The organism is Photobacterium phosphoreum (assembly GCF_002954725.1).
In the GTDB taxonomy this organism is placed as follows: Bacteria; Pseudomonadota; Gammaproteobacteria; order Enterobacterales; family Vibrionaceae; genus Photobacterium; species Photobacterium phosphoreum.
The window spans coordinates 1062785-1120455 of the sequence record NZ_MSCQ01000002.1; the positions used below are offsets into that span (position 1 = coordinate 1062785).

The 57671-nt window shown below is 38.4% G+C and carries 41 protein-coding genes (1 of these 41 cut by a window edge); 23 read left to right on the forward strand and 18 right to left on the reverse strand.

Annotation, left to right across the window (positions count from 1 at the left end):
* Positions 1-315: 315 nt before the first annotated feature.
* Positions 316-633 (forward strand): PTS fructose transporter subunit IIB, encoded by a 318-nt coding sequence (locus tag BTO21_RS16585; RefSeq protein ID WP_045028449.1) that lies wholly within the window; start codon positions 316-318, stop codon positions 631-633.
* A 28-nt stretch (positions 634-661) separates the two neighbouring features.
* Complete coding sequence (gene ptsP, locus BTO21_RS16590) at positions 662-3157, forward strand: phosphoenolpyruvate--protein phosphotransferase (protein ID WP_045028450.1); 2496 nt, start codon at positions 662-664, stop codon at positions 3155-3157.
* A 117-nt stretch (positions 3158-3274) separates the two neighbouring features.
* Here the strand turns inward: ptsP and BTO21_RS16595 are convergent, their stop codons facing one another.
* Positions 3275-7648 (reverse strand): M36 family metallopeptidase, encoded by a 4374-nt coding sequence (locus tag BTO21_RS16595; RefSeq protein WP_105026919.1) that lies wholly within the window; start codon positions 7646-7648, stop codon positions 3275-3277.
* Positions 7649-7950: 302 nt separating this feature from the next.
* Here BTO21_RS16595 and BTO21_RS20120 point away from each other — a divergent pair, with 302 nt between their 5' ends.
* From BTO21_RS20120 to BTO21_RS16605, 3 genes are read left to right on the forward strand one after another with little or no spacing between them, the layout of a single operon-like run.
* Positions 7951-8103: a hypothetical protein gene (locus tag BTO21_RS20120; RefSeq protein ID WP_156731383.1), complete on the forward strand. Its 153-nt coding sequence runs from the start codon at positions 7951-7953 to the stop codon at positions 8101-8103.
* Entirely contained in the window at positions 8100-9050 is a 951-nt protein-coding gene (locus BTO21_RS16600; protein WP_045028451.1) for a DMT family transporter, read from the forward strand. The genes BTO21_RS20120 and BTO21_RS16600 overlap by 4 nt, the downstream gene beginning before the upstream one ends.
* Positions 9051-9059: 9 nt before the next feature.
* Positions 9060-10514, forward strand: coding sequence for a sodium:solute symporter family protein (locus BTO21_RS16605; protein ID WP_045028452.1), 1455 nt, complete (start codon positions 9060-9062; stop codon positions 10512-10514).
* Between the two features lie 57 nt (positions 10515-10571).
* Here the strand turns inward: BTO21_RS16605 and BTO21_RS16610 are convergent, their stop codons facing one another.
* Positions 10572-11489 (reverse strand): helix-turn-helix domain-containing protein, encoded by a 918-nt coding sequence (locus BTO21_RS16610; RefSeq protein WP_045028453.1) that lies wholly within the window; start codon positions 11487-11489, stop codon positions 10572-10574.
* A gap of 467 nt (positions 11490-11956) precedes the next feature.
* On the opposite strand from BTO21_RS16610, the gene BTO21_RS16615 reads away from it, so the two are divergent.
* Positions 11957-13189 carry a serine/threonine protein kinase gene (locus tag BTO21_RS16615; protein ID WP_045028454.1) on the forward strand — a complete coding sequence of 411 codons (1233 nt, stop codon included), beginning with the start codon at positions 11957-11959 and terminating at the stop codon, positions 13187-13189.
* Between the two features lie 240 nt (positions 13190-13429).
* On the opposite strand, the gene BTO21_RS16620 is transcribed toward BTO21_RS16615, so the two are convergent.
* Positions 13430-15709, reverse strand: a complete 2280-nt coding sequence (locus BTO21_RS16620) for a patatin-like phospholipase family protein (RefSeq protein ID WP_045028455.1) — start codon at positions 15707-15709, stop codon at positions 13430-13432.
* A gap of 128 nt (positions 15710-15837) precedes the next feature.
* Entirely contained in the window at positions 15838-17838 is a 2001-nt protein-coding gene (locus BTO21_RS16625) for a replication initiator protein RctB domain-containing protein (RefSeq protein WP_105026920.1), read from the reverse strand.
* 1346 nt (positions 17839-19184) lie between these two features.
* Here BTO21_RS16625 and BTO21_RS16630 point away from each other — a divergent pair.
* The 5 genes from BTO21_RS16630 (at position 19185) to BTO21_RS19985 (ending at position 24664) form a co-directional block, all read left to right on the forward strand.
* Positions 19185-20399, forward strand: coding sequence for an AAA family ATPase (locus BTO21_RS16630; RefSeq protein ID WP_045028461.1), 1215 nt, complete (start codon positions 19185-19187; stop codon positions 20397-20399).
* A gap of 7 nt (positions 20400-20406) precedes the next feature.
* Positions 20407-21381 (forward strand): ParB/RepB/Spo0J family partition protein, encoded by a 975-nt coding sequence (locus BTO21_RS16635; protein WP_045028462.1) that lies wholly within the window; start codon positions 20407-20409, stop codon positions 21379-21381.
* 105 nt (positions 21382-21486) lie between these two features.
* Positions 21487-23616: a tRNA(Met) cytidine acetyltransferase TmcA gene (locus BTO21_RS16640; RefSeq protein ID WP_045028463.1), complete on the forward strand. Its 2130-nt coding sequence runs from the start codon at positions 21487-21489 to the stop codon at positions 23614-23616.
* An 11-nt stretch (positions 23617-23627) separates the two neighbouring features.
* The gene (locus BTO21_RS16645) at positions 23628-24374 is read left to right on the forward strand and encodes a phosphatase (RefSeq protein WP_045028464.1); all 747 of its coding nucleotides are present in this window, start codon (positions 23628-23630) and stop codon (positions 24372-24374) included.
* An 86-nt stretch (positions 24375-24460) separates the two neighbouring features.
* Complete coding sequence (locus BTO21_RS19985; RefSeq protein ID WP_146107833.1) at positions 24461-24664, forward strand: hypothetical protein; 204 nt, start codon at positions 24461-24463, stop codon at positions 24662-24664.
* Positions 24665-24840: 176 nt separating this feature from the next.
* On the opposite strand, the gene BTO21_RS16655 is transcribed toward BTO21_RS19985, so the two are convergent.
* Entirely contained in the window at positions 24841-26790 is a 1950-nt protein-coding gene (locus BTO21_RS16655) for an EAL domain-containing protein (RefSeq protein ID WP_045028578.1), read from the reverse strand.
* 265 nt (positions 26791-27055) lie between these two features.
* Between BTO21_RS16655 and pdxH the strand changes: the two genes are divergently transcribed.
* Positions 27056-27694: a pyridoxamine 5'-phosphate oxidase gene (gene pdxH, locus BTO21_RS16660; RefSeq protein WP_045028465.1), complete on the forward strand. Its 639-nt coding sequence runs from the start codon at positions 27056-27058 to the stop codon at positions 27692-27694.
* 41 nt (positions 27695-27735) lie between these two features.
* Here the strand turns inward: pdxH and BTO21_RS16665 are convergent, their stop codons facing one another.
* Entirely contained in the window at positions 27736-28440 is a 705-nt protein-coding gene (locus tag BTO21_RS16665; RefSeq protein ID WP_045028467.1) for a helix-turn-helix transcriptional regulator, read from the reverse strand.
* Positions 28441-28839: 399 nt separating this feature from the next.
* The gene (locus BTO21_RS16670) at positions 28840-29262 is read right to left on the reverse strand and encodes a YhbP family protein (RefSeq protein WP_045028468.1); all 423 of its coding nucleotides are present in this window, start codon (positions 29260-29262) and stop codon (positions 28840-28842) included.
* A gap of 436 nt (positions 29263-29698) precedes the next feature.
* On the opposite strand from BTO21_RS16670, the gene BTO21_RS16675 reads away from it, so the two are divergent.
* Entirely contained in the window at positions 29699-30118 is a 420-nt protein-coding gene (locus BTO21_RS16675; protein ID WP_045028470.1) for a hypothetical protein, read from the forward strand.
* Positions 30119-30315: 197 nt separating this feature from the next.
* On the opposite strand, the gene BTO21_RS16680 is transcribed toward BTO21_RS16675, so the two are convergent.
* Positions 30316-30774, reverse strand: coding sequence for a hypothetical protein (locus BTO21_RS16680; protein WP_065209139.1), 459 nt, complete (start codon positions 30772-30774; stop codon positions 30316-30318).
* A gap of 77 nt (positions 30775-30851) precedes the next feature.
* Between BTO21_RS16680 and BTO21_RS16685 the strand changes: the two genes are divergently transcribed.
* The 3 genes from BTO21_RS16685 (at position 30852) to BTO21_RS16700 (ending at position 35045) form a co-directional block, all read left to right on the forward strand.
* Positions 30852-31529, forward strand: coding sequence for a CatB-related O-acetyltransferase (locus tag BTO21_RS16685; protein WP_065192958.1), 678 nt, complete (start codon positions 30852-30854; stop codon positions 31527-31529).
* Positions 31530-32016: 487 nt separating this feature from the next.
* Positions 32017-33216 carry an acetate/propionate family kinase gene (locus BTO21_RS16695; RefSeq protein WP_045028473.1) on the forward strand — a complete coding sequence of 400 codons (1200 nt, stop codon included), beginning with the start codon at positions 32017-32019 and terminating at the stop codon, positions 33214-33216.
* Positions 33217-33566: 350 nt separating this feature from the next.
* Entirely contained in the window at positions 33567-35045 is a 1479-nt protein-coding gene (locus BTO21_RS16700) for a C69 family dipeptidase (RefSeq protein WP_082056822.1), read from the forward strand.
* Positions 35046-35274: 229 nt separating this feature from the next.
* Here the strand turns inward: BTO21_RS16700 and BTO21_RS16705 are convergent, their stop codons facing one another.
* Positions 35275-35526 (reverse strand): FeoC-like transcriptional regulator, encoded by a 252-nt coding sequence (locus tag BTO21_RS16705; RefSeq protein WP_045028476.1) that lies wholly within the window; start codon positions 35524-35526, stop codon positions 35275-35277.
* On the reverse strand, positions 35526-37856 hold the full coding sequence (gene feoB / locus BTO21_RS16710; protein WP_045028478.1) for a Fe(2+) transporter permease subunit FeoB: 2331 nt from the start codon (positions 37854-37856) through the stop codon (positions 35526-35528). The genes BTO21_RS16705 and feoB overlap by 1 nt, the downstream gene beginning before the upstream one ends.
* 599 nt (positions 37857-38455) lie before the next feature.
* Here feoB and BTO21_RS16715 point away from each other — a divergent pair.
* A complete protein-coding gene (locus tag BTO21_RS16715) occupies positions 38456-38659 on the forward strand; it encodes a hypothetical protein (RefSeq protein WP_107189588.1) in 204 nt (67 codons plus the stop codon).
* 51 nt (positions 38660-38710) lie between these two features.
* On the opposite strand, the gene BTO21_RS16720 is transcribed toward BTO21_RS16715, so the two are convergent.
* Together BTO21_RS16720 and BTO21_RS16725 are read right to left on the reverse strand one after the other, a co-directional pair.
* Positions 38711-39340 carry a hypothetical protein gene (locus BTO21_RS16720; protein ID WP_105026922.1) on the reverse strand — a complete coding sequence of 210 codons (630 nt, stop codon included), beginning with the start codon at positions 39338-39340 and terminating at the stop codon, positions 38711-38713.
* Positions 39341-39644: 304 nt separating this feature from the next.
* Positions 39645-40556: a LysR family transcriptional regulator gene (locus tag BTO21_RS16725; protein ID WP_045028481.1), complete on the reverse strand. Its 912-nt coding sequence runs from the start codon at positions 40554-40556 to the stop codon at positions 39645-39647.
* 192 nt (positions 40557-40748) lie between these two features.
* Between BTO21_RS16725 and BTO21_RS16730 the strand changes: the two genes are divergently transcribed.
* Entirely contained in the window at positions 40749-42431 is a 1683-nt protein-coding gene (locus BTO21_RS16730; RefSeq protein WP_105026923.1) for an alpha-keto acid decarboxylase family protein, read from the forward strand.
* A 62-nt stretch (positions 42432-42493) separates the two neighbouring features.
* Here BTO21_RS16730 and BTO21_RS16735 read toward each other — a convergent pair whose 3' ends face one another.
* From BTO21_RS16735 to uhpT, 3 genes are all read right to left on the reverse strand, one after another.
* Positions 42494-43828, reverse strand: a complete 1335-nt coding sequence (locus tag BTO21_RS16735; RefSeq protein WP_105026924.1) for a DUF1501 domain-containing protein — start codon at positions 43826-43828, stop codon at positions 42494-42496.
* A gap of 6 nt (positions 43829-43834) precedes the next feature.
* A complete protein-coding gene (locus tag BTO21_RS16740; protein WP_105026925.1) occupies positions 43835-45385 on the reverse strand; it encodes a DUF1800 domain-containing protein in 1551 nt (516 codons plus the stop codon).
* 390 nt (positions 45386-45775) lie between these two features.
* The gene (gene uhpT, locus BTO21_RS16745; RefSeq protein WP_045028581.1) at positions 45776-47164 is read right to left on the reverse strand and encodes a hexose-6-phosphate:phosphate antiporter; all 1389 of its coding nucleotides are present in this window, start codon (positions 47162-47164) and stop codon (positions 45776-45778) included.
* 1092 nt (positions 47165-48256) lie between these two features.
* Here uhpT and BTO21_RS16750 point away from each other — a divergent pair.
* The 5 genes from BTO21_RS16750 (at position 48257) to BTO21_RS16770 (ending at position 55205) form a co-directional block, all read left to right on the forward strand.
* Complete coding sequence (locus BTO21_RS16750) at positions 48257-49048, forward strand: AraC family transcriptional regulator (RefSeq protein WP_045028482.1); 792 nt, start codon at positions 48257-48259, stop codon at positions 49046-49048.
* A gap of 198 nt (positions 49049-49246) precedes the next feature.
* Complete coding sequence (putA, locus tag BTO21_RS16755; RefSeq protein WP_045028484.1) at positions 49247-52387, forward strand: bifunctional proline dehydrogenase/L-glutamate gamma-semialdehyde dehydrogenase PutA; 3141 nt, start codon at positions 49247-49249, stop codon at positions 52385-52387.
* A 9-nt stretch (positions 52388-52396) separates the two neighbouring features.
* The gene (locus BTO21_RS16760) at positions 52397-53089 is read left to right on the forward strand and encodes an aldehyde dehydrogenase family protein (RefSeq protein ID WP_045028485.1); all 693 of its coding nucleotides are present in this window, start codon (positions 52397-52399) and stop codon (positions 53087-53089) included.
* A gap of 78 nt (positions 53090-53167) precedes the next feature.
* The gene (putP, locus tag BTO21_RS16765) at positions 53168-54664 is read left to right on the forward strand and encodes a sodium/proline symporter PutP (protein ID WP_105026926.1); all 1497 of its coding nucleotides are present in this window, start codon (positions 53168-53170) and stop codon (positions 54662-54664) included.
* 175 nt (positions 54665-54839) lie between these two features.
* Positions 54840-55205: a SpoIIAA family protein gene (locus BTO21_RS16770; RefSeq protein WP_045028488.1), complete on the forward strand. Its 366-nt coding sequence runs from the start codon at positions 54840-54842 to the stop codon at positions 55203-55205.
* A 79-nt stretch (positions 55206-55284) separates the two neighbouring features.
* Here the strand turns inward: BTO21_RS16770 and BTO21_RS16775 are convergent, their stop codons facing one another.
* The 3 genes in view from BTO21_RS16775 to BTO21_RS16785 are tightly spaced (at most 9 nt apart) and all read right to left on the reverse strand, a layout consistent with a single transcriptional unit that may run on beyond the window.
* Entirely contained in the window at positions 55285-56511 is a 1227-nt protein-coding gene (locus tag BTO21_RS16775; protein WP_045028489.1) for a beta-ketoacyl-ACP synthase, read from the reverse strand.
* Positions 56508-57233, reverse strand: coding sequence for a 3-ketoacyl-ACP reductase FabG2 (locus BTO21_RS16780; protein ID WP_045028490.1), 726 nt, complete (start codon positions 57231-57233; stop codon positions 56508-56510). Before BTO21_RS16780 ends, BTO21_RS16775 begins: the two co-directional genes overlap by 4 nt.
* A 9-nt stretch (positions 57234-57242) precedes the next feature.
* Positions 57243-57671 carry the 3' portion of a hotdog family protein gene (locus BTO21_RS16785; protein WP_045028491.1) on the reverse strand. Its footprint extends 33 nt past the window's final position, so the window shows 429 of its 462 coding nt (coding positions 34-462); the start codon falls outside the window, past its right edge; the stop codon is at positions 57243-57245.

The window sequence follows — 57671 nt, forward strand, 5'->3', positions numbered from 1 at the left end:
AACTCATGCTGCCTTTTTATTCCCCCCAGCGATTTCAATTATCTTTTGTTTTCACCGTTACTCTCACACCACTATATACAACCACCTCCGTTTAAAATCACCACAATATAAAGCAGCCATCAACAACAACGCACAAAAATGCTAATCATTAATGTCAATATCACTCGATAAAGCAATGAGATCCCTATCACGGTTGGTTATTACGGTTACAAATGTCCTATAAAAGCGTCGTTTCTCTTCTATCTTGCTAACGATGAACTACTTATATTGAGCTCATTGCCCAAGCACTAGATTATTTAACAGCAGGAGACACACATGAGAGTTGTCGCGATTACCGCATGTCCAACAGGGATTGCACACACTTATATGGCAGCCGACAAGCTCACTGAGACAGCGAAAAAACTCGGGATCACAATAAAAGTCGAAACCCAAGGAGCCATGGGAATTGAAAATCGCCTCACCGACCAGGATGTTGAGCGTGCTGATATTGTTATCCTCGCCGCCGATATTAATGTCGAGCAGAGTGACCGTTTTACAAAACATCGCTGTCTAGAAGTTTCTATTCAAGATGCATTACAGCATCCACGACGCATTTTTTCTCAATGTCAGCAACTGTTGTTAGCTCACCAATAACATTAAATAAATTTAAGGCGTATTATTTATGACTCACCAATTTCAGTTTCAATGTGTCTTACCTAATGGTATCCATGCACGTCCAGCCAACCATTTAGAACAACAGTGCCGTCAATTTGAGTGTCAAATTACACTAACCAATCACCGCACTAATAATTCAGGTGATGCGAAAAGTGTGTTAGCATTAGTGGGTACAGATACGCTATTAAATGATAACTGCACTTTACACTTTGAAGGCGCAGACAGTGAACAAGCGTGTCAGGCCCTTCAAACTTACATTGAACAACAATTTCCACATTGTGATGAAGCATTAGAAACGTTATCGGATGATAGCGAAATTGTGTTACCGCAATCACTACTTCGCCACCAGCCACAATTAATCACCGGTAAGCGCCTTGCTCCAGGCATTGGTCACGGTGTATTAACCGCAATGAGTCAAATTGATCCGCAGCAATTTGCAACAGCAGCACACGATGACAATGAAGCCCAACGTTTTGAGCAAGCACGAGTACAAGTAAGCGCTAACTTAAATCACACCATTGCTAATGGCTCACACCACGAACAAGAAATTACCAGTGCTCACTTAGCAATCATTAACGATTCAAGTTTCATTGATGGTGTCACAACGCTGCTAACCATCCATTCTACTGCCAATGCTATTTTAGCGGTGATGGAAAAGCTGTGTCATCAACTTGAGCAGTCAGCAAGCAGTTACTTACGTGAACGCGTACTGGATATCAAAGATGTCTCGATTCAGTTATTAACCGCGGCTTACCCTAACGTATTGGATAACCAAACTGCATTTTCGCTACAACAACCGAGTATTGTTATCGCGAACGATTTAACCCCAAGTCAATTTTTAGGGCTTGATAAAGCATTATTGCAAGGCTTGGTATTAACCCATGCAGGCAGTACCTCACACACGGTAATTTTGGCGCGTGCGTTTAATATTCCAACCCTTTCTGGTATTGAAATCAAAGAGTGTGCAGCGGCATTAGATCATCAGGTTTATCTTGATGCTCAATTAGGTGTACTGGCTATAGAGCCTAGCATCGAAGTTAGCGGTTACTTCAATCGAGCGATCACTTTAGCAAATACTCTAAAGCAACAGCAAAGTTTATATGCCCACCAGCAAGCGACAACGGCTGATGGCCATACTATCGAAGTCGCTGCCAATATTGCTTGTTCAGTTGAGGCAGATAATGCCTTTGCACAAGGGGCTGAAGGTATTGGTTTATTCCGTACTGAAATGCTGTTTATGGATCGTCAACAAGCACCCGATGAAGAAGAGCAGTTTAATCATTACTGTGAAGTACTCACAGCAGCCAATGGTAAACCGGTGATCATTCGTACCATGGACATTGGTGGCGATAAGCCGATTGATTACCTTGCCCTACCCCATGAAAATAACCCGTTCTTAGGTTACCGCGCGGTACGTATTTACCCGCAGTTCTTGGCACTGTTCCATACCCAATTAACCGCGATTTTACGTGCCTCGGTGCATGGCAAAGCCAAAATCATGATCCCGATGATTCAAAGCATTGAAGAGATCCGTTGGGTTAAGCAACAGCTAGAAATTGTTAAACAACAACTGACCGTCCAAAACATTGCTTTTGATGCTGATCTGCAATTAGGTATCATGGTTGAGATCCCATCAGTAGCATTCATTGTTGATTTGTTCTGCAAAGAAGTGGATTTCTTTAGTATTGGCTCCAACGATATGACCCAGTATTTATTAGCCGTTGATCGTGATAATGCCAGCGTATCAAAACTGTATAACAGCTTAGCCCCTGCTTTCCTGCGCTTATTGAAGCAAGTGGTTACTACCGCGCATACTCATGGTAAATGGGTAGGCTTATGTGGTGAGCTTGGCGCAGACAGTAAAGTATTGCCATTATTAGTCGGTGCAGGTCTTGATGAAATCAGTATGAGTGCACCGAAAATTGCCGCCACCAAAGCACAGTTAACCGAGATAAACTTCGCAGATAGCCAAACGTTATTTGCAGAGGCATGTGAGTGCGCCACTATTGAAGAGGTTGAAGCTCTACTTGAACAGCGCCACGCTCAAGCACAAGTTAAACCAATATTAGTTCAGCAATGTGTATTTAAAACCGCAGATTTTGCTAACAAAGAAGAAGTGATCCAAGCACTGGTCGGTAACTTGGGTATTCAAGGCCGTACAGATGAAGTGTATAAGCTTGAAGAAGATGTCTGGGCACGTGAAGCAGTATTCTCTACCGGTTTAGGGCATGGCTTTGCGATTCCACATACTAAATCTGACCATATTCGTCATTCAAGTATCAGTATTGCGCATCTGGATAAGCCGATTGATTGGATGTCAGATTCTGGTGAAGTTGATTTCGTTATCATGCTAACGTTGAATAAAGACCAAGGCGATCAACATATGCGAATCTTTGCTGGTCTTGCACGTAAGCTTATTCATGAAAGTTTCCGTGACAGTTTACGTCAGGCTGAATCACCAGAAGCAATTATTGCGATTATTACCGAACAAATTGGTTTATAAATCTCAACACAGCAAAAAATCAGTGAGATAAAAATCAGTGAGATAAAATAAAAATAGCCCCGTAGTTGCCATTAAAACAGCAACTACGGGGCTTCGTTATTTTACGCTACTCGTCTATTACTGTCGCAACACATCAAGCGGGAAATTATCACTAGTGTCAGGTTGCTGATCATTATCATCATCAAGATCTTGTATATCAGGAATAGTATCGTTATCGCTATCAGTAAGATGAGTACGTGTAATTATCTCATAGGCAATACCGCCATTGGCTTGGTTAGCATTGTCATCGAGTTGCATCACATCAAGTTGATAGATACCACGAGTATTATCAGTAATTGCCATTGGATCAGCTTTAAACAGCAATTTAACTTCCCCTTCATTTAAACCTTGATTATTAGAGGTCACAACAGCATTTAGATTACGAATAATATGCGGCAATTGGGTGATCGTTTGCCATTCATCATTACCGGTAAAGTTAACTAAATTGATCTGTAATTGCCCACCTTGTTGTAAAAACCGTTGCTGCTCTGCGGTACCAATTTGAAGAATGATCGGGTTACTATCTTTAGTAATACTACGGGCAATAAAGTTAATTTGTTGAGTTAAGTTGGCTAATAAATCCACCACATTCATATTACGCCACGCAATATTATTGTTATAACGAGTATTATAATTAATATTACTGGTTTCAGGATTGGTCATTGGATCTTGTGGATTAACCAAGCGAGCAATTAAGCAGTAGTGTCCCGTACTTGGTGGTGTCCACCCTACTGTTGCCGCTATATCAGCGCCTACGGCTAAACTACCAATCGTATCGGTGCCTAATAAGGTCCAATCTGCTGGCCATGATAATCCCGTCGCTGCGTGTGCCCAATACACTTCAACTGTGGTATTAAAGGCTGTCGCAGCACCGCGATTTTTAACATTGACATTAATCTCATTCGGTTGACCATACTCTGGGTTTTGATGACCGCCAGTACTCCCCACCGTGGTACGATTCCAAATGGCTTTACTGCGCCACATACTCTGCCCAACCATATTCGCATCAGGCTCATTACCGGTATCTGGGGCGGTGCCAGTGTAATCATAATGGGTATCTTCAACCCACACATCAGCAGTAACATCACAAGCCGCTGGAATAGCAAAGCCATTAGTAACACTTAGACTATTATTACTGACCGACGTCGCATCAACACCTAAACCAAAATCAGCAAACGCTTGCCACACTAAACACACATCTTCACCAGAGTAATTATCAATCGCCGCTTGAATAACGCCATCACGAGTATCAATAAAGCTTGGCGAACAAATAGTATTTTTTAACCCTTCAGTGAAATATAACAACGCGCGCTGATTACCACTGCCACCGACGGCATTATACAAGTCGCTATCAAACCCATGCTCATTCACCAATGCCCAATACACTTCCCAACCCGCCTGCGCCCATACTGAGCCAATACCATGCGGCACTGACATACCAGATGTAATACTTTCATAGGTATAATTATTAATCGCAGGATCGGTACTGTATTGTTGCGGACGAATGCCAGCCCCTGTTATTGGTTGTCCTAATACATAGGTTCCCATACCACGCGGATCGGCACCTGTCATACCTGCAGGATGGGTTAACATGATGGCGTATAAATCACTGATCCCTTCTGAAGGACGCTGATAATTACTTAAGCAATTCACATTCGTCGGCCCACCAACTAAACGATTAGAAATACCATGGGCATATTCATGCACAATAATCGCACCATCATAATCGCCATCACGATCAGGGGTAGTTAAATTCCATAAATACATTTGCATTCGAGGTCGGCTGCCATCTGCGGGGGTATAGAAATTAGCATTGTTATAGCCACCACCATCTTGTGCTTCAGCACGAACATCATCACCGCCAAGTCCTGCGCCACCATATTGATTGACTTGAAAATTACCCGATGCCTGATCAAAGCCATACAAATAAGTAATATCGTGAATAATATTATTCCAGTAGAACAAATTAGCGGTAGCAGCATAACTACTGTCAGCTGGCGGTAACGCTAAATCCAATGGAAATAAACAATTAAGCCCAGCACCACAATCAGGCTCAGTCCCTGTTGGTGAGCCACTATTATTTGAGTCATTATACGCATGAACGTTATTACCGCGCATAATGGTATATTCAGCGCCAATGCTGGCATCGAGATCATGCCATTGCCATGGTGAACCCGGGTTTGCTGCTGGATTGGTCATTGTTTGACGCGCATTCAGTGGCGTGGCGTGATTTGGCGATTCAACTGGAATAGGGAAAGCTTCATAGCTGTCACTATCAACTTGGTCAAAGAATGCCAGTACATCACCATTTTGAGCATCCACCAGCATTTGATAAACATGACGTTGGTCGTGGGTAAATAGAATAAAGCTCCATGCTAGACGTAATTGATCGCCTTTGACGGGAAAATACACCAGTGTGGCATCAATTGGTTCTTTCGAGGCGGTCGTTGCCGTTAACGTGGTTTTTTGATCGTCACGACTAAGATCTTCACTGTCGATCTTTGGCTGATGAATCAGGTTGATCCCGACTTTCCTCGCACCATTAATGATAGCTTGTTGTACTGAAATCACTGGCGTTGCTTTGTTAACAATGACCTGATCAACCGCAGGTGAAAAATCATTGTTAATACTTAAAATACGCCCATCTCGATTGACATTGACTTGCAGTAAAGCATTAAAAATATCACGCCCATAACGTTGTTGCTGAAAGTAATACCGTTGTGAACCAGTGGCTTGGGTTTGGCGAACTTGCTGAATCACATTAGTAAGATCGGTATCGGATAACCGCAATAAGTCACGCTGCTGATGAAGAAAGTCCATTACCACCGTTGCTGTCGATTTAGCAGGCTCCGCTTCAGTTAAATAACCCGTTTTATTATAGATAACCCGCGCGACACCGGTTTTTTTATCGTAATCCACATTCAGAGTCGGTAGGCGTTGACTTAATGTCGTTTGAGCATTTACCTGTGTGGTGGTAGGAGTAATATTTACATTGGCAGTTGAAGCGACTCGCATATCATAATTAGCCGTTTCAATATGATCGGTGGTGTCTTGTCGTTGGGATAAATATAAATCAACGTTATTAATACTTAATGGTGCCGCCGTCACTGCTTTTTGCACCATAAACCCAATTGCTTGCGCTTTAATATCATGCGCACCAACTGTAGTGGTAAAGACCAACGCACCATCGGTGGTAAAAGCATCTTCTCCTGTAGTGCCTATAGGGATTGAAGCATCATCAATATAGACTTCAGCACCTTTAATTGGGTTACCATTGGTATCATAGACATTGACTATAAATTGAGCATTTAACGCGGTACTCACATCAACTTCTGAATCATTAAACGTCACTTGGCAGCCAAGAGTTTTATCTTGTTTGGCTAAAACAAAGTTATCCGATGTACAGCTGGCAAACGCACTAACAGCGGTCTGACTACTATCATCAAAGAATTTAAGCGTTAAATACAATGCTTCACTATTTGCATCTGCAAAACTTAAATTTAATGGCACTGTCACTTGATAAGCCGTATTGGTACTGGTTGGAGGATTAAATATAATTGCATCATCAAAGACGATCATACTATCAGGGTTAATCACTTTGAGTTGAGTACGTAAACTATTAAGCTCATTGACATAATTGACAATATTGGTAGGAATTTCAATGGTTAGATTAGTCGTATCGCCTTGAGAATTAAAATTAAATCTCGTGATCGCCATTAATGGCACAATGTCATACTGCAGGCTGGTGGTCGTGGCATCAATAACCAGTGGTGAATTAGCAAGTGCAAGCTTACCTAGATGTTTATTATCATCATAAAAATTGACCCCTAAATTATAATTACCAAACGCAATATTGAAATATAAGTCTGACCGTGATGTCGCAGGATTAATCGCAAACTTCATCTCGGCAGCACTATCAATCTCAATACCGATGATAGGATTATTCAACGCTAATAAATTTAATTGAGCAGGATCAATATTAAAAAATAGTTTTGCCATTTCAGGATTAATGGATATTTGAGTATCAATATTACCTAAAACAGGGCTGACCACCATATCAACCAGCGCATTATCACCCGTAACCTCGGTAGTAAACTCACCATAATAGGTTTGTTCATTATACTGTAAATTAAGCACAAAATGATAATTAGCTGGCGTTAATCCTACCGTTGTTGCCGACGATATTTCAAAACTGTCTAAATCTAAGGACGCTTTCCAATCAAACTCTTCCGTCGTATTTTCATCTACATTAGTAACGGTTAACTTACCCACGACTAATATAGGTGCTTGTCCATTCTTAGCCGTTACTTGATTATTGTCATTTAAGATTTGGAACGCACTGAATTTAGGCGAGAAATCAACAGTCACCGCATCTACTTTTGAGCTGCTATCATTACAACCAATAATCGATAACAATAAACACAGTAAAACCCAATAATACAGCCTTTTCATAATGCGACCTTCTCTAATTTTTACTTATAACGTCAGCCAACCTGACATAAGATAAAATTATAGAGAGCGTAAATTATTGATTACGTCTTATTATAAAGACTGCCATTTAGCCATCCAAAAAGTATCGCCCTTACCTCACTATATAAATGCCCCAGATCTCATTCAAAACGTTCTAGCGTTTATTGGTTGTTTTACGGCAGCTTTTAGCTAGTTCATCTCGCAAAAATCATCAATTATTGTCATTAATAAATAGTTAGCATTTCCCTTAATTACTCCCACCGCTTAAATATAAGGAAAGAGTAATGCAAACAGGTTATTGGGCAGTTGATGCTTTTATTATTGCCAATATCACATTGTGGATCACTGTCTGCGGTATTTTTATCTATCAACAGTATTCCCACGGTGGATCATTGGTTAACCAATCAAATAGTAACCATTCAAGGAATATAAAATGACCCCTAAAACGCTTGGATATACCACGATGATTGTTTCTGCCACACTCATGGGCTGTGTTGGCTTATTTTCTCGAAATATTAATACCAGTGGGGATGTAATCGCATTTACGCGTATGTTGGTTGGTGCGATCTGTATTTTTGCCATTATGTTATACCAAGGTAAAGGTCAACAAATAAAAAATATTAAACTGACCCCCGCTGTCATTACAAGTGGCGTCTGTTTAGGGTTATGTCTCGCCGCTTATGTTTCTGCGACCCAATATACAACCTTAGCCAATGCGGTATTTTTAATTTATACCGGCCCTGTTTTCTCAACTATTTTAGCGGCAATTTTCTTAAAGGAAAAAATATCCGCCTTAACAGCATCAATGTTAACCGCGGTATTTATTGGCTGTTTATTTATTATCGGCATTATTAGTTATACCCCTCAGACAGGGCTAACGTTGTCGCTGTCGTTTTCTAAAGAGAATATGGTCGGTGATATTCTGGGATTAATGTCAGGTATCGGCTATGGCCTGTATTTATTCTTTAGTCGTTACCGGACCGATATTGGATCAGACTCTCGCTCATTATTTAACTTTTCATTTGGTGCGATAGCAATTGCGATTTGCTTTGTTATTAATCCACCATCATTAGCAGCAATGGATGGCACCTCATGGTTATGGCTACTTTCAATGGGATTCTTTATTGGCTTTGGCGCATTATCACTATTAACCATTGCCGCTAAGCATTTAAAAGCTGCTGAACTGGCCTGTATTTCTTATTTAGAAACAGTGGTTGGAGCTGGGTTAGGTATTCTCGTCTTTAGTGAATCACTAACCGTTCTACAAGCCATTGGTGGTGTACTCGTTATCGGTGGTGGTATGGGAGAGATCGTGATTAATATCATCAAAAAACAGACATTATCTCATAAGCCGCAATCTCACAAACCCCATCCGCAATCATAAGGTGACACTATGAATACCTCACTCAACTGGGGCTTACTATTGGTGACCGTGACTATTATGGTCGGTTTAGCCCTTTACAGTAATAAAGTGATGCACAGTAGCAAGGATGAGGGCGGTTTTTTATTAGCTGCTAACTGTTTAGGTCCTTTTGTTGGGGCCTCTACTATCGTTGCTACGGCCTTTTCGGGGTGGGGATTCATGGGATCCCCTGGGGTTGCCTATAAATATGGAGCGATTGAACTGTTAGGTAATTTTTTCTTTGCGCCCGCGATGATTTTAGCGGTCCTTTTTTGTGCGCGATTTCTCCATCAAAAAGCGCAAACTATGGGTACATTGACAATAGCTGAATATATTGCCGTCAGTCATGAGGGTCCACAAAGTGTAAAACGTATTACCCAAGCATTCTGTGCCATTATCACCATTGTGTTATTACTGATTTTTCTAGTGGGACAAATTAAAGCATTAGGGTTATTAGCAGGACAATGGCTCGGTATCAGTCAAACAACCGCCTCGTTTATTATGGTAGCGATCATTATTCTCTACACCTCTATTGGTGGGCTGGCTGCGGTTGCGTTTACGGATACTTTTATGGTACTCGGGATGTGTTTATCTGCCATTATTATTATGGTGACTATTTTTACAGATTTACCGCCACAGGTATTAATAGAACAACTTAATGCTATTGATAAAAACTTGTTAGATCCGCAAGATTCAGGCCCTTATGGAAGTAGTCGCTGGCATGTGTTGATGGTGCTGCCCTATGCGTTTATCTACAGTGCAACCCTGCCTTATATGTCGGTGCGATTTATGGCGTTTGCGAATACCACTAAATTGCATCATGTGGCCGCCTATATGACCCCAATGGCATGTTTATTAAGCCTTGTGCCTATTGTTGGGTGTTATATTCGAGTAAAAGTCCCCACCCTGACCAATCCTGACGATGCAATGCCCGTCTTTCTTACCCAATTCCTGTCGCCCTATTTATCTGCAATTGTTACTTTATTTATTTTATTTGCAATGAAATCAACCGCAAATTCAGTCTTACACGCTATTTCAGGGGCGGTATCGCATGATTTACGTCAGGCACTATGGCCACATTCATCACTGACGGCAAAGCAGCTATTATTACTTAATCGCAGTGCTGTGTTTGGGCTCGGTGGGCTCGGGTTTATTATTATGCTCTTTGCACCACCATTTATGTTGTCCATGCTAGCCATTTTAGGCTCGGGAACATTGATGGCGGCATTAGTCGCACCAACCTTATTAGCCCATTGGTTACCCGGTAATATTTATGCCGCACTCAGTGCATTAGTGATTGGTTTTTTTAGTGGGTGCTTATTGTTTGTTGAGTTTCATCTAGGCTGGGTTGAAGCCCCTCTTTATGCTTCATTATTAGCATGCTGCAGTTATGCACTAGTAGCAAAATGTAGCCAATATCAATTAATCGCTAATTATTTACGTTAGCCTAAAACCGAGACATAAAAACAACAAGAGAATAATGTTTGCGTTATGCTCTTGTTGTTATAGCACAGCTTCGGTTTGCCATTGATGAAATTGTTTTTGCACTTGGCCTTGTATCGATTGTGAATGACCAATATTTTCCCGTAACGCAACGTGATTGGCTCGATAATGCCGAGGGGTGACATGCAATAATGTTTTAAATTTTTCATTAAAGTTTGATAACGATGAAAAGCCTACTTCTGCCCCGATATGAGCAATACTCCAATCTGTCGACACTAAATATCTTGCTGCTTGTTTCACCCGCTGCTCAATTAAATATTGCCGAAATGTCACACCAAGATGAGTATGAAAAAACCGCGAAAATGTACTTTCAGCCATGTGTAATTGCTGGGCAACAATAGTCACTGTCAGTGGCTCAGCAAGATTGGTGGCAAGATATTGCAGCACACTATCAATACGATTTTCAGTTCTTTTAGTGGTAGAAAAAGCAAGCTGATGGGTTTCTAATATTTGACTAGGTTGTGTTTTTGTTAATTGATCAAGTAACATTAATATATTAAGCAATTGCTTAAAATCAAAAGTATTCTCGATGTTATCCATAATCTCAAATAATGGGTCTAACCACTCACTTTCAAATAATAACCCTTGTTTTGCATGATCTAACATATTTTTTATTTTACTAAACTGCACACTATCAATAAACGTTTGGCCTAATGCATTTAGTCTAAAATGCAACACATCTCCTACACAAATCTTATTATTATCAATATTAATTTTAAATGGATTAAAAGGTGCTAATAATACTAATTGCCCTACTACTAATGGTGTTTGAGTTGATGATAAATGTAATATACAGCCATTTTGTTTAGGACGAATCAATATATAATCAGCGCCAAAAATAAAATTCTTATTTTCAGTTAATGGTTGTAAATCAAACATTAAAAATTTAGGTGTATTTGCTATTATCTTCTGATACATAATCCCCCCTTTTTTTATGCCTCCATTATTACCACTTTATACGACAGATCTAGATGGTTTAGTTGAAAGTGGGCGGCTATTCACTGACACTATATATCCTTTTTTTAAATATGTGATATACCATCTAAGTTTTTAAGTAATAACTGAAATAAGCATACTCATAATGCCATAAATATCATCCTTACTGATTGTTTTTTATTCTTCATAATAAAGAGTTGTAACAACCACGATAAATTCCACTCTCAGCATATAATCGACATTTATCGGCAGAACTTCGCTATAAAATGCATTTTAAAGGCGCATTATAAATGTATTGAAGAGCACAACATAAAGCCTTTAATAGCGAGAAGCAGCGACATAACACATTGTTAAATAACAATAATAAACATCTATTATCGGGCGTTAAATAAACAATGTGTCAATAAACACTGTTTCAATACAACGATTCGTTCTCATGGAGAATTGCAATGAGTATTTCTAACGACTTTTATCCTAATGCTTCTTTACCTCTTGAGCGTAAAGAATCCGGTGTACCTTATGTTAGACCTGGCTTACATGTTGAATCTTATAATGATTTTGATCCTCTTCGCCATGTCATCGTGGGTATTGCTGATAACCAACATATTCCAGAAGCTTGCCCTGCGAGTAATGAAAAAATTCCTGCAGACTCTCCAATGCGTGGCAGTAAGGCTGGTCGTCGTACTCAAGAATCTATCGATCGGGCTAATGAGTGTTTAAATGGCTTTGCTCAGATCCTTGAAAATCGCGGTATTATCGTCGACCGTCCAGGGGCAGTTGACTGGCATAATAGTATCAATACACCTGATTTTTCAATTAGTTCTGGCTTTGGTTGTATGCCGCCTCGTGACTGCTTGCTTACCATGGGTAAAAGTATGTTAATGGCACCGATGAGCTTTCGTAGCCGCTATTTCGAATATTTGGCATATACCGATCTTCTTCGTGAGTATTTTGAATCAGATCAACAATGTATGATCGAACAAGCACCACGCCCACGTTTATCAGATGATAGTTTCCGTATGGATTATGTCGCCGCCTATGAATATCTATCTGATGAAGAAACAATGGCACGTTCATTAAATAAAGAATACAGCACCAGAGAGACCGATATTTTATTTGATGCCGCAGATGTGATGCGTTTAGGGAAAGATATCTTTGTTCAACATGGCCTTACTACTAACTTAGCCGGTATTCACTGGATCAAGCGTAAATATGAACTAATGGGTTACCGTATTCATACATTAAGCTTTGCTGATAACCATCCGATTCATATTGATGCAACATTCTGTCCTCTACGCCCAGGACTCATGTTACTCAATCCACATCGACCATTATTTGCTGGCCAACGTGAAATTTTCGAAAAGAACGATTGGCAGATTGTTGAAGCCGTTAAACCTGCATGGGATAACCCTCCACCTCTTTGCTATTCAAGCACATGGTTATCAATGAATACATTAATCATTGATCATAAAACTGTCTGTGTTGAAGCCAGTGAAAAAGCCCAAATGGAGCAATTTGATAAGCTTGGCTTTAATGTTATTCCAGTCGATTTACGTGATGCTTATGCATTTGGTGGTGGTCTACATTGTGCAACGGCAGATGTATGGCGTGAAGGTAAATGTGAAGATTATTTCCCTAATCAATTTAGCGGATCACATAATATTGAGCATTGGGAATACTAATTAACTCTCCATTTATACTTTTATATTCGCCCCTTAATTGCAATATTATTAAGGGGCTTTTTTATCGCTATAGTTTATTAAATCAAGCATAAAAAAAGAGCTAACGAGGGCTCAAAAATGTTATATCACTGATAATTAGCAACCAAAATGGTTTTTATTTGTCAGTGCTAAATAAAGTATTAATTTAATTAGCACATATCAGTATATAAAGAACAGAATAAAACACAGTCTTATTTATATTTATAATGTTCCACCTAATGAAAGATAAAATGAGCTTTCACCGGTAGACGTTTGACCATAACTTAAATAAACTGGACCTAAAATAGAATCGACCGCAACATAAACACTACCCGCAGTGATTGCACTATTCCAACTCATTTCAGAACTGCGATCCCACACTCCTCCCTTTTCAAGCGAAGCGCCAACATAGACTGGTAATTTAATCGCACCAAAATTATTATCAATCACTCGATAACGATAAACTAAGCTGGTTAAAGCACTATAGCGTCCATTTAATTCATAACGATGATAACCCGATAAATTAAATAGCCCGCCAAGATCTTGTGCATAAATAGGCAATAAATTATCGGCATCTGAGCCAGCTGTTTTCATAGAAGCGACAACGGTATGTCTATTATATGTAAATGGTTTAATTATCGATAGCTTATAATATACTGTATCTCCGGCTTCCCGCTTACCAAAATCAGGTCGACGTAAGGTATTACTATAGCCAATTTCACTATTAAAATAAGAGCCGTTAGCGGGAAAGAAAAAGCTGTCTAAATCATCATAAGTCAGATCGAGATAGGGACCATACAAATCATAATTGTCTTTACGATCAATTGAAGAAAGAGTAATGCTACCCGTTTGAGCTTGATAACCTAACGTTAATGCCGCCCAAGGCTTAATATTCCATCCCATTTCGACATAAGCATTAGTTTGATTATATTTAGCATCAATATTTTTTAATTCATTTGCATTTAGATCATAATACGTAAAATTATCAAACCGACGAATTTCATTACTGGTTTCGGCACCAAAGGCAGTAAAAAAGTGTTGTTGATAATCGATTGGAAAATAAAATTCAGTGGTGATATTTTTCCAACTGCCTAATTGCCATTCAAGTAACCACTCTCCACCTTTATCAGTAAGATCGGTGTAAATATATTGAGCACCAAATGAAAAATCAGAACGACTTTCAAAGTCATCTTCAAATGCGAGACTAAAGTTTAAATATCCGGGTCCCCAAGACTTTTCATTAATATCCATAATAAGAATATTTTTATTGTTTTTTTGTTTTATTGAATAATTAATTCGCCCATAAATATCTTCACTTTGTAAACGTTTTACCGCCTGTTCTAATTCATCGTTAGAAATCACTTTCCCTATTTTTAATTCTAATTGGGATAATAATGTTTTATCGGGTAAATTAGTATTATTAATAATTTCGATATCATCAATAAAATAAGAATCATGAGCCGATAAATGTACTCGGCGAATATTTTTTTGTTTATTATATTCGGCATAATCTTGGGAAGATAACTGATAAGGTAATAAACGTGGTAGTGACGCTAATGTTATTTTTCGACCCGCTTGATAAGCTTGCTCAAGTTTATCAAAATCAGCTGCAGTCATGAACGAAACATTTGGTTGTAAATAAATATCACTTGGCTTCATTAAGCTTTTTTGAAAATCAGCACTGGCATTAGTCATATAAGTTGTTAATTGCGACACAATATTTAACGCACTGTCTAAGTCTTTTTTCGGCATTAAACTATCACGAAGATCTACCGCAATAATCACATCAGCACCAAGCTGTTTGGCAACATCAACAGGCATATTATTAACAACCCCGCCATCGACCAATAATTTATTATCTAAATGAACAGGTTTTAACGCGCCAGGTACGGTCATTGAAGCTTGCATTGCAGTAGCTAAATGGCCAGACCCAATGACAACAGGTGTGACTTTAGTAATATCCGTCGCAACACTACGATAAGGAATAGCTAAACGATCAAAGGTTTTTAGTGCGGGTAGATTATTGGTAAGCTGACGTAAAATAACCGCTAAGCCTTGTCCTTGAAAAGCACCAGGACGAGATTTAAACTCACCATCAATATCTAAACCCAAATCAGTATGTAATTGATAAGTATCATTTTGTTTTTTTCTACGTAACGATAAATCATTACGACTCGCGCGATCTATATAACCAGTGTTCCAATTAGTCTCAAACGTACGTTGTTTAACTTCTTTCGCTGAAAGTCCCATCGCATACATACCGCCAACATAAGCTCCCATACTGGTGCCTGTAACGATATCTACGGGAATACGGTTTTCTTCTAGCACCTCAAGCACGCCAATATGGGCGGCACCTTTAGCACCACCACCGCTAAGCACTAAACCAATTTTAGGACGCTCAATAACGGGACGATCTGCTGCTGCAGCATAGACATTAGCAGTCGGTGTACTAATAATAATACAAAATAAAACACCGCTAAGATCCTTTTTACTGAACAACATCGTCTAACTCCGTTAACAATAATACTTAGTAACACGTAATACAGATCCGCTATAACATGCTAACTCTTTGATGTTTATTAAAACAAAAAGAGAGTCTATAAGCACTCTCTTTCTTGATACTTCGCAGATTATATACCTTTCGCTACATCATCTAATGCGCTTAATACTTGATCGGTAATATGACCTTCATGGACTAATTTACAAACCTTACGGCGCACAGCTAAACCTGATATTAAGCGCTCAATGGACAAATGACGCTCATCTTGACGGCTATTATACAACTCAACCGTTTTACTTAAGGTCTCATAGCTGACGCGTTCACCCGCAACATGAAGCCAATCAAGCTTCTCTAAATAGCCATGACACTCTTCTGTAATTGTCGTCGCTGGATGCCCTGTCATTGCCGATAATGCCGTTATACTGCGTTGTAGCGCTTCAGAAGAGGTGTATTTAGATAAAACGATGGTGAGCTCATCCGCGTTAATTTCAACTAAATGCTTACGTAACTTAATTCGACGCCCTAAACGACCACGAGGACGTGGTTCTTTACGTTGAATAGGTTCAAATTCACCATCAATAATCGCTGATAATTGATCCAATGCTTGTTTGGGCATAATCTCATTACGTAATGGATTCGGCATTGTAGGTGCCATATTACGCTTGCCTTCATTGGTTGTTTTTGCGCGAGAATAACGAATAACTTCTTCGGCATCAGATTTAATATCAATCCGATAATCAGTATAACGCTTATCAATTTCTTCAGCAGAAATGGTTAAGTGATAGCCCCATAGATTCACAGCAAACATGGTTTCTGTCACTTTTCCTTCCGCTAATTTTTTCAATTCACGAATAATATCTGAAGAAAAACGACGCCATTCAATATTCCTTGCAAGCTTTTGATTCAATTCACTTAAAAGCATTGAATCAACCACTCTACGAGACATTCTACTTCTAAAAAATGTGTACAGTTGAAACACTAAAGTATGTTGACGTAAAATCTCGGGTGGAAATAAGAAAAAGTAATCACGCGTTAATAATTCATCAAAAAAGGAAGGTTCCCAAACCAGAATATACAGATTTGGTTTGATTCGAATCTCACCATCTTCACCTTCTTGAGGGGCCTCTTCTGATGCTGTAATGGTACGCGCGATAAATCTAAATCGATCACTTTTAAAACCTTCTGGCATGTTTTCACTTAGCCAACGGCCAGTTAGTTCATGTAATTGAAAGTCAGTGAATTCAATACGATCAATACTTTCGCGAATTGAATCACGCGCAGGTCCACTGTCTTTTTTACCGCGTAATGCCAATATATCGGTAATGTATACAGGGGTTTTATTTGCCATTGATCGTAGTTGAATTTCATAATCAGCAAGATGATGATCATGGTATTGTACTGTTAACGTAAACAATGCAAATAAGGTCATAAGATCATCAACAGTCATGATCGACTTTGACGATCGTGTTTCAATGATCGCTTTAGTACCACTGATCGCCACCATCGCTTTTTGATAACTTTTTTTAGTACGTGGTGGTGCTAAAGCCTGATCAATGATACCAGCCCAACTGGTGGGTGATACCACAATTTGATCGGCTTCATCTGGCATTGACGGCGGAGTGCCCAAACCATATTCAGTCAGTAAACGACGATTAACAGGATTTTGGGCTAATGCTTTTGAACGTTTTTGTTTTTCACGTTGCTTAAATTGTTCAGAAAGTAAACTTCCAGTGCCAAGTTGAGAAATGAGCAATGCTGGATTAATAAAGTGATGTAACATTGTTTTGCCAGCTAAACCTTCTTCAAAGCGCACCGGTTGTTGATTAAATAAACCAACAGTAACGGCGGCTCGTAAGCGTTGCTGAATAGCGGCTCGTGTTAATTGCCCTTCTGTCGCTTCGATAAGTTCTGTTGTTGAAACCATACCATCTTGGGTTGATAGGCCACGTAATGAAATAATATTCAATAGCTCAATAATACTTTTGGTTACACCTTTAAAATGTTGGTACTGAGGTAACCAGTCTACCAAATTTGCTGGGATCACAAATAAATGACCATCTTTGTGTGATCTTGGTGCTTCGATCAATATTTTATCAATCGGATTTTTTTTTGTATTTCGAGCGGAATTCATTTGTCATTAGCCGTAGAAGCATCATCTTTCCGTAAAGATTAATAGAAAAAGATCAATAAATAAAGTTTTTTATTTAATGTTTTTTAAACTGATCTTTATGATTAAAACTGATCTTATTGATAATATGATCTAATGATCAGGTGATTTTTTTACATGTAACATATTGTTTATAAATGATATTATTTAAAGTGGTATTGGAACGATGATCAATGTAAAGACAGAAGCATGATCATATAGAGATTGAAAGCATGATCATCATAACGGTGGAACGATGATCATTAGTAAGTTGAAAACATGATCAGGATAAAGTTGAAAGCATGATCATCATCAGTTATCACCTTTTCCACAATGTTATCCACAGTGCGAGTAGAAAGAGGTGTATTTGCAGTACTGAAAGTGACGGTTCATACAAGATGATGCGCTTTTAGGGCTGGAAAGATGATCACCGTAGCGTATTTTCAATTTTTAAGCGGCTATTTCATACCTAAATATTCATTTCATCGTTAATTTTAAGTTGAGTTGACACTTTATTGAAATGACATTCGACGTAAAAAGGCTGCTGAATATCATTTATCTGTTGTTGGATTAATGATCATCAGTCTCTATGTGTATTTCAATCTTCTGTTATCGGTTAACAGTCGTCTCTATTTTATCATTTGAATCTGATCTTTATCTCTCTCAGCCCTTATTGAATAAGCATTCTCCGTAGTTAGACCTCTATTTTACATGCTTCCGTAGTGTTTAATATACCTGCCTGATTATGATTGCCACTCTTGATCATTTTTCCGCTATTAATATGATTAAAAGACACTGTAAATACGCTTATTTTACTGTTTATTAGCTCTTGATCATCGTTTCATATTTTGTTTATTTTCAATGGAACAATGATCAAGTACCAGTGCTTTTTTTTGAGAGTGTAAGACTTAATTTCAGGTTGTTTTTTAGATTATTCACCGTTATTTCCTATTTTAGGCTGATTTGCTAATGAAATTGAGTAATTTCATTAGCATTATTATATTATCAACATAATATCCATTTTTGATATTGAAATAACATCCCCCGTAAAATGTCCCCTCTTTTTCATTGTTCCGATGAAAATAGCTCATATTCTGATTTACATTGTAAACTTGTGACGTTGTAACATTTTCACAGAATAACTTTTCTTGGGTAATTAGTTAGATGATGAAGCTAGATTTAAGTCTAAAAAATGTAAAAATTTATGCTTTTTGCATTAAATCATGTTTTTATGTGAGAATAATGTCACATGTTTTTGTTCAGCTTTTTATTGTTTATGTTGCTGTTTATTGTACAATATAAACAGTCAATCATCATGGCGTAGAGTAATAATGAATAGGGAACAGACGATACAAAATTTGCTCAACATTGCAGAGCAAACTAAACAAGTACAAGCCGATCGTATTGAAATTGTTTTAGAAGAGCGTCGTGACGAGGTTTTTCCACCAATGTCAAAAGCATTAATGGAAACGCGTTCAGGCTTAACGCGCCGAAAGTTGGATGATGCAATCTCACGAATGGAAGCTACGGGTCATCAATTTACTAAAAATAAAGCTAACCATTATTCAATAACCCTTGAAGAAGCACATCAATTAATGGCTTCTGCAAAAAAACCAGCCTTTTATGAGCGAGAAGGTGCTGGACGTAAACCTTGGGTAGTGAACGTTCAGAACCAAAAAGGTGGCACTGGAAAATCAATGACGGCAGTGCATATTGCTGCGTGTTTAGCGTTAGATTTAGATAAACGGTACCGTATTTGCCTTATTGACCTTGATCCTCAAGGATCTTTACGTTTATTTCTTAACCCTTTGATCAGTATTGGCAAACAAGAAACTATTTATTCTGCTGTCGATGTGATGTTAGATAATGTACCTGAAGGTGTGTTAACGGATAAGCATTTTGTGATGGATAATGTGGTTATGCCAACCCAATATCCAAACCTTAAAACCATAGCAGCGTTCCCTGAAGATGCGATGTTTAATGCTGATGCATGGCAAGATTTAGCCGTAAATCAAGATCTTGATATCGTTCGTTTACTGAAAGAAAAGGTGATAGATCCTATCGCAGATGAGTTTGATATCATCATGATTGATACCGGTCCCCACATCGATCCTTTGGTATGGAATGCAATGTATGCATCTAATGCACTGATTATTCCTTGTGCAGCAAAACGTTTAGACTGGGCATCAACAGTTAACTTCTTTCAGCATTTACCTACTGTTTATGAGATGTTTCCCGAAGATTGGCACGGATTAGAGTTTATTCGTTTAATGCCAACCATGTTTGAAGATGATAATAAAAAACAAGTTTCGGTATTAACAGAAATGAATTATTTGTTACGTGAGCAAGTAATGATGGCAACAGTACCACGCAGCCGTGCTTTTGAGACCTGTGCCGATACTTATAGTACCGTTTTTGATCTTACTGCTGCTGAATTTGAAGGGGGAAAAAAGACCCTTTCAACCGCTCAGGAAGCAATTCAACGAGTGGGTCTTGAATTAGAACGTGTTATGCACAGCCACTGGGCAAACTTGAACGAGGAGTAATTGACAGATGGCAATTAAAACTACAGATCTTAATGCACGTTTGTTTGGTAAAGCAGATAAACGTCGTGCGACGAACGTTACAGAAGCACAAACAGCAGCTCGTGATAAAGCGGCTGTTATTGAATTAGCTGTTGCGGGTGAAGATACTGTTGCGTTTGAATTAGTAAAAGTAAATGCAGATGATGTCAGTACTCAAACCATCGTTTTTGCTGAAAATGCGCGTGAACAAGCGTTTTTAAATGAGCATGCTTTAGCTGATATTTTAGTGACATTAAAAGATCGTGGTCAGCAATACCCAGCAGTGGGACGTTGGCTTGATGATGGGCGAATTGAAGTCTTAGACGGTAGTCGCCGTCGTATGTCTTGTATTATTGCTCATAAAGATTTCTTAATTTATGTCGCAAAAGGTATCAATACTGAACACGCTAAGTTCCTATCAGATGTTGCTAACGCGCATAAGCCATTATCATTGTTTGAACGTGGCAAAGAGATGCAGTCGTTGTTAGACACCGGTAAAGTAGCTGACCAGAAAGAATTGGCTAAGTATTTACAATGCAGTGAAGCATTAGTCAGTGGCGCATTAAAAGCGGCCAGTTTACCGATGGAATTATTAATGGCTTATCCAAGTGTTGGTGAACTTGGTCGTCCGACGATTGTGAAACTTCATCGTATTTTCTTTGGTTTGAACCATGAACAACAGCAACACATGATTGCTGATTTAAGTGGTGATAATGCGTCATTGTGGAAAACAATCAATGCGCAAGGAATTAGCCGTATTACCCGTGAAGTGACGGGAAAACTAGAGCAATTAGGTGAGCAATTACATCCTAAAGTTGTTATTGATAAACCGACATCACAAGATTTAATTAAGGGTAAAGTCTCTTATATGCGTGATGGTGATAAGTTGCAGCTTAAATTGAAAAAGATGAGTGATCGTCAAATTAATGATGTATTGGCTTATTTAAATGATTATCTAAAGTAATTAATGGTTTATTTTGCTTAATAAGAACCACGCTATATGCGTGGTTTTTTTATGCCTGTGATGGCTGTGTTATGATCTGTCTGTCATTTATTCATGGATCTATTTATGTCGGTGCAGTTAGAGACTTTATTTGCTCAACTTCAACAGCAGCTATCACAGCATTTTTGTCGTCAATTAGTGGTATTAGAAGGTAGCTTTGAATGGGCTGCAACCGGTGCTGTGATTATTGGTAAACACTTTTCACAGCGGTTGTGGGCTGGTGATAATGCACCAATGTCATTTACATCATCATCGTTTAAACAGTCGAAGCAATGGCTTGGACAAGAGTTTGATATGGTGGTTATCAATGCACTTGATGGTATCAATGCTGATAGCTTAGGAGCGCTTTCTGGCACAATTAGAGGCGGTGGTATATTAGTTATTATTGCCCCACCAACATGGCGATTAAGTCATGTTGCAACGCCGTTCTATCAACGTTTAGGTCGTTTATTTTCCAGCCCAGAAGTGATGCTTATCCAACAATCACAGCCGCTACTATTATCGCCTTCTGTTGCAGCGCTTGCTGATGTTATGTTGCCGCCAATATTTAGCGATATAAACACTCAGCGTTGCTGTTTAACCAGTGGCCAATCTGAAGCTGTCGATGCGATAATTAAAGTTATCACAGGGCATCGTAAACGGCCATTAGTGCTATCTGCTGATCGGGGGCGTGGAAAATCAGCAGCGTTAGGTATTGCCGCCGCAGAATTATTACAAACTCGAACGATTAAAATTGCCGTTACGGCCCCTTCATTTGCCTGTGCTGAAACAGTGTTTAAACATGCTCAATTACGACTTGCGGCAGCTGAGCAAACACATCGTCATCAATTGCATGTAGGGGCGAGTCGGCTTGAATTTGTGGCAGTCGATAGGATTGTGAATGAAGCTTCAAATTTCGATTTTATTATTGTTGATGAAGCGGCGGCAATCCCTGCAGCTATTTTAACTGATTTGCTTGGCCGTCATAATCGATTAGTTTTTGCGACAACGATCCATGGTTATGAAGGTACAGGACGTGGCTTTGAGATTAAATTTAAACAACGATTAACTGAAAAAATGCCGCAATGGCGCAGTTATTGTCTAGAGCAACCGATAAGATGGGCGATAGGTGATCCACTTGAAGCTTGGATTTTTAAAGCATTATTACTCGCAGCGCAAGCCCCTAATGTTCGTGTAATAGAGGCGGCTCCTGCTACAGTATCGATTGATTATACGGTGTTAGCTGCAGCACAACTGGCTGTCAATGAAGTATTATTAAACCAACTTTTTGGGCTATTAATTAATGCCCATTATCAAACATCGCCAAATGATATTCAGCAATTACTGGATGATCCTAATTTAACTCTTATTGTTGCATTACAAGCAGAGGTTATTATTGGCTGTTGTGTGGTCTCTAAAGAGGGGGGATTTGACCCGGAATTAGCGCAATTAGTGATGCAAGGTAAGCGTCGTCCACAAGGGCATTTGTTAGCGCAATCATTAGCTGCGCATTTAGGTTATGCCATCGCAGCTGAGCAGCATTGTTATCGTATATTGCGTATTGCTGTGGCAGATGGCTTCCAGCAACAAGGTATTGGTACGCAATTAATTGAGACGGTATTGCAACAGGCGATGAATGAAAACATTGATTATATTGGTACAAGTTTTGGTGCTGTTAGTGAGTTAGTTGATTTTTGGTCACATTGTTTATTGCGTCCATTGCGGCTGGGTATCACGAAAGATGCTGCCAGTGGCCATCATTCATTATTGTGTGTTAAGCCATTATCTAATGCTGCTGGGTTATGGTTTGATGACGCTCAATCGTTATTTGGCGCTTCTTTTTCTTGCCAGCGGGTTGAACAATTTAATCAACTTGATAGCCAATTATTTTTTAAATTATATGCTGATAACGTACAACGACCATTAAATTATGGTTTGTCACAATCACAGATTGAGCATCAACTTGATATTTTTATTGAGGGAGGGCTTGGTTATGATGTCGTTGTTGCTAGTCTTGAAAGTTGGCTGTCAGATTATTTATTACAAGATGATTGCCATTGGCATGATGATTTAGGTTTTGCGATTGCCAAAATTTTACAGAAACAGTCTTGGTTCGTTGTGGCTCAACGCTATCATTTATCAAGTCAAAAGTTAGCCCAACAGCATTTACGCAATGTTGTTGCTCGCTATTATTCTTTATCTTCTCAGATTCATTAGAGGTCTATGTTATGCAGATTCAAGTTGATACTCATACGCACACACTATCAAGTGGTCACGCTTACAGTACTATTATTGAAAATTCTCAAGCGGCGGCAGCGAAGGGATTAAAAATGTTTTGTAATACTGATCATGCTTCTTTAATGCCAGGTGCTCCGCATTTTTGGTATTTTGCTAACCAACGTGTACTGCCTCGTTTTCTTAATGGTGTCGCTGTATTACGGGGAGTCGAGGCGAATATTATTAATACAGCGGGCAATGTTGATCTTGATAATACCGTTTTGGCTAAATTAGATTGGGTGATTGCGAGTTTGCATGAGCCTGTTTTCAAACCGACGCATCGAGATGATCACACTGAGGCGCTAATCAATACTATAAAATCGGGTGTTGTCGATGCGATTGGCCATCCTGGTAATCCTAATTATGATTTCGATTTTGAAAAAGTGATCCGTACTGCGGCTGAGTATAATGTTTTAGTTGAAATAAATAATTCATCATTAGGCCGTTCTCGAGTGGGTAGTGCTCCGCGATGTGAAGATATAGCAATGATAGCGAAAGAGGTGGGTGCTCGAATTACGACGGGGTCAGATGCTCACTTTGCAGCTGACGTTGGTAACTTTTCAAGTATTCAGACTTTGTTAGCGCATGTTGATTTTCCTCAAGAGTTGATTACCACTCGACATCCTCAATCCTTGTTAGACTTTTTGACTGAGCGTGGAAAAGTAGTTGCTGAACAGTACCAAGGGCATAAATGGTAGTTGTTAGGTCGTCTTTCAGTTTACACTGTAAACTGTGATTAAATGATATTTACAGTGTAAATTAAATTGTTTGATTTACACTGTAAATGAGCCAAACACCACAGCCAAACACCACAGCCAAACACCACAGCCAAACACCACAGCCAAACACCACAGCCAAACACCACAGCCAAACACCACAGCCAAACACCACAGCCAAACACCACAGCCAAACACCACAGCCAAACACCACAGCCAAACACCACAGCCAAACACCTCAGCCAAACACCACAGCCAAACATCACAGCTAAAACTGTTGGTTGTATATTATTGTCCGAGCGGGATAATAATTTACAGTGTAAATACTAGATAAGGATAGAGGGAGAATATAAGAAGGAAATTTACAGTGTAAAGAAGGGGATATGAAAACTCTATTTACAGTGTAAATAGAGTCTGTGAGATTATTAAAATTTACAGTGTAAATAGATTAAGCAGTGAGGGGTTGTTTATCTGTAATGAATCCTTGATAGCCGCCAACAAATAATTCAGAGAGTCTGTCTAATTGTGTTGCTGTTTCTACTCGTGTCGCAATAACTTTAATATTAAGACTGTGTGCAGTTCGACAGATAGAAGATAGGACGGTTGATTTTGTTTGATCATTGAGTTGGTGAGTATAGACGTAATCAATTTTAACGTAGTTAGGTTGTAGTTCTTTCAGATACGTTAATGATTGGAAGTTGCGGCCATAGTTATCAATACCAAATCCAAATTCATGTTTACGAATGATCGAACATAAAATACCGGTTGCATCGGTATGTCTGATACAGCTTACTTCTTGGATTTCAAAAAATAATCGAGAACTTAGTGAGTTGTTTTTTTGTAATAAATTATCTAACCACCGAATAAAGCTAGGATCATTAATACAACTATTAGTGATATTTATCGCAAAAGGACCGCTTGTTCTATCTGCATTTAATTTATTAATAATAGCGACAATAACATGCCTATCAAACCAACTTCCTATTTTTAAATCTTCTATGGCACCTAAGAACATTCCAGCAGAATAGTAGTTATTGTTTTTCTTGATTGCTGTAAATACTTCATAATGATAAGTAGAACCATTTGAAAGTGTTGCTGGTTGGTATTTATAGGTAAATAAATCTTCACTGATTGCTTCCTCAAGTAATGATTTCCATTGTTGTTTTCCGAGTGTTGTTTGGCTATTTATATCTTTAATGATTGAAACTGAGTCATGTGACATTATTTTAGCTTGAGTTAATGCATTATCTAATTGAGTTAATATTTGACTTGGGGTGCTTTCGTTTTCATTAAAGACTAAACCGATAGAAACATTGTTATTAATAGTGGTCGTTGCGGTACTTAAATCATTAAAAATATTGACTAATGATTTACTGCAAAGTTGTAGTTTTTCAATGGAAATATTTGGAATAAGAATAGCAAATTCATCTTTAGAGAGGCGAGCAAGCGTTGCATCATTAAAAATAAGTACTTCATTTAATCGTGCTGATATGGTTTTTATTAATTCATCACCTTTTTTAAACCCTTCATTCTGATAACATTCATTAATTAGATCTGTTTGAATTAGCCCTAATCCTCCTTTGTGAGATTCATTGAGCCATGAGCTTAGTTGATGAATGAAGAAACTGCGATTACCTAAACCTGATGTTGTATCTAGGTAGGCTTGTTGTCTTAATTTCATCGCCTCATCAGCTTGGTTCTTAAAATTAGTATCTAATTGATAACAAATTTTATTAAATGCTCGCACAATAATCGCTAAATCGGTTTCATTAGGTATAGAAAGGGGAGCTTGATTTAAATTATCTATTGTTTTAGCTCGTGCAGTGAGCCGCGATAATGATGCAAGATTTTTGTGACAAATAAAGTAAACAAACAAACTTGAGATGATCGCAATAAAGATATTTGTTAATACGGTACGTGTACTTATTTGCCATAATAGTTGGTAATTAAGTACTGGTTGTACTGTTATTGTTAATAAGCCTAATGATTGATTGTCATTTTCAATGATACGTTGTTCAGTATGAGAAGGGATTTTAAAAATATCTTGAAACCAATTAGGTGAGTGGTTTGTAGATATAAGATTATCTTGACGAATAAGTTGGCGAGTATTCGTATTCGTTGATGCTAAATTTATTTGGCTATAATAAGTATTTGAAAATAATTGATTGGTAATCGTTAATAATTCTTGCTCTTGGATTTTTGACAACATGGAAGCATTTAGCTTTGTGAGTGCTTGAGGTAGTATAACTAGAGCTCTATTAATATCGGTTTGTGACGTTATGATATGTTGATTTTTTAATGTTGAATAACTTGAAAAAAGTTGTTGTGCCGTGGCTGCGCTAACAATAGAGCAAACTAATACGGTTAGACTAATAACTTGGCGTTTGAAAAGTGTCATAATTTGAGCACCAAAAAAGTTAAGTGCAGCATTCAATGAGTAAATCACTGATAGAGAGATGCTGAAGATGAAGATATCTAATTGTTCTAATTTATCAAAACTCTGCAATATGCAGTTGATTGTTTCTCTATCAATGTTGCTTTTCGCTAAATGCGTCTATTTATTTATGCAACAATTGAATGTTTGCACTAGAGATGTATTTTTAATTCAGTTGTTTATAGCGAATGATATTAATGATTGAGTATTTTTAGGGTAGGAGATAGAAATGGATTTAACTGATATTCGTCGAGAATATACCAAAGGTGGTTTGCGTCGCGATGATTTACCGAAAGAGCCTCTAGCGTTATTTAATAAATGGTTACAACAAGCCGTTGATGCAAACTTACCGGATCCGACTGCGATGACCGTTGCAACGGTTAATGCCGATGGCCAACCTTTTCAACGAATTGTTTTATTAAAAGATGTTAATAATGACGGTTTCATTTTTTATACTAATTTAGGTAGCCGTAAAGCAGAACAATTACAGATAAATAATAAAATAAGCTTACATTTTCCATGGCATATTCTTGAACGACAAGTGCATGTTACCGGTCATGTTGAGCAACTCTCAACGCTTGAGGTAATGAAGTATTTTTCAAGTCGGCCAAAGGAAAGTCAAATAGCGGCTTGGGCGAGCAAACAAAGTTCGCGCCTTTCTGCTCGTCAGGCTCTTGAAGGGAAATTTTTTGAATTAAAGCAGAAGTTTTCTGCGGGTGAAGTGCCTCTTCCTAGTTTCTGGGGAGGGTATCGAGTCAAATTTGATTCAATTGAATTTTGGCAGGGTGGCAAACATCGCTTACATGATCGTTTTATTTATTTACGTAATGATAACAATGATTGGGATATTGAGCGTTTAGCACCATAGTAAATTAATCAGCAGAGTAATCACGACTCTGCTAATTTTAGTTAGTATTCTGTTAATATGATCGATTGTTGGGTTTTCAACATACTTTCGGGAATATGAGAACCAAAACCAGCATCAAGGGCTAATTCAATCAATTCACCTTTTGAATTAGCATTAAATTTTTCTCTTAATCGAACCACATAATTCTCAACAGTTTTCACAGCGAGCTGTAATGTTTTGGATATGTATTGTGGTTTTTTACCATAAAGCAGTAGAAACAATACTTCTGATTCTCGAGTATTAAGAAAAATATTTATTTGTTGATTAAAAGTGTTTTTCTCGTGGTATTGGGTTGTGTTACTACGACAGATCCAATGTCCTATTTCAAGTAAAGACGTATGCTTTAACTCGACGCCTGAAAAAATAACACCAATAACGTTGTTGTTATTATCTCTCCATGCTGTTTTGGTAAACAAATGTGCTCGCCAATATCCATCGGCATAGGGATGAATATCAAGTATGCGTAATTGTTTTTCAGATTGGATCACTTGTAAGTCTTGCTGTTGAAATAGATGAGCGTATTTAGGGTTTAAATGGGGTATATCAAAATCGGTTAAGCCAATACAGTCGAGAGGATTATTAAAACCAATGATTCTCGAATATTCATCATTTACATAAACAAAAACTGAATTTATATCTTTACAACCCCAACAACCAGGTAATTGGTTTAATATTTCGAATGAGGGGTAATTACCATTATTGTTCATTTTTTATTAGCTTTATATTCTTTATTAATTATGATCTTTGTTAATTGTAATGAGTTTATTACAGTGGGTAAATATGTATATCCTGTAATGCTCGTTTTATAAGCAAAAATATATTGAATAAAAAAAAGCCGACCATAAAGATCGGCAAAAACAAGACGTTGACTCTTTAGAGTATAATCCTGTACTACGTGTAGAAGAGGTAATCAATAAGTGTTGTTATTTGATAATAAATATTACAACTCTTATCGATTTTATCCTTGCGGATAATTATTAACATTTACCACTGTGTGGTGAAATATTAATACTATAACTATATCTAAGCCGCCAGTAACAAAATAGGGGGGAAATCACCCATTGACATATTTGGTTTTTATTGTTAATTGGGCATGCCTGTATGCTTTATTGGTGCCAAAAAAGTTTTTTTCCAAACGTTAAACTATTGTCTGTCATTTTTATCATGGTTAGTTTTATCCTCCAAATTGGGGCTGAAATGAATTTAGCTTCTGGAAATGTAGTGTAATAAAGTGTATTTGCTCTCTCTGCAGCTTTATCCCTAAGTTTTTCGATATCGCCTTTAAATTGAATGCCTTTTATATCTATTATGTTTTGGGGTTGGGGAGCGATAGTGCCTACAATATTATTATTTAGCATCATGAGTTGGCTGTGATGACTACTGTCACTTGTCATAATAAATAAGGACATTTGTTTTTGGTCAAAAACATAATAACAACTAGCACACCATAAATCGGAATGAGTATTAGCACATAATGTTAATAAGTGATTGTTTTTTAAAAAAGCACTTATATGTTTAGTTTCATTCAAGAGATGCCTTCGATCATTAAGTAAATCCTCAGAGTAGCATAAAGCGATCAGGTACGATTTAATAGTCTTAGTACAAATGAAGGGAATCAACAATTTTTATCATTGATGATGTGATACCGATAAGGGCTGGAACGATGATCAAGAAAATCTGCAATCATTTATAAATTCCTGATGTTTTTTGTAACTATTTGTTTAATAATGTATTTATTTTTCAGTTGTTAGGTTGGAGGATGGTTGAGTTTTAGCTTAATAAGCAATTAGTTGTTATAGCTGTAATTGATTTCACATTAACCGTAACCAATTCTAACTTGATCATCGTTCCGTGGTGAGCATGTGCTCGATTTCTTAAAAATAAGACAATAAATAATTAATGAAACAATAAAATCATAAGTAATAAAATTATTATTTACGAAGCAATATTGATATAGGCTAGGTTATGTTAATTATTATACGTAATTTTTTATTTTTATTTTTATTTTTATCAATTAGTTATAAATCTTTTTCTTCTGAAGTTTTATTAACTAAAACCGTTACAAATATAACGCAAGCCACTGAGGCATCGACATCAATTGAAGCTGTGCCTGGTGATGTGATTGAATATAATCTGTATGTATTAAATGATACTAAGAATGTTATTTCAAATATTCAGATATCGGCTTCTGTACCTCAGTTTACAGTATCAGCGATGGTTATTGATTGTAATACAAGTTCTTTACCATCAGCATTAAGCTGTCAGGTTATGACGCCAGATGGTATTAATCGCTCAGGGTATCAAGGCTTGGTTACTTGGAAATTATTGGGCAATCTTAATGTGGGGGAAATAGCGAAAGTAAGCTACCAAGTTATCATTAAATAAAAGTAATTTTTGATGGGTAGTCAACGTGGGTATATAAAGGAAAGGAGCTGTTATATGAGACCAACATTAGTAAATAATCTATTTTCCAACTGAATATTCCTCGTTTTAATGTTTAGTATCACAACGGTTAGTATCATCTAATTGAGCAATTGTTTTTATTCTTCATAAAAATAATTGCTCAATTAGGGAGCTATGCATCAGCTGTTTTTATTAATAAATTGCATCAATATCTGAATGCTTTCAGGTGAGCCGGCTTGTTCTGCTAGCAAGAAATCATAAATAGTATTTTCATGATCGGCTACGAGTGTAAATAAAGCATGGTGTTGTTGCGCATTATCGGCTTGTTGTTGATAACGCTGTTGATAAGGAGCGACCCAAGTCACCATGGTATCAATTAATGTTGACCATGGTAGGTGAAGCCATTTATTTGCATCGCTTATGCCTTTTTGTGCCATATCCACATTATAATCAAGACATTCAATTCCTAAGGGTAGCAAGGCTGCTTTTAGTTTTTTTGTGGTTATTATTTCAATATCAAGTAAGGCTTGCAATTTGTTGTTATGGCTATGGTCACTATACTGTTCAACAAAGGTTGTAAAAAAACTGATGCCATAGAGCTCACCTAAATAAGCGTCGTACAAATGATTGAGTGTCATAGTGGGATCCAAGGTAATTTATATTTAGGTATAATATGCCGTTTTGTTTTAAATGTTGAGTATAAAGGAGAATAATAATGGCGTTGAGCATTTTTCCATCTTGGATAGGTGGCTATGAAATTAAACAACACATCACTAATCCTAATATAGACGTTGGCGATTACAGTTATTATTCAGGTTATTACCACCAACATCATTTTGAAGATCAATGTGTTCATTATTTATTGGGTGACAAAGTCAGTAACGAGGCTTGGCAGTCGGGGATTTTTGGAGAAGTTGATAAGCTTATTATTGGTCGATTTTGTTCAATTGCCAGTGGTGTAGTGATTATGATGGCAGGAAATCAAGGTCATCGACATGATTGGATATCATCATTTCCGTTTGATTTTACAGAGTTTGGTGACGGTGTGAAAAGTGGTTTTGAACGTGCAGGAAATACCGTTATTGGCAATGATGTTTGGCTTGGCGCTGAATGTGTGATTATGCCAGGGGTTAAGGTCGGCGATGGTGCTGTGATTGGTACTCGTGCAGTGGTTACTAAAGACGTTGAACCGTATGCGGTTGTTGTTGGAAATCCTGGTCGATGTGTGAAAAAGCGGTTTCCTCCACAACATGTTAAACAATTACTAGAAATGAAGTGGTGGGATTGGCCATTACCACAATTAAAAGCAGCAATGACGATTATGTGTAGTGCCGATATTGATAGCCTTTATGGTTATTATCAAACAATGGATAGCCCATCAGTCGATGAATAAGTCATCTTTTTTGTAAAATAAGTGAATTTATTCGTGAGCAGTAATGTTTTCTTACCATTTAGTATTCGCTGCAAGAATGCATAACTGATAATATTATTTATATTGTGTCTATTATTTTTATCAATTGATATTTAAGCACTAAATACGGTGCGTTTTTGAACGTTTGGGTTAAAAAGTCACAAATTATTACTCGTAATAACTTAATATTTGAAAATTTCACACATTATATTCAACTTAATTTGATTAAATGGTGCGGATTTATGCGAATTAAATCAATTTTTAGTCTTTAAATTGATCTAAACCAGTAAATTTTAAATTTTTAAGTGGTTTTTGAAACAAAAGTTGAGACATTAAAAAAAAATTGAGTAATATGACTGATACGTACTTATTGAGTTGAATGATTATTACGCATTGAACTGAGTAAATACGAAACTGGATTTTATTAATAAATTCGAAATTCGCCCTTAAAAATTCTGATGAGATAACCATGAGCAATTCTTTAGTTCTCGTAATCAATTCTGGTAGTTCTTCACTTAAATTTGCGTTGATTGATACTGTAACCGGTGAAGCTACGTTAAGTGGCCTTGGTGAGTGTTTTAATCTCCCTGAAGCAGTTGTTAGCTGGAAAGTTAATGGTGAAAAGCATGAGTTCAAACTCAATGGCCTAGAAGGTCATCATCAACAAGCCATTGATCGTATTGTTGCATTAGTTGATGAGCTTGGTATGAAAGACGATATCGTGACGATTGGTCACCGTGTTGTACATGGCGGGACTAAGTTTAGCACTACAGTTCACGTTGATGAGCAAGTCATGGCTGATATTGAAGCGTTGAGCGATTTAGCTCCGCTACATAATCCAGCACACGTATTGGGTATGCGTGCCGCCGCAAAAGCTTTCCCTTCTTTGTCACAGTTTGCTGTTTTTGATACGGCATTTCACCAAACAATGCCTGAAAAAGCATATACTTATGCGATTTCTAAAGAAGTTTGTCAGCAATATAATATTCGTCGTTACGGCGCACACGGCACTAGCCATTATTATGTTACTCGTGAAGCGGCAAAAAGAATTAATAAACCTGTTGAAGCATCAAGCTTTATCTCAGTTCACCTTGGTAATGGCGCATCTGTATGCGTGGTTAAAAATGGTGAAAGTATTGATACTTCAATGGGTTTTACCCCTCTTGCTGGTCTAATGATGGGAACACGTTGTGGTGATATCGATCCAAGTATTCTTGAATATTTATTGAAGAAAGGCTGGACACCCGAACGTTTACATAAAGAGCTTGTAAGTAACTCTGGTTTCTTAGGTGTTTCAGGCTTGACCAGTGATTGTCGAGGAATTATTGAAGCAATGGAAGCGGGTAATCATGACGCGAAGCTAGCGTTTGAAGTGTTTACTTACCGTGCTGCAAAATATATTGCTTCATACATGGTCGCTTTAGATGAATTAGACGGTATCATTTTCACCGGTGGTATTGGTGAGAACTCATTACCTGTACGTCGTGAAATTATGCGTCTATTGAAAATTTTTGGTTACCGTGAAGATATTGCGGCTAATGAAGCGGCTCGTTTTGGCGCTGAAGGCGTTATTAGCCAACCAAATACGCCATTAGCGATAGTGATCCCAACCAACGAAGAATTTGTTATTGCTCAGCAATCATTGGCACTACTGAACGCTGAGGCGTAAGATCGTGTCATTATTTTAGCTTAGAGAATGTTGAAGATAACGCTCTGAGATGAAAGACAGAATACAGTGAATAACGAAACGGCTTTGGGCAGATGTCTAAAGCCGTTTTTCGTTTTATAGCGTCTGATTAATAGTTTTTCTAGTAATAGCCATGGGTATCAATTGTTGATCTAATAAAGCATCACGCTGAATGGTTTTAAATTATTAGCCTGGGTGACGCGATATGATGCTAATGAATCTGGTTAATAATATGTCGGTAATAGAAGAGGATAGGAACGATCAATATCACAAACGTGGTTAGATTACATCATATACAGTAGTAGAATATTTTGTATGGTGGATATTTACTGATGAAACAATCCTCTTCAATGTTAATGAATCATTTGGATCCTGCGCCGTTATCGATGAGTGCTTGTACAACGATCCTTGTTGGTCATCAAGTGACTGTTGATGGATCCTTTATCATTGCTCGTAATGAAGATCATGAAGCGATCAATGCGAAACTGTTTAACTTCCATCTTGCAGAAACACCTCAATTACATGATTTCCATTCTATTGGCGCGATGGGAAATAAATTTACCTATCCTGCTGCAAAACAGGCACTGCAATATACTTCAAATTCTGATTTTGATACTAATGGCACCAGTTTTGGTGCTGCTGGATTTAATTCTGCGGGAGTGGGTATAACAGCGACTGAAACGATATTTAATAATGCTCAAGTATTAGCAATTGATCCCTATGTAACGGCTACCGGTATCGGTGAAGATGCGATTGTTAATGTTATTTTACCACGAGTACATAGCGCGCAAGAAGGGGTAGCTTTACTTGGGCATATTATTGAAACCCAAGGTACAGCTGAAGGTTTCGGAGTCGCATTTGTTGATAACGACGGTATTTGGTATTTAGAAACAGGAAGTGGCCATCATTGGATGGCGGCTAAAATACCAGCGGATAAATATTTTGTATCTGCTAATCAAGGACGATTAGTTGATTATGTTGCAAATCACCCTGATTTTATGGGATCCGTGGGATTAGTTGAATTTGCTCATAAACATCACTTACCTTCAGCTGAAAATAGTGAGGTATTTAATTTCCATCGAGCTTACTCACAAGATGTTGAACATGATAAAACCTATAATTATCCGCGGGTATGGACCTTGCAACATCTGTACACCGATGGTCTTACAACACCGATCGATCAAGGTGAATCATTTCCGGTCTATTTAACACCGAAAAATAAGCTCAGTGTGTATGATGTGATGCAAGGTTTACGGAATCATTATCAAGCCACAGATCATGATCCTTATGCACATTGTAATCCCGCAGATCCTTATCGTCCGATCGCTGTTTTCCGTACTGAGCATTCGCATGTATTACAGCTACGTCCATATTTGCCAACTGCGATCGGTAAAATTCAATATATTGCTTATGGTATGACAGCGCTTAGCGTTTATTTACCGTTTTATCAAGGAATGACAGCAGTCCCTGAAGCGTTAACGATTGGTGATAATAATGCTGATAATCATTCTGCTTATTGGAAATTTCGCAAGTTACAAACACTAGCGATGATGGATTGGAATCAATTTTCGCCAATAGTACAGCAGGCTTATGATGATTTTGAACAGCAAACAGCGCATAAACAAAAGCAGATGGAAGCTGAATATATGCAGTTGTATATTGCTCAACCAGCGCAAGCAGTGGCGCTTATTAATGCCTTTGAGCATGATATCTTAACGTTAGCATTAGCATTGACTGAAGATTTAACGAATGAACTGTTTACTCGGTTAACGATAAATGTCGATAAGTTATATCACTTTTCAGGTGCATAAATATAATTGAAGCATAAATTTAAAGGCACTTATTAGTGCCTTTTTTTGTTGGAACACTATGATGATGGATGTTTTCGCAAGCTTATAAGTATGATAAAAAATAACATCGTGAAATGTTATAAAAGGCGAGAATGATAGTGTTTCGTTGTAGCCAATACGATGGATTCAAAAAAAGACTATTATTGTCGTCTTTTTTTGAATCCTGTGAGTGATTAGCGTCCGTGTTTTTTTAAATATTCGCAATCGCTATTTGTTGATCACGCCACCGAAAAATAATCTCTTGTGAGTTAGTCTGACAACCAGTGCAGGTTTGATCACAAGCCTTTGTTGCTTCGCAGCGTTCTATGTTTCCTCTTTTTATAAGATCATCGAGCAATACGAGTAGCCATTGTGGTTCACTGTTAAATTTTTTGCACAGCAGGGCCAAAGAAATAGTTCTGGCTGCCCGTACTGCATTTCTAACCGCAATTAAGGAGGTCATTAGTGACACCCTCCACTTTTGTGTTGCGCTGGGGTGGTTGGCATCGACAGTTGCCAATCAACTTTTTGACTCAAATAACGGATACCAATAATAAAACTTAACATTAATGAACTCGCAAATATTAACCAACCGATTGTTGCTATTGGGTGGTGGGCAAACGTTGCTGTTTGATAAAAAGCAATCGCGAGTGCATACGCCACCGCGATCCCCCAGAAAGTAGAGAACCACGCCCAGTTACGGCCTATTTCTTTCGCGATAACCCCGATTGTTGATACACAGGGCACATATAATAAAACAAAAATCAAATAAGCATAGGCACCAGCCATTGAACCAAATTGATTATGCATTTGCCCCATCGCTGTTGTATCCATGTTGCCATCAGCTTCACTGGCTTTAATCGGGTTTTTTAAGGTTGTAAATGAGAAACTATTTTCAACACCGGTAACGGTATCTTGCCATGCTGTTTTTAGCTCTGTTAGTAAATGGAACGGTTGTGAACCATCTGCTATTTTTTGATTGGCTAATTCAGCACTGTAAAGAGTATTGAGTGTACCGACGACGACTTCTTTGGCTAAGAATCCAGTCAGTAACCCCACGCTTGCAGGCCAATTTTGTTGGCTTACACCAAGCGGTGATAATACCGGAGTTACCCAGCGACCAATGTCAGATAATGCAGAATTTTGTTGTTGACCCGGTTCAATAACACGCCCAGAAAACGTCACGCTATTAAGAGCCATAACAATCATACAAATAGGGATGATCAGTCGACACGCCTTAACTAAAAAGCCTCGTAGGCGACTCCAACTATGGATCAACGTTGTTTTAATGCTTGGTACGTGATAAGTCGGCAACTCCATAATAAAAGGAGAGGCTTCACCTGTTAATAATGTTTTCTTTAATATAAAACCGGTGAGCACTGCGACAAAAATACCGAGTAGGTAGAGTGAGAAGACAATTAAACTGCCCATTCCTTGAAAAAATGCGGCAGAGAATACCCCAAAAATAGCGAGTCGAGCACCACAAGACATAAACGGTGCCATCATTGAGGTTAAAATACGATCTCTAGGGGTTTCGAGTGTACGTGAAGCCATAATTGAGGGGATATTACAGCCGAATCCGACAATGAGAGGCACAAAGGATTTACCCGGTAGACCAATAGATTGCATTAAACGGTCGATAACAAAGGCTGCACGTGCCATGTAGCCACTATCTTCTAATACCGAAAGATATAAGAACATTAATCCTATTTGAGGAATAAAGGGCATTACTGTATTAATACCGCCGCCAAGCCCTTGTGATAAAATGGCGCTTAACCATAAAGGTAACCCAAGATACTGGCATAGCCATGCCGTACCATGAATAAAGATAGCGGCTGAGCCTTCATCAAAAATAGGTTGTAGCCCGCCACCAATGTTAATCGCAAACCAAAACATTAAATACATGACGAATAAGAAAATCGGCAATCCGAGATAGCGATTAAGGACTACCGCATCGATCCATTGGGTTAATTTATGTTGTGTCGCCTGCTCATGAGATGTTGATTGAGTGATGATCTCAGCAACCGTTTGATAGCGAGCATCTGCAATTAATAAATCAGCATGTTCATTGTATGTTTGATAAAGTAAATGTTGATAATGGGTGACTCGATCTGGAATATTCGTATTTAACACATGATGTTGGGCCGCAATATCTGATTCGAGTAATCTCAAGGCTAGCCATTGTTTATTGTTATTTTCTATTAATATGTCAGGAATATCCGCACTTAATTGGGTGATGATATTGCCTAATTGGATTGGGAAATGGGTTTTAAAGGGAGGAATATGTGGCGTAATGAGTTGTTTTTCAATCGCAGCTTTTAATGGTTCTACGCCTTTATTTTTGTTAGCAATTAAACACACAACAGGGCAACCCAATTGGGCTGATAATTTTTCAGCATCAATGACAATGTTTTTTTGACGTGCAATGTCGAGCATATTCAGAACAACTAGACAAGGTACATGCATTTCAAGTAATTGCAGAGTTAGGTAAAGATTACGCTCAAGGTTGGCCGCATCCACAATATTAACCACAAGATTTGCTTCACCACTCAGTATATAGTCGCAACCAATTTGTTCATCGATTGAGCCTTGCTCGTCAAATGAACTCATTGAATAAATACCGGGTAAATCAACAACGGTTACTGTTTGGTTATTATACTGATAAGTGCCTTCTTTTTTATCAACCGTTACACCTGCCCAATTCCCTGTTCGTTGTCTGGCACCGGTTAAGGTATTAAATAATGTGGTTTTACCACAGTTTGGGTTACCCAATAAGGCAATACTATTTGCCATTATTATTTCTCCGAACATAGTTTGATAATAGGAAAAGTAGCTAATAAAATCGAGGTTAAAAGTATATTAACGTTATTAGTTTGATTGTTTAATATAAATGTAAATAGATATCAATTACATTTATATCGGGGTTGATAGCAACCGTCAAATATTATTTAAAAAATAGGCATTATTTATTATGGATACTGATTTATTTAGGAGTAATTATTACCCACTAAGAACAAGTTATTTTATCTATTAATGGTGATCTTAACGTAGTGGGCTTTTATTGTTATTTTGAAGGTGAAGATAGTTAATAAAAATTACTTATATTGAATCGTTGGTTTATTATTGTTAAATGATACTGGCTGTAGGCATCCCATTAATTAATGGCTATGTTAATTTTAGTTAATGATATCAATAATCACTTGTTACAAGTAGTCGGTCATAGAGTGTTCAAAAATTGCGATCTAATATGAATAGTGCCTAATTTGACCCAAATGTTATTTTTTGTGACTATCTTTGTGATGTGATTAATATTTGTTAACAATTATGTGTTTTTGAAAATGATTGTTTTGGTTTATTATTACTGTGTTTATAATCAGTGTGTGAAATGTTTTATGTGGTTTGAAAGCAAAAAAAATACAGCTGCAGTGGATAAAGATAAATTGATTTCTGAAATTCATGAGCTTGTTTTAAAACAATATAGTCAACATGATATAAAACTAATAAAAAACATCACCTCTAAAGGTAGTATTGAGTTACATTTTGCTGTGGCGGGTGAAGATGTATTACAGATGAGCATTGAATCATCCAATGCTTAATTGTTTTATCATAAAATCAGCCATAAGTTATTTATGGCTGACGATGATTTTTTATTTTAAATGATTGATTTTTTTGTTATTAAATGAAAATACATAATTAGCTGCAGCATAAATTATTATTGTATAACCTAATAGTTCAGTGGTTTCTTCTGCAATATTTTTCACAATACGCTGAAAATCAGAACCCATTACTTGATGCCAAAAAACGTCCATGCCAAATAATCGTGAGAATACAAAAATAATGGCTAACCCGATGCATAATATTGGGAAGTTTTTGTCTTTTACAAATAAATATAATGTGTTAAGTGTATTTTCTCGTTTTTGTATGGAGTAATAAAGTGCCGTGATTGCAGTAATTATCGCGGGATAAACCCAAAATCCATGAAAGACTGCATTATCAAAAAATGAATCGAGTTCTCTAATTAACATACAGAAAAAGAAAGCTGAAATTAATATAAACCCATGATGATGTTTTTTATCTGTGAATCCGATAAATAAAAAAGATCCGGCAGTAATAGCCAAAAACATTTCTTCAGTCCACTCTGTTAGTGATTGTTCGGGTATATTATTATGTAATGTTAATACATCGTAACGAACAGCAATAATAGGTAGTATCATAAGAATTAGAATAAAAATGAAATTAATGAATTTCATGACTATATAGTTAAAGTGTTTAGACATAATATCACTGTTGTTTTGTTTTATAATTATCCTTTGAATATGATTTAATTAAATCAATCAGTTACGGTCCCTGTGAGTAGGGGCGTATAATAAGTTAATTAATTATCCATTTCAAATAGAATTAAATCATAAATAAGTAAAAGACTTTTACTAAAAACCATTAAATTATTTTATATGCAACAGATTTGTTGGTTTGTTGGGGGGTAAAGTTAATATTATTATTTTATAAATAGATAAATAGATAAATAGATAAATAATGACGGGTAATCACTGTATCATTTATCTATTTAAGAGTAATTTATAACTATTGACCTAGTTGAGATAAAAGATGGTCAATAACTACTTTTGTTTTTAAATCTTGTGTTTTATCTTTGGTATAAACCAATGCCATTGAGTGTGCAGTATTAAACGGTGAGACGGTATATTGATTTAATATCCGTATTAGTTTTTTTTCATTAATTGCTGTGATTACCATATGATGTGGCAATAGAACGACACCACCATTTTGCAGTGCTGCTTCTAATAAAGCCAAAGAGCTGTTACTTGATAACCATGCTGAATTGAGTTCTATTTTTTGTTTAGTTTTTATGTCTGGCTGAGTCTGTTCAAAGTACCATTGGGTGCTAATATTTCTAAAGTTTTGAGCTAACAGTTGATGCTGTTTAAGATCGACTGGCTGGTGTATTGGTGCTGCTGTTGCTAAATAATCAGCACTTGCACAGGCCCAATATTCTATATGTTGTAGCGGCCGAGCAATAAAAGCACTGTCGGAATAATCTTCAATACGAATATAAATATCATAGTCAGCGCCGTAAGGATCTAATGCTTCTTCGCCATAATTGAGGTAAATAGTGAGTTGAGGCCATTGCTGTTGTAATACGGGTAATAGCGGAGCGATATAATGAGTGCCATACCATAGTGGGGCACTTATTTTGACATGTCCTTGAACCCGTTGTTGATGTAAAGCGACCTCTTCAGCCAATTGATCAAGTTGCGCACAAATAACCATTCCTTGACGATAAACGTGTTGGCCAGTTTCGGTTAATGATAACCGTCGAGTATGCCGAATAAGGAGCTGACTATTAAACTCTTTTTCTAATTGTTGGACGTGCCTTGAAATAGATGAAACAGCAACATTAAGTTGTTCTGCTGCTGCTGAAAAGCTGCCTTGTTTTACCGTAGTAATAAAATAGCGTAAAGATTCGATAGATTTCATAATATTGGCTCACGATATTGTTGTTCATTTTTTTGTAGTGCAATGTGTATCCATTAAAACACATATTATTGTTTCGAAAAGTGCAAAACAGTTTTTGAATCTTGGTACTTACCCTTTTATATAAAAGGATTAGGATGTTTGAACTGACTACTGATTGTTAAGTAGATAATTTTTACTATCAAGGCTATAAAAATGAAATCGTCACTTACTGTTGTTGAATATCTTATTGAAGCATTAAAAGCGATTAATTTGCATCACGTTTTTGGTGTTCCAGGTGATTTTGCCTTTCCAATCAATGATGCTATTTGTAACGATAGCAACATTGAATGGATTGGTTGTTCTAATGAATTAAATGCGGCATATGCTGCTGATGGTTATGCTCGTGTTCATGGTATAGCGGCATTAAATACTACCTATGGTCCCGGAGAGTTAAGTGCGTTATGTGGTGTTGCAGGCTCTTTTGCTGCGCACTTACCTGTGATTTTTATTGTCGGTATGCCAAGTTCAAGTTTGATGACAACGGGTAAATTAATTCACCATACCTTAGGTGATGGTCAATTTGATATTTTTGCTAAAATGGCTGCTGAAGTCACCGTTGGCAATGTCGTATTAAGTCGTGATAATGCTGATGTTGAAATTCAACGGATGATTCAAATGGCATTAACCACGAAGCGTCCGGTTTATATTGGTGTCCCTGAAGATATTGCCAATATTATATTAACTCATCCACAGTCTTTTGATTTTTGCTATGCAGCGCCTAATGCGTCTAAAGATGTTGACGCACTAGCACAAAAGATAGCGACACAGATCAATAAAGCCCGTCATCCGGTGGTAATGGTTGGTGAGCATTTACGGGTGTATAACGCCTTAGATCAAGCTCAAACCCTGATTGAAACAGCAAACCTTCCTTTTGCGACAATGTTTGCCGATAAAGCGATTATCGATGAAACTCATCCTAATTTTATTGGTTTATATGATGGTAAAGTGATTAATCGTGCAGTACGCGAGATGGTTGAAAATAGCGATTGTGTGATAAATCTCGGGGCATTATTCACTGATTTTAATACTGGCGCATTTAGTGCGCGGTGGCCACAAAATACGATTAATGTCTATGGCGATCGGGTTGAATATGAGCAGTATTATTATGATGCAGTTGCGTTAGCACCATTATTAACGGCAATTACCGCATTAATCAAACCGCGCCCTAATATTAATTATCCTTGTTATATGGGCTATCGCCCAGTTCAAGCTGCTGCTGATGCTGCGATTGATACCGCTTATTTATACCCTCGCTTAGAGCAGTTTTTTAAAGAGGGCGATCAGATTATTGCTGAAACAGGGACGGTATCAATGGGGCTTGGAATGGCACATTTACCCAAGCAAGCCCGTTTTTACAATCAAACACTATGGGGCAGTATTGGTTGGGCGACACCTGCCGCTTTAGGTGCTGCATTAGCGAATCCTCAGCAGCGTACCGTGTTATTAACTGGCGAAGGCTCTCATCAATTAACTGTGCAGGAAATTGGACAATTTCATCGTTATCATCAAACACCGATTATTTTTGTTATTAATAATAATGGCTATTTGATTGAACGCATTTTGTGTAAAGATCCGATGATCGCTTATAACGATTTATGTCAGTGGAATTATACGTTATTACCTGAGGCGTTTGGTATTAGTGACTGGTTAGTAGCTAAAGTAGAAACTAACGCTGAGCTTGATGAAGCATTAGCAATGGCACAAACAGCAACCACTGGGGTATATATTGAAATAGTAACGGCGGTGATGGCAACGCCAGCTTTAGCGGCAAATTTAGCGGCTCAGCTCAATTCGGCACGTGGTATTCCCGTGCACGTGATGGCTGTTGAAGACTAAATAAGCTATTGAACTGATGATAATGTCGAGCCTTTTTATCGGCTCGGCATTGTTAGATATAATTAAATAAATTCAATATAAGGTGAATCGAAATTGGTCAAATTAGGGAAGATTGATAATATTTGTGCAGCGGGTAACCCCAGCCAACGGCATAATGAAGCATTGACTTGATCTGCTGCTATGGTGGGAATAATACGGCCATTATTATAGTTATGTTGACTATTTACCGTTAACTGAGGCCATTCACCATAAATCTCATTACCACGGACAGCTCCCCCTGTGATTATTTGGTGGCCAGCCCAGCCATGATCTGTGCCACTGGCATTGGCTTGTAAACGACGTCCAAAATCAGACATTGTTACACAAGTTACTTGATCATTGAGACCTGAATCGACCATATCAGCATTAAAGGCACTTAATGCATCACTCACCTGTTTAAGTAGCTGTGGATGAATATTTTGTTGATCCTTATGAGTATCAAAACCTTCAAGACCAACGAAAAATACTTGGCGTTGTTGGTGCATATCATCACGCGCTTTAATTAAACGACTGACCATATTTAGCTGCTCTGCTAAATCTAACGCCGGATAAGTGTCATGACTTGGATGCTTAGCTAAAATTGTTTTTATCGCTTCATTTTCAGAAAGGTTACGCGACATCGCACTGGCATAGTTACGCATATAAATATTGCTATACTGGCGTTGAGTAAAATGAGCAAAATAACCATCAAGGCGTTCTTCATCATTCCAGGCCGAGTATTTCCCTGCACCTTTACCATTAACAACCGTTTGTTGGGCTTTTTTATTGCGCAGCAATTTTTGACCTTGGCTTATTGAAATCAACGGAGATAGGCTACCTGTCGCACCAAGCATGTCCATCATTCTTCCTGCCCATCCATAAGCATTACCGAGGTTTTCAGTACCTAATTGCCATAGATCTTGTTGCTGATTATGCGCCATTAGAAATTGTGGTAATTTAACCTGATCATTACTAATATCATCTCGCGTTGTTGGTTGAATTAACTGACCTGAATTAATAATCGCCGTTGCATTACCTGCTTTAAACAAAGGTAATAATGACGACATGTTATTATTAATACTCAGTGGCACCCCATTGGTTGTGGTTAAATTCAAAGGGCTTAATTGCGTTTCAGGTAAGCCCATTTTAGGTCGAGCAGCTTTATAGTCTTGATAGGCATCACATCCAGGGGTTGGTACAATCATATTGTAAGCATCGTTACCGCCAAAAAGAAACACACAGACTAAGGCTTTATTGGCATTTTCTGATGATCGCGCAGCATTGGGTGATGTTAGGGCTGAGGCAAATGTTGATGTAGATAAGGTCGTCGCACTAACAACGGCACTGGTTTTTAAAAAATGTCGACGTGATAATTTCATGGTTAATTACCCTTCACAGAAAAATTCAGGTGCCGTTGTCGCAATGTATATGGCGTTGATAAAACGGATCTTGAGTTGATAAGGTGCGGTGTGGAGAGATAAAGCCTTATACATATAATCCTGAAGGCTTTGTGACATTAAGCCACCGTAAAAACGTTCATTAATAAGTGCCACATACTCTGTTGTGCCCATTGATAGGTCATGAAAATCGGTACGATCCCAATGCCATTCTTTGGCGTCAGTTTTATTCCATTTTAATGTGTTGTACCACATTCGATTGTGAGTCTTGCGCATGATGTCTGCGGTTATTATTGTAAATTCTGGGGCCGCAAGGCCTAAATCAGTAATTTCACCTTGAGGGGCATCATTAGGTTTATAAAAGTTAAATACAGTTTCAGCACAAAGTGCAGCTTGACCGTATGTTACTTCGGCCCATTGCGTATCCCACCAATGTTCACCTACAGCTTGCATGTTTAATGCACGTAATTGATTAGCAACGACAAGTAAGGGTTCTTTAAGTAAACCAAAATGTTGGTGTTCATCTTTAGGATCGTGTTCTGCAGCGTAACTGATGCCTTTAAAAACATCAGGATCGGTGAGAACGGCTTTAATGGTGGCTTGCAAATCACCACGGATACCGTCGCCGTTATCTTCAAATACTTCGGCAACACGTCGAATATGGTTACGACTTGGATTACTGGTCACAAAGCGTTTAATAAGATGAATTGCAATAAAAACGGGGGTATTGCTATGATTAAAGAGCATATCAACAACAGCATCAAGATCTTGGTTTGCATCTTGACCTGCAGGGAAATGGGTGCCCATTACCGTCTTTTCCCCCATATCATGCTGACTATTATCCGCTGTCATGGGAGAGATCCAATCATAACGCCAATTGTCATAATGGATATTCCAGCCACAGAGTAAACGTGACATATTCTCGACATCATCTTGATTATAAGTCGGTATTTTATTGCCATTTTGGTCAAGTATTGGTTGACCGTATTTATCCAGTTGCCATAAACCAATGGTGAATAATTGCATACATTCACGGGGAAAGTTTTCATCAGGAAAGGTATTGGTTTGTGGGTTATGCTTTTTGCTACCAGATAATGTTAAATATTGACCCATCATTGCACTAATCGTTACGGTCTTAAATAAGGTTCGGAAATTATCAAAAGCATGTTTAACAAGCATGTCGTAATAATTTGCCAAGCCTTCGTTGACCGAACCTACGCCATGTGAAGAAACAACAAATAATTGACTTAACGCGTAAGCCATACGTTGACGTAATTGATCTTCACCTGTGATCGTACATTGCCACCATATACCTTGGCGCATGTCATCTTGGGCGTTACGGTAACTTGAACTGCTAAGGAGTGATCTTAACTTGGATAGTTGGTAGGTGGGCGTTGCTGAAAATTGGTCGTCAAACCAAGCATCAAAGCCTTTTTTTTGAAGAAGATCTATTTGGCCTTTTTTAGGACCGAATGAACCCCGATAAAGAAACTTAGCACATTGACGAAGGTTATCGCTATATATTTTGGTGTCAGTCATGATTATTCCTGTTGGTACTTATATTGTACCAATCTTATTATGATATATATGGATTCTTATTCGGTCGATAATACTCTATATATTTCATGAAGGAATGTTTGTCTGTAAATGCTGACAGATAATTTACTTTTGTATTGCTATGTAGGCAAATATTAATAATAACGGTCAATAAATATCAAAATTATTGCTAATACGTGTTTTTTTGTCTTTATATCGCCGATGTTGTCTTTATTTTTATTGGTATATTAACGCTGTTAGTTTTTATTATAAATAATATTTAGTATATTATTCTTTAGAATAAAAGCTCTATTTGAAAACTAAGGATAATAAAAAACCCTTATATACTTTCAACTAGAAAGAGTATAAGGGTTTGTTTATAAAGGCGAGCTATTAATATGCTGCTGGTTGCTGTGCTAATTTGCGAATTTTAATTTCTTCAAATAGTGCAACGAGCGCCATTAATACACAACACGCAATAGCGGCTGCTTTAATTGCGGCAAACGTACCAGTCCAACCATCAAGACCGAAGAAAGGGTTACCTTCGGCGATATAACCAAGTCCGATTTTTGCAAACGAATCACCAATTAAGTAGGCAAATGTTCCTTTTACACCGTCAGCTGCGGCTAAGCCTTGTTTAGGTACAAAACCGATTGCAGCAACACCAATAAGCAGTTGAGGGGCAAACACTAAGAAACCAAGTGCAAATAATGAGGCTTTATAAGCAAAAATAGAATCAGCGTGTTGATAGTAACCTAAGGTAAATACGATACCAATTAATGCAATACAAGAAACAGCACCACGACGACCATTAAATAAGTCTGACAGTAAGCCCCATAAACAGGTACCGACCAATGCACCGATTTCAAACATGGTAAAGCCAGAGTTTGCAACGTCTTTAGAGAAACCTAAAATTTGATGTGCATAAACCGTCGACCATTGATCGATACCGCTACGCACGATGTAAAGGAATACATTAGCAAAACAAAGTAGCCAGATGACTTTGTTAAAGAGTACATATTTCTTAAAGATTTCCATCTTCGTCAATTGATTTTCTTTAACGGCATTATCTTCTTCTGAAATAGGCTCTTCAAAAATTTCTTCTACTGTACCTAGTCCATAGGCTTCTGGGCTATCGTTGCCCATAAAGAAACCGATAATTGCAATGATAATGGCGATCACTGCAGGGAAAATAAACATCCCTTTCACATCGCCGCCAAAGAAATAATCAGCACCAAACATCGCAACAGCCGCGGCTAATGCACCACCCGCATTGTGTGAAATATTCCAAAAGCCAACGCCTAAACCACGACGATTACGTGGTGTCCAGTTAGTAATGGTTACTACTGAGTTTGAACCACCGCCTGATTGGAAGAAACCAGAAGCCGCATAAAGGATGGTCATCATAATAAATTGGCTAGAACTCGGTCCCATGACTAAGCCCATACCCAGAATACAAAAACCAGAGAGTAACAAACCTAAAGGAAGAATATTTTTCGCATTCTTACCGCCAGACCAGTAATTTAAAACGGTTTTACCAACACCATAAGTGATTGAGAAGCCAAGGCCGATGGTACCCAGTTGGGTTAAACTCATACCATAATCAGAAATCATATCATTCTGGGCAATGTTAAAGTTTTTACGGACTAAATACATCGCCATATAACTAACGAAAACTACTAAATAGGATTTTAAAAAAGGAGAAAACCATAGTTTACGACGTTCTGTTGGCGATAGGTCAAGCGTGGGCTTGCGGACTCGTTTAAGTATTGATAATTCCATCGGCTGGATCTCGTTAGGGCTTAAATAAGATTTGTATTTAATTGAACAAATCGCTGCAGCCGAGACCATACCGATACAACAGATAAAGGGATTAAGAATTTTTCCTAGTTTTTTAATGGAATTTTAAATCTCATTGTTAGATCACGTTTTTTAATTTTTTATAGTAAAACATAGATTTCACTTTTGAAGTGTAAGTGCGGAGAAGTCTAAATTAGATGATCAAAGATATGAAAATAAATCAGAGAATAACAGCTTTTATTTATTTTAAAATAAAAATAGTGATGATCGTTTATATATGATCTTATTTTAAGCATGCTTTTCTATAACTGCATATATTAGTGGTAAATATTAATATTATTTTAACTGAAAATAAAACTTATTATATTAATAAGCATTTTGATGAGTATAAATAGATGGTTGCTTTAGTGTGAATTCGTTTTTTTAATAGCGTATTGAAAAATAATAAGATTAATATTTTTGATGTTGATCACAGCTTAAAGTTTGCCTATTTACGATTTATCTACCATAGTTAAATTAACCTGAACTGAGATATATTATCGAGCTTACGGAGGAAACAAGCTGTTTTCATCTAACTCAGGGGATTCAGGTCCCGGTTGTTATTAGTAGACCTATTCAACCCGTTACTAATAACGATCTAGTTGCAACGCGTAACAGTAAGTGAAATACGTAAAAGCTTCTAAGGTAACACTTCTTAGTTGTTAACAATTTGGATAGCAATACCGTAAAACTCTTGCTTCTTCGTCAATATATGGGTCCATACATAGTTATCGGACACGCCAAACTCAACGTAATGAGTGACGAAGCGTAACAACTTGATGTGCCATGTAAGTACATTAAGCGCAACATCCTAGCCGCACTTGTATAGTGCGGCTTTTTTATTTGTTGGAAGTATTCAGTATTCTAAAAAAAGCCAATTATTATTTTTTATTATTGAAATTATTAACATACTGATCTTTAAATTTTTTTTTATTTTATCCACAAAAAAAGTGGGTAACTATTGAATATCAATACAGCTAGGTGATTATTTTTGATTCAAGGAAGGTATTTCTTGTTGTATGAAAGGAAGTAATGATGTTGCAGAAGTTACAATCATCAACTGTTGTTAGTTTGTCTCAAACCGTGAGTTATCATCGCCATAATCATCACCAAATTGTGATTAGTTTATCTGGGCAATCAGAGTTTGGTATTGATGGAGTAACAAGTTTAGTCTATCCAGGCCTAGGTTGTTTTGTGATGGCTAATTGTGATCATACCTTTGTCGGTGTGGGTGATAATGAATTGTTAGTGATTAATTTACCTCTAGTATTTACCGACAATAATCAAATGGAACAACGCATTACGCAGTTATTTTCTCGCTCAGGGTATTTCAATTTAGATAATCAATCTCAACGATTGATTCAATTATTGTCTTTGGAGATGAAAGCTAGCCCTGATGATGAATTATTACAGCAAGCATGCGCCATGACTTTGCTGTGTGTATTGCACCGTCATTTTAAAATTCCTCCCCGTGATAAACAATCTCAACGTATTGATATTGATATAATTGATAATTATATTGAGCGTAATATTCATCATAAAATTTCAGTTTCACAATTAGCGGCGATAGCTTTTTTATCTGAAAGTCAGTTTTATGCATTGTTTAAATCACAAATAGGCTTTACACCGCAACGGTATATATTACAAAAACGGTTACAGCTTGCTAAGCAATTGCTACAAGAGAGTCAATTAACTTTAGCGGATATTGCTCAAATTTGTGGTTTCGCTAGCCAAAGTAGTTTTTCTCAAGCATTTCGACGCCTGTGTGGTATTTCTCCGGCGCGTTATCAGCATAGCTTTTACAATACTGTTATCATTTTTGATTAAATCAAACATTAAATGTTACTGCTAATACAGTGCTTGAGTCTTATTTTGTTAATCAGCAGAGTTTTACTAAAAATATTCAGAGAAAATAGCAAGACGGCTATCGCTCCTCAGCATAGTATCGGGCCTTAAACAACAACACTGTAACATTTCCTGTATGGATAATGTTTTTAATGGTGCCGATTATATTGAGGTATTTTTATGTTCAATGCAGCTGATGTTCTTCAGCCTTCTTTTATTGATCAACCACTAGATCGGTTATGGTCGCTGATTTCACCCCACTATGCCGTAGATGAATCATGGTGGTTGGCCCAGTTATTGCCATTAGCAGCGCCTTCTGTGCAAGAGCGCAGTAACATTGAGCAACAAGCAGCAGAATTAATTGTACGTGTAAGGGCAGATAAACATGCCGTTCAAATGATAGATGCGCTGTTATTGGAATATAGCTTAGATACTAAAGAAGGTATTTTGCTAATGTGTTTGGCAGAAGCATTGATGCGTATTCCAGATACTGCGACAGCGGATGCGTTGATTCGCGATAAGTTAACGGTTGCAGATTGGAAATCCCACCTTAAAAATTCTGACTCTTTATTTGTGAATGCCTCGACGTGGGGACTGATGCTAACCGGTAAGGTTGTTGGATTAGATCTGCCACGCAATGGTTCTTCATCTCATGTGATTAACCGGCTTGTGAATAAAATGTCTGAGCCAGTGATCCGTCAAGCAATGCATCAAGCCATGAAAGTCATGGGTCATCAGTTTGTGTTGGGACGTGATATTGATGAAGCCATGAAAAATGGTAAATCAAAGCGCGATCAAGGTTTTAGTTACTCGTTTGATATGTTGGGTGAAGCAGCATTAACGGTAGCTGATGCAAGTAAATATTATCAAGCTTACGTCACAGCGATCGTTGCCGTTGGACGTGATAATTATTCTGCTCATAAAGGGGCAAATAGTACCTCACCCAATCCGACGGTTTCGATAAAACTATCAGCATTACATCCTCGTTATGATGTTGCGAGCGAAGCGCGGATCTTAAATGAAATGTTTGACTCAGTGTTATCGTTGTTACTCTGCGCGCGCGAACATAATGTAGGGATTACTATCGATGCTGAAGAGGCCGATCGATTAGAGCTGTCATTAAAATTATTTAAAAAATTATATCAGTCACCGCAAATGCGAGGCTGGGGCCGATTTGGTATCGTGGTTCAAGCCTATTCAAAGCGTGCTTTACCAGTATTAGCTTGGGTAGCTGCGTTAGCTAAACAGCAAGGTGATGTTATTCCATTACGCTTAGTGAAAGGGGCCTATTGGGATAGTGAACTCAAATTAAGTCAACAAGGAGGGTATAGTGCTTATCCAGTATTTACCCGTAAAGAAGCGACTGATACATCATATTTAGCCTGTGCGCGTATGCTGTTATCATCAGCATTAAATGGGGTTATTTATCCACAGTTCGCTACCCATAATGCACATACTGTTAGCGCGATAGTGGCTATGGCACCACATAATCATTACGAATTTCAGCGCTTACACGGCATGGGCGATGCGCTCTATAACCATGTGATGGCAATGCACCATGCACAAGTTCGTATTTATGCGCCAGTGGGGAGCCATAAAGATCTATTGCCTTATTTAGTGCGACGATTACTGGAAAATGGTGCCAATAGTTCATTTGTACATCGTTTGGTTGATGCAGATTGTCCGATTGCAGAACTGACAGAGCACCCTGTTGATAGCTTAGCAAAGCGCCAAACATTACATAATAATTTGATTCCATTACCGCCAAAAATCTTTGGTGATGAACGCCTAAACTCAACCGCAATCAATATCGATATTGATTCCCAATGGCAGCCTTTCAATGCTGGTGTCGCGGCTTTTGCTGAACATTACTGGTATGCGACGCCGTTACCGATGACCACCACTGATGTTGCCGCAGAGATCATAACAGTGACTGCACCTTATGATCGACGAGAGGTTGTGGGTGAGGTAACTTTTGCTACCCATGCTCACGTTGATAATGCGATATCACAGGCAGCGAATGCATTTAGTGATTGGTCGACCAGCCCTGCTTCTGTTCGTTGTCGCTATTTATTGTTACTTGCTGAGCGTTTAGAGTTGCATCAACACGAACTGGTGGCGTTATGCCATCGTGAAGCAGGAAAAACGATTCAAGATTCGATTGATGAAATACGGGAAGCCGTGGATTTCTGTCGTTACTATGCTCAGCAAGCGACCCAACATTTTGAGTCACCGCAACGGATCACCAATTACTGTGGCATTGATCAGCAATTACGCTATCAAGGCCGAGGGGTCTTTGTGTGTATTAGTCCTTGGAATTTTCCATTAGCGATTTTTATCGGTCAAATTAGTGCGGCATTAGCGGCGGGCAATACCGTTGTTGCTAAACCTGCCGAACAAACATCATTAATTGCTTATCGTGCGATTGAGCTTCTGCTTGAGACCGGGATCCCTGCTGGCGTTATTCAGTTTTTGCCTGGGCGTGGCGCGGATATTGGCCCGCAATTATTGTCTGATGAGCGTATTGCAGGCGTGGTCTTTACGGGGTCAACGCCAACCGCACAAGTGATTAATCGTACGCTAGCGGCAAGGGAGTGTGCACCAGTGCCCTTTATTGCAGAAACGGGAGGACAAAATGCAATGATTGTTGATAGTACAGCATTGCCTGAGCAAGTCGTGCGTGATGTGGTGCGATCTGCCTTTGCATCGGCCGGCCAACGTTGCTCTGCGTTGCGAGTACTTTTTGTTCAAGCAGATATTGCTGATCGGGTGATTGATTTAATTAAAGGCGCAATGGCTGAGATCAAGGTCGGACGTCCCGAACTTCATCGAACGGATGTTGGGCCAGTCATTGACAGCGTAGCGCGTAACAAACTGCTTACTCACATTGAAACGTTAAAAAATCAAGCACAGTTGATAGCTCAAACGCCGTTAAGTGCTGAATGTCAGTTCGGTTATTTTGTGCCACCAACAGCCATTGAAATTAGCCATATTAAGCGATTACAACAAGAACATTTCGGGCCAATTCTGCATGTGATTCGGTTTAAGGCTAACGAGTTATATCAGATTGTTGATCAAATAAACCACACTGGATTTGGATTAACACTGGCGATCCATAGCCGCAATGAGCGTACTTATCTTGATATAGAGCAACGTGCCCGTGTAGGTAATTGTTATATCAATCGTGATCAAGTTGGGGCTGCTGTCGGAGTGCAACCTTTTGGTGGTCAAGGACTATCGGGTACAGGACCAAAAGCGGGTGGGCCACATTATTTGTATCGGTTTACTCAAGATTGCATTCAGCCAATAAATAAAAAATAAGGAGTCGTCATGCAGCAAACAGCGAATATGTTGCAAGTCTTAATTGATCACAGTGATGCGGCGATGATCAGTTGGAATAGTTTGGGTTTTGATAAGCGGGCGGTGATTTTACAACGTTGGGCAAAGCAGTTACCGATGAATATTAGCGTGATGGTGAATTACCAATGTATAAATGCATTGGAATATGTTGCTAACACTGAGCTGATGCCGGGGCCAACAGGTGAAACGAATGCGCTGTATTGCAGTGGTCGAGGGGTGTTTATTGTGACTGCGCAGCAAGGTGCCCCTGCCGCTGCGATTGTGGGTCAATTAACCGCGGCATTGGTGTGTGGTAACTCAGTATTATTGTGCATTAACGATGATCACTATGCGACGCAAATAAGCACTGAACTTGAACAATTGGGATGTCTGAGTGGCGTAATAACGGTGGTTAATATTGCTCATCTTGATGCGTTAGTTAATTCCCCTCAAATTGCAGGTGTTGCTTATTGTGGTGATCTTCAAACAGCGCAACAGTTGGCGCGTCAATTAGCACAGCGAGAAGGATTATTAGCGCAGTTAGTTAGCGAACTTGATGGAGAGGCATTACCTGTTATTGGTGCTCAGCGTTATTGCTTACGCTTTGTTACTGAACGTACACGGACGATTAATATTACTGCGGTAGGAGGAAATGCCACTTTATTAGAATTAGGAAGTGGCTAAACAGTGTAATGCGATTTACATGCAGTAATCATAATAGGCCTTTGCAATGAACAGAGGCTATTCAAAAGGAATAAATGAATGATAGAAAATAACATCGCTATAACTGTTACGTTTATAGCCTACCTCATCGCTATGTTAGCAATTGGATATATTGCTTATAAGCGTACCGCAAATTCAAGTGATTACTTTCTGGGAGGCCGATCTCTTGGGCCATGGCCTGCTGCGTTATCAGCCGGAGCGTCAGATATGAGTGGTTGGTTATTACTTGGGTTACCCGGTTATGCCTACCTTGCTGGGATTGAATCGCTATGGTTAGCTGGAGGGCTGCTGTTGGGGACGTGGCTTAATTGGTTAATCTGTGCCAAACGTCTGCGTACTTACAGTATTACTGCGGATAATTCATTAACATTACCTGAATTTTTATCGCGACGATTTGATGATAAATCTAAACTTATTCAAACCCTATCCGCATTTTTTATTTTGCTTTTTTTCCTTTTTTATACCAGTGCAGGGTTAGTTGCCGGCGGTAAATTATTTGAGACTGTATTTGGACTTGATTACACCGTTGCTGTCATTCTTGGTACCGTTTGTGTGGTGTCTTATACTTTATTTGGTGGTTTTTTAGCCGTGTCATGGACGGATTTAGTACAGGGTTTACTGATGTCTGCTGCGTTAGTGATTGTGCCTATTGCAGCGATGAATTTAAATCAACATCATCTAATCGATATGCTTTATGAAAAAAATCCTGAGTTATTAACGTTATGGCGTAATGTCAAAGGTGAGCCTTTATCATGGATTGCCATTCTATCATTAGTCGGATGGGGAGTCGGATACTTTGGACAACCCCATATTTTAGCGCGATTTAAAGCAACACGTTCTAACAAAGATATTGCTACGGCTCGCCGTATTGCAGTGATATGGACGGCTTTGTCAATGGTCGGTGCGGTGCTTGTTGGGCTCACGGGGATTATTTTTGTTGATGGTCAACTCGGTGGTCAATTAGCCGATAGTGAGAAGATCTTTATGTTGCTCGTGAATGCGATTTTTCACCCTCTGGTGGCTGGCATATTATTAGCGGCTATTCTCGCTGCGATAATGAGCACTGCTGATTCACAATTATTAGTGTCATCTTCCGCACTGGCAGAAGATTTTTATAAGCAAGTCTTTCGCACTCAAGCTTCGAGCCAAGAGATTGTTACGGTAGGGCGTATTGCGGTGATTGTATTATCAATTATTGCATTATTACTGGCACTAAACCCTGATAGCTCAGTGTTAGGGCTCGTATCTTATGCATGGGCTGGGTTTGGTGCTGCATTTGGTCCGGTGCTATTATTGAGTTTATATTGGCAATCGATGAACCGTTACGGTGCGTTAGCCGGCATTATTGTTGGGGCGGTCACTGTAGTGGTATGGAAGCAAATAACAGGGGGTATTTTTGACTTATATGAAATTATTCCAGGGTTTATTCTCGCGACCATTGCCGTCGTTGCTGTGAGTAAAATGACGGGAGCACCGTCAGCGTTAGTACAACAGCAATTTCAACGTTACCAGCAAAATTTAGTTGATTTCGAGTAGTTATTTACTATTGCTTATCAAGCATCCTTACATTGGTAGGGATGCTTATTGTTGCAATGTGATATTGAATAAAAATCGGTATTTCGAGGCTGATGCTTAGCTAATAAAGGTGCATAGTAATTAGAAGATAAGCAGTAAAATAGCTATTAACGTAATATTGAATAAGGGATTTTATATGTTAACCATGATTGATATTGGCATTGATAATGCTGTTGCTTTTACGTTATCAGGTAAAATGACACAAGATGACATGAAGCGTGTATTGATGGATGCAGAAGCTAAAACTGTTGATCACGGTGGAATTGTGATTTACGAAGAAATTGAAAGCTTTTCTGGGATTGAATTGGCCGCAATTGTTGAAGAATTAAAATATATCATTCATGCGGGTTTAAAGCATATTAAGCAAGTTGCCGTTGTTACGGATGCTAGTTGGATCGAAAAAGTCGTTAAAGTGGAAGATGCGCTCTTTCGTAATATTGATATTCAATACTTTACCTTTGCTGAAAAGCCACAAGCTATTATGTTCTTACAACAACAATAACACATGCTGGTGGCTAAAATTCCCTTGGTATCAATCACATATTAAGCGATCCTTGTACCAAGGGATACCGTTATTAATGTTATAGTCGCTTAAAAATCAACGAAGTATTAATGCCACCAAAGGCAAAATTATTACTCATGATGTAACGACAATCAATATTTCGACCTTGGCCTTGAATATAATCAAGCTCACCGCAGCGTGGATCTGGGGTGTCTAAATTTAAGCTTGGATTAAACCAGCCATTGTTCATCATTTCAATACTGAGCCAGGCTTCAATCGCGCCACATGCTCCAAGAGTATGCCCAAAGTAGCTTTTAAGGGTACTGATCGGGGTTTGATTGCCAAATATATTGGCAGTGGCTTGGCTTTCAGCAATATCGCCTTTTTCTGTTGCTGTGCCATGGGCTGAAATATAATCAATATCTTGTGGCTGTAATTGTGCTTGCTGCAAGGCCATTGTCATGCATTGCTGCATGGTTTGTTGTTGAGGCTGGGTAATATGGGTCGCATCACAATTGGTCGCAAAACCCACCACTTCCGCTAAAATAGTTGCGCCTCGATCTAAGGCATGTTGATATTCTTCTAATACTAACGAGCCTGCACCTTCGCCGATCACTAATCCATCCCGATCAGTATCGTATGGACGCGGTGTGGTTTTAGGGGCGTCATTTTTAAGGCTAGTTGCAAATAGAGTATCAAACACGGCCGATTCTGTTGGACATAGCTCTTCTGCGCCCCCTGCAACCATCACAGTTTGATAGCCATGTTTGATGGCTTCATAAGCATAGCCAATTGCTTGGCTGCCAGAGGTACATGCACTGCTGGTAGGGATCACACGACCGCGTAATCCAAAGAATAATCCTACATTAACCGCAGCTGTATGTGGCATCATTTGGACATACGTGGTGGCGGTGATTTCTTTGGTGGTTTTATCATTAAGCATGGTACCAAATGCGCCAATGGCGGGAGTGCTACCTACTGATGAGCCGTAAGCAATCCCGGTGCTGCCGTTCGTCAAAATAGCATTACCTAATAAACCTGCTTGGGTTAGGGCATTTTCACTAGCGACCGTTGCTAATTTTGATACGCGTCCCATAGCACGTAATTGCTTACGAGTATAATGCTTTGGCACCTCAAAATCGGTAATTGGCGCGGCAAGTTTGGTATTTAAACCCTCATAAAGGGCATAATTCTCCATATAGCGCACCGCATTTTCACCCTCGCGTAATTTTTTTTCGACGGTTAACCAATCTTGACCCAGTGCAGTTACCCCACCCATGCCTGTGATAACAACGCGACGGCTCATACTAAACCTCCATTAATAGAAATAACTTGGCGAGTTACATAAGCAGCAATATCAGACATTAAATAACTGACTAGCCCTGCGACTTCTTGGGGATCGCCCATACGACGTAAAGGCACTTGGGGCAGTGCATGCTGTTTGACTTCTTCATCGACCATTCCGGTATCAATCAACCCTGGCGCGACACAGTTAACAGTAATTTTACGTTTAGCCAGTTCAAGCGCGAGGGATTTTGACGCGCCAATAATACCGGCTTTAGCAGCGCTGTAATTGGTTTGACCGCGGTTACCGGTAATGCCTGACACGGAAGAGAGTGTAACAATACGACCACCTTGACGCAGTTGCACCATTGGCATCACACATGGATGAAGGACATTATAAAAGCTATCAAGATTGGTATGAATAACCCCGTCCCATTCTTGCTCTGTCATCGCAGGAAAAGCGGTGTCGCGGGTAATGCCTGCATTACTGACCACCCCATAGTAAGCACCATGGTCGGCAATATCTTGTTCAAGATGCAGACGGCACTGTTCGCGATTGCTAATATCAAACTGAATGATTCGTCCCTGACCGCCCGCACTGATAATAGTGGCTAGGGTTGATTCTGCACCTGCTTGATCACTCATATAATGTACTGCAATAGTAAACCCATCTTGTGCTAATTGGATCGCGATTGCACGTCCAATGCCTTTACTAGCACCTGTAACCAGTACCTGTCGAGTCATGAAGTATTCCTATTGTTTGGTGTTAAGCAGGGTTGCAATTTTTTCTTCAGAAGGAAGATACGCATTGAGTTGGCAACTAGCAATAATTTGTTGCTGATGGATGATTTTACAACTAAAAACAGCCATGTTGTTGTCTTGCATTAAGCGTTCAGCATGAATATCAAGTACGACCCCTTGATTAAATTGCGACCACTCACTGTGATAGCGACGACAGCCGAGTAAGAACCCAATCGGTGCCGATTTACCTTGTTGCCATGCGTGATAGCCTGACCAACTCGCAATGGTTTGTGCCATTAGTTCAATACCCACATAGCCAGCAACACTCTGAGATTGTTTATTAAAAAAGAGATTATCGGATCTGATTGTCACTTGGCAATGTACATTTTCCATCCCAACATTGATGAGTTCATCAATTAATATCATCGGTGCATCATGGGG

Excerpts from the sequence above, each read along its gene's own strand:
- BTO21_RS16585 (WP_045028449.1), top strand. The coding sequence starts at position 316 with ATGAGAGTTGTCGCGATTACCGCATGTCCAACAGGGATTGCACACACT.
- ptsP (WP_045028450.1), top strand. The coding sequence starts at position 662 with ATGACTCACCAATTTCAGTTTCAATGTGTCTTACCTAATGGTATCCAT.
- BTO21_RS16595 (WP_105026919.1), bottom strand. The coding sequence starts at position 7,648 with ATGAAAAGGCTGTATTATTGGGTTTTACTGTGTTTATTGTTATCGATT.
- BTO21_RS20120 (WP_156731383.1), top strand. The coding sequence starts at position 7,951 with ATGCAAACAGGTTATTGGGCAGTTGATGCTTTTATTATTGCCAATATC.
- BTO21_RS16600 (WP_045028451.1), top strand. The coding sequence starts at position 8,100 with ATGACCCCTAAAACGCTTGGATATACCACGATGATTGTTTCTGCCACA.
- BTO21_RS16605 (WP_045028452.1), top strand. The coding sequence starts at position 9,060 with ATGAATACCTCACTCAACTGGGGCTTACTATTGGTGACCGTGACTATT.
- BTO21_RS16610 (WP_045028453.1), bottom strand. The coding sequence starts at position 11,489 with ATGTATCAGAAGATAATAGCAAATACACCTAAATTTTTAATGTTTGAT.
- BTO21_RS16615 (WP_045028454.1), top strand. The coding sequence starts at position 11,957 with ATGAGTATTTCTAACGACTTTTATCCTAATGCTTCTTTACCTCTTGAG.
- BTO21_RS16620 (WP_045028455.1), bottom strand. The coding sequence starts at position 15,709 with ATGTTGTTCAGTAAAAAGGATCTTAGCGGTGTTTTATTTTGTATTATT.
- BTO21_RS16625 (WP_105026920.1), bottom strand. The coding sequence starts at position 17,838 with ATGAATTCCGCTCGAAATACAAAAAAAAATCCGATTGATAAAATATTG.
- BTO21_RS16630 (WP_045028461.1), top strand. The coding sequence starts at position 19,185 with ATGAATAGGGAACAGACGATACAAAATTTGCTCAACATTGCAGAGCAA.
- BTO21_RS16635 (WP_045028462.1), top strand. The coding sequence starts at position 20,407 with ATGGCAATTAAAACTACAGATCTTAATGCACGTTTGTTTGGTAAAGCA.
- BTO21_RS16640 (WP_045028463.1), top strand. The coding sequence starts at position 21,487 with ATGTCGGTGCAGTTAGAGACTTTATTTGCTCAACTTCAACAGCAGCTA.
- BTO21_RS16645 (WP_045028464.1), top strand. The coding sequence starts at position 23,628 with ATGCAGATTCAAGTTGATACTCATACGCACACACTATCAAGTGGTCAC.
- BTO21_RS19985 (WP_146107833.1), top strand. The coding sequence starts at position 24,461 with ATGAGCCAAACACCACAGCCAAACACCACAGCCAAACACCACAGCCAA.
- BTO21_RS16655 (WP_045028578.1), bottom strand. The coding sequence starts at position 26,790 with ATGACACTTTTCAAACGCCAAGTTATTAGTCTAACCGTATTAGTTTGC.
- pdxH (WP_045028465.1), top strand. The coding sequence starts at position 27,056 with ATGGATTTAACTGATATTCGTCGAGAATATACCAAAGGTGGTTTGCGT.
- BTO21_RS16665 (WP_045028467.1), bottom strand. The coding sequence starts at position 28,440 with ATGAACAATAATGGTAATTACCCCTCATTCGAAATATTAAACCAATTA.
- BTO21_RS16675 (WP_045028470.1), top strand. The coding sequence starts at position 29,699 with ATGTTAATTATTATACGTAATTTTTTATTTTTATTTTTATTTTTATCA.
- BTO21_RS16680 (WP_065209139.1), bottom strand. The coding sequence starts at position 30,774 with ATGACACTCAATCATTTGTACGACGCTTATTTAGGTGAGCTCTATGGC.
- BTO21_RS16685 (WP_065192958.1), top strand. The coding sequence starts at position 30,852 with ATGGCGTTGAGCATTTTTCCATCTTGGATAGGTGGCTATGAAATTAAA.
- BTO21_RS16695 (WP_045028473.1), top strand. The coding sequence starts at position 32,017 with ATGAGCAATTCTTTAGTTCTCGTAATCAATTCTGGTAGTTCTTCACTT.
- BTO21_RS16700 (WP_082056822.1), top strand. The coding sequence starts at position 33,567 with ATGAAACAATCCTCTTCAATGTTAATGAATCATTTGGATCCTGCGCCG.
- BTO21_RS16705 (WP_045028476.1), bottom strand. The coding sequence starts at position 35,526 with ATGACCTCCTTAATTGCGGTTAGAAATGCAGTACGGGCAGCCAGAACT.
- feoB (WP_045028478.1), bottom strand. The coding sequence starts at position 37,856 with ATGGCAAATAGTATTGCCTTATTGGGTAACCCAAACTGTGGTAAAACC.
- BTO21_RS16715 (WP_107189588.1), top strand. The coding sequence starts at position 38,456 with ATGTGGTTTGAAAGCAAAAAAAATACAGCTGCAGTGGATAAAGATAAA.
- BTO21_RS16720 (WP_105026922.1), bottom strand. The coding sequence starts at position 39,340 with ATGTCTAAACACTTTAACTATATAGTCATGAAATTCATTAATTTCATT.
- BTO21_RS16725 (WP_045028481.1), bottom strand. The coding sequence starts at position 40,556 with ATGAAATCTATCGAATCTTTACGCTATTTTATTACTACGGTAAAACAA.
- BTO21_RS16730 (WP_105026923.1), top strand. The coding sequence starts at position 40,749 with ATGAAATCGTCACTTACTGTTGTTGAATATCTTATTGAAGCATTAAAA.
- BTO21_RS16735 (WP_105026924.1), bottom strand. The coding sequence starts at position 43,828 with ATGAAATTATCACGTCGACATTTTTTAAAAACCAGTGCCGTTGTTAGT.
- BTO21_RS16740 (WP_105026925.1), bottom strand. The coding sequence starts at position 45,385 with ATGACTGACACCAAAATATATAGCGATAACCTTCGTCAATGTGCTAAG.
- uhpT (WP_045028581.1), bottom strand. The coding sequence starts at position 47,164 with ATGGAATTATCAATACTTAAACGAGTCCGCAAGCCCACGCTTGACCTA.
- BTO21_RS16750 (WP_045028482.1), top strand. The coding sequence starts at position 48,257 with ATGTTGCAGAAGTTACAATCATCAACTGTTGTTAGTTTGTCTCAAACC.
- putA (WP_045028484.1), top strand. The coding sequence starts at position 49,247 with ATGTTCAATGCAGCTGATGTTCTTCAGCCTTCTTTTATTGATCAACCA.
- BTO21_RS16760 (WP_045028485.1), top strand. The coding sequence starts at position 52,397 with ATGCAGCAAACAGCGAATATGTTGCAAGTCTTAATTGATCACAGTGAT.
- putP (WP_105026926.1), top strand. The coding sequence starts at position 53,168 with ATGATAGAAAATAACATCGCTATAACTGTTACGTTTATAGCCTACCTC.
- BTO21_RS16770 (WP_045028488.1), top strand. The coding sequence starts at position 54,840 with ATGTTAACCATGATTGATATTGGCATTGATAATGCTGTTGCTTTTACG.
- BTO21_RS16775 (WP_045028489.1), bottom strand. The coding sequence starts at position 56,511 with ATGAGCCGTCGCGTTGTTATCACAGGCATGGGTGGGGTAACTGCACTG.
- BTO21_RS16780 (WP_045028490.1), bottom strand. The coding sequence starts at position 57,233 with ATGACTCGACAGGTACTGGTTACAGGTGCTAGTAAAGGCATTGGACGT.